This is a genomic window from Anoxybacillus sp. LAT27 (assembly GCF_022030075.1).
Taxonomy (GTDB): Bacteria; Bacillota; Bacilli; order Bacillales; family Anoxybacillaceae; genus Anoxybacillus; species Anoxybacillus kestanbolensis.
Genome location: NZ_JAIWYK010000435.1, coordinates 1 through 55705 on the forward strand (window position 1 = coordinate 1; position 55705 = coordinate 55705).

Here is a 55705-nt window from a genome sequence, read left to right on the forward strand (position 1 = left end):
CCCCGTCTACAGGGCAGGTTGCCCACGTGTTACTCACCCGTCCGCCGCTAACGAATCAAAAGCAAGCTTTCGATTCGTCCGCTCGACTTGCATGTATTAGGCACGCCGCCAGCGTTCGTCCTGAGCCAGGATCAAACTCTCCATAGAAAGTTCATATCTCTAGCTTCTTTACGCTTTTCGCTTCGTTCAGTTTTCAAGGAACATCTTTGTCAAACAACGACTTCAGCATTTTAACACTTTTTTCACTTATCGTCAACCACATTTTTCGTTGCTGACGACGTTTATTAATTTAACATACATTTTATTTTGTTGTCAACATTATTTTTTCAAAAAATGTTCTCGTTATATTCATTGATCATATCATGTTATTTCTTGCATAAGATGGTGATAAAAAGGACAAGGGGGGACAAATGTTGAAGTTTTTTTATATACTCGACGGAAAAGAAATAAAAAAATGGCTTCTCATCATATCAATTGCCTTCGTCACAGCTTCGATTTTTTATATTCAACAGCTTGCAAGTGAGTTTGTATTTTCCACTGACCCTGGGCCGAAAGCCATTTACAAAGTCGAAAATAAAAACAATGAGCTCGCATTGACATTTGATATTAGTTGGGGAGAAACAAATGCGATACCTGTTTTAAACGTACTAAAAAAACATGGAGTGAAAGCTACATTTTTTCTATCTGCTTCTTGGGCTGAACGTCACCCACGCATCGTAAAAAAAATCGTAGATGATGGACACGAGATCGGGAGTATGGGTTATGAGTACAAAAACTATACTGAACTAGAGAGAGGGAAAATTATTCGTGACTTAGCTCAAGCTAAAAAAGTGTTTGATACGTTAGGCATTAAACATACCCCTTTCCTACGCGTGCCGACAGGAAATTTTAATAAAAACGTTTTGAAAGTTGTTCATTCTTTTGGTCATACTGTTGTTCATTGGAGTGTTGATTCAAAAGACTGGCTTAATCCTGGCGTAAATGCCATTGTTGAAAATGTGACAAAAAACGCAAAAGGCGGAGATATTGTGTTACTCCATGCATCAGACTCAGCGAAGCAAACCGCTCATGCATTAGAGCAAATTATCGTTTGGATGAAAAAAGAAGGATATAAAAGTGTGACCATATCCGATCTTGTCAATAACGCTCATATAAAAAGTAAAGAAATAAAATGAGGCAGCAAGCCTCATTTTATTTCCGCAAAAGTCGATGCAATGTAAGCAACTGATACGCATTACAAATCAATAACGGAAACAACATTAAATACAACCAATTTTCTTCGTTGATCCGCAATACCGGAAACCACTCAATCACCGTTACAACAACCATAAAAAATAACGCAGGAACAAACGCTTCTTTATTTGTCTCACGCATTTTTACATAGGCTACAACAAGTCCAAACAAAAAAATCAATAAAGCAACGAGTACATAGCTGACGATCGATTCGCCTTCTTTCGCAAACAGTTGGTAGCGAAAATAAACGAGATCAAATAAAACAAAAGCAATGAGAACAATTTGTACCGCATTCCATAGTCCGACAGATCGGAAAATTCCAAGTCCAAAACGATGAATCGTTAAGTATGCAAAAAAGCCCATTTGACTAATGACGCTAAAAATGAAACCTACACCAATAAGCCAAACGAGAACAGATAAAATTTCTTTTATCTCAAACGATGTGAAAAGATGTGCGTATTCATTCCATTTCACAACAAAGCCAACAATCCCCGTGCTTATTCCGCCGACAAACAACGTAGAAAAAAATAATTGAACCCACTTTCGACTGTTCACTTATGCAACCTCCACTTCTCAATATCCCTTTCAAAATTCTATCAACGAAATAAGAAAAATGCTAGCGAATATTTTTTCAAAGAACATTGAATATTAACAGTAAGGAAATTTGTTGAAAGGGGCCCTTGATGATGAATCGAACACTTTTGCTCCTCGTGTTTAGTTACGTATTAATGATGACAGGGTGTGCCCAGCAAGAAAAAACTCCTGCGCAACCCGATTACGACCAAACGAAAAAAATGGTCGTTGATATTTTAAAAACAGACGAAGGAAAAAAAGCAATTCAAGAAGTGATGAGTGATGAAAAAGTCAAACAACAGCTTGTTATGGATCAACAAATTGTAAAAAAAACTATCGAAGAAACATTAACCTCTGAAAAAGGAAAAGGGTTCTGGAAAAAAGCGTTTGAAGACCCAAAGTTCGCGCAAAGTTTCGCGAAAAGCATGCAAGAAGAGCATGAAAAATTATTAAAAGCGTTAATGAAAGATCCCGAATATCAAGCTATGATTGTGGACATTATGCAAAACCCAGAAATGAAAAAATTAATACAAACAGAAATGAAAAACAAAGATTTTCGAGCTCACTTACAAAAAGTCATTACAGAAACATTCAACAGCCCGTTATTTAAAGCAAAAATTGAAGACATCCTCATCAAAGCAGCAGAAGAAATGCAAGGCGATAAGAAAAAATCGGATCAAGAAGGATCAAGTGAAGATCAAACAGCATGAGGGGCGACTAAGCCCCTCACCGTAATTTTGCAATAATTTTTTTAGCAATATCCATATATACTTTTCCAATTGGATGATCTTCACCATATATAGAAGGAGCGAAATCCTCATCGTTCCAATCCGGCTGTCCAAGCGGCAGTTGCCCAAGTAAATCCGTCTGCAATTCTTCCGCTAATTTTTGGCCGCCCCCTTTTCCGAAAATATATTCTTTTTCACCGGTTGTTTTACTTTCAAAATAAGACATATTTTCGATAACACCAACAACTTCGTGATTCGTCCGAACGGCCATCGCCCCCGCTCTCGCTGCAACAAAAGCAGCCGTTGGGTGAGGAGTTGTTACGATGATTTCTTTCGATGTTGGGAGCATTGTATGCACATCTAACGCTACATCCCCTGTACCTGGTGGTAAATCTAATAATAAGTAGTCTAATTCTCCCCATTCCACTTCGTCAAAAAAGTTTTTTAACATTTTCCCAAGCATCGGTCCACGCCAAATAACCGGCGAGTTATCTTCTACAAAAAACCCCATCGAAATCACTTTTACACCGAAACGTTCAACGGGAATAATTTTTTCTCCACGAACAACCGGACGTTCTGTAATGCCCATCATATCCGGTACACTAAATCCATAAATATCTGCATCAATTAACCCAACTTTTTTCCCAAGCCGAGCAAGCGAAACGGCTAAATTGACGGATACGGTTGATTTTCCTACCCCTCCTTTTCCGCTCGCAATCGCTAAATAAACCGGTTCATTTGTTGTACGTTCCTCTTCAAACGGCAATTGGGCAAAACGAAGCCCGACAGAAGACGCTCCTGCGTCTTTTAAACGTTGCACAACGGTTTGTTGCACTTGAAGTTGTTCTGCCGTTCCTGTTTTCGCTAAAGCAATTTTTACACTTACTAGCCCTTTTTCTTTATTTATTTTAACTTCTTGAATTGCACCTGTTTCTTTAAACGTTTTTTTCAAAAAAGGGTCGTAAATCGTTTCGAGTAGCTCCACAACTTGTTTTTCTGTCAACATTGCACCTCACCAATCCTTATGTATTCGGTTTCACACTTTCAATATAACATAATTTTCTGGATAAAAAAATGAATCCTTCTCACTCAGAAGGATCACGTTCATTTGATACGTAACGTAAAATGCCTTTGTAAATCGAAGCCGCTAACTTTTCCTGATACGATGAAGACGTTAGTAGTTTTCGTTCTTCCTCGTTTGATAAAAAACCAATTTCAACTAAAGCCCCTGGCTTTTTAGCCATTTTTAATAAATATACCGTTTGAATGGGCTTCGCCAATCGATGTGTATTTTCCAAATTGACACGTAGCTCTTGTTGAATAAACTTAGCTAATCTTGCATTTTCCTCTAATGAAGGATAGTAAAAAACTTGTGCGCCTCTCCACTTCGGCGAAGGGATGGCATTTAAGTGAATACTAATGAAAAAATCTGCCTCTGACTCATTAACAAACTGCACTCGCCGTTGTAAGTCTTCTATTTTTCTTCGGCTATATCCTCTTGTCTGTTCGCTAGCTAAATCGTGATCTCCTTCTCTTGTCATTTGAACAAGCGCACCTTGTTGTTGCAAATAATCGCGTAATTTCAACACCACATGTAGCGCAATTTCTTTCTCCAAAACGTCTCCTCCAACCGCTCCTCCATCAGGTCCCCCGTGCCCTGGATCAAGGATGATAATTTTCCCCGATAACGGTAAACTCCATGCTTTCCATGAGCGATCATGGAGTACGTAAAACTGCAAAAAAAGGACAAAAACAATAAAAACAACGACAACACGTATTTTCATCCTATTTCGCGCAGGAGACTCCCACTTCAACGACCAAAGGGAGTAAGTGGGTGAGGAATGCGCGTTCCCCCCTTTCTTTTGTGTATGAGATAATAAAGGCGTGGAGAAAACCGTTAAATAAAGGCACTCCAATAACCGCCACTACTCGATGTATGGAGTTGGTTACAGGAAACGTTGTAACCGTAAAACATCGAGCGTAGGTCCGTCTGTTGTGTGTGGAAGCCAAGTACTGCCAACAGACACACCGAGAGAATCGGTAACGATGTAGGCATGACCTGCATCGTTGGGTAGTTGTCAACCTGCCCCTTGATGCAACCCCAAGTCAAGGAAGGAGGACAAAGTCCGCTCGCACTTCTGGGGAGTTGCAAGCCCCCACTTCAAGCGTTAGCTAAGTGGGGGTAGTTGACCCCTTCTCCTCCCCACTATTTATGTTATATGGGACAAGAGAGGAATTTAGAACAATTACTTTAAACGAAGACGTTGTCGACGTAGTCCTTTTCCGATTCCTTCTTTCCACCATTCATCTATGTAACGGGCACATACATCGTACATGTCGTCTCCGTATTCTTTCATATGCTCATACAATTCATAAATGAGTTGCGTATATTCATCAATACAACGTCCCCTCACCGCTTCCGTTGATTCACCATAATATATAAAACGACTATAATGCACTCCGATCAAATATGCTTCAATCGCCACATCAATACATATTGTTTCAATACATTCAGAAATAACAATGTATCGCTTCCAATACGTGCGCGTACGTTCCCACAGTTCACGATAAGAAAGATCGCGCAATGCATTTCGTTCATCAATCAGTTGCTTTTCTACCTTTTTTACCGTAAACGACGTAAGTATTCCCAACTTTTTATCCCTCCTCACACATATTGTCCACGTAAGAAGGAGAGATATACAAAAAAATCTCGGCAAATAATTGCCGAGATTTTTGAATTAACGTTTTGAGAATTGTGGTGCACGACGAGCGCCTTTAAGACCGTATTTCTTACGCTCTTTCACACGAGAGTCGCGCGTTAATAATCCTGCACGCTTTAATGTTTGACGATATTCAGGGTCAACTTGCAACAACGCACGAGCGATACCGTGACGAATTGCGCCTGCTTGACCTGTAAATCCACCGCCGCTTACGTTTACTAACACATCATAGCTACCGAATGTTTCTGTTAAAACAAGCGGTTGTTTTACAACTTCAACTAACGATTCATATGGAACATAATCACGAATGTCACGACCATTTACTATAATACGTCCTTCACCTGGAACGAGACGCACACGCGCAACTGAACTTTTGCGACGGCCTGTGCCGTAGTATTGTACCTGTGCCAAAATAATGCCCTCCTTTAATCAATTATCCACGAAGTTCGTAAACTTCTGGTTTTTGTGCTTGATGCGGATGTTCACTTCCGCGGTAAACGTGCAATTTTTTGAACATTTGACGACCAAGGCTACCTTTTGGAAGCATGCCACGAATTGCTCTTTCAAGCATTTGCTCTGGATAATTTGTGCGCATTTCAAGCGCTGTTCTTACTTTTAATCCGCCTGGATGTAAGCTGTGACGGTAGTATAATTTGTTTGTTAATTTTTTACCTGTTAATTCAACTTTCTCTGCGTTGATGATGATCACATGATCACCAGTGTCAACATGCGGTGTGTAAGTTGGTTTATGTTTACCGCGCAAAATTGCAGCAACTTCACTAGCAAGACGTCCTAACGTTTTGCCTTCTGCATCAACAACGTACCATTTACGTTCTACTTCATTTGGCTTCGCCATATACGTACGCATTTGTTTTCCCTCCTAAAATAAAAAATGAACAAGCGATATTTATTTCAACACGATTAATTTCCGGGGCTAATCGTGGGTTTAAAATACATACCATATGATATAATATCTCTTTCAACACCCAATGTCAAGAAAATGTTACACCTGGATTAGTTGTCATACGAAACATGCCACAAATAAAGACCGTGACCTGGGGCTGTCTTTCCCGCAACGCTTCGATTTTTCTGTTCCAAAATTGTTTTGATCTCTTCTGCGCATCGTTCTCCACGCCCGACTTCTAGCACTGTTCCAACGATAATGCGAACCATATTGTATAAAAAGCCATTGCCAACGAGACGGAAGATAAGCTCTTCTCCTTCCTGAACAACTTCCGCTTCATAAATTGTACGAACTTTATCATCCACTTCTGTTTTTGCTGAACAAAAACTCGTAAAATCGTGCGTTCCGATTAAATAACGAAGGGCTTCATTCATCGCTGGGACACTAACATCATACGGATGGTGATAGACGTAATGGCGTAAAAATACGTTTTTCTCTCCTATCCAGACACGGTAACGATATTCTTTCTTTTTCACACTAAACCGCGCATGAAAAGAAGAAGGTACCTCGCTTGCTTCTTTCACAATGACATCATCGGGAAGGAGCGCATTTAGCGCTTTCGGCCATTTCTCATCTGGAATAGACAGCGGTGTGTCAAAATGAATCACCTGTCCATATGCATGGACCGTAGCGTCCGTCCGTCCTGACGCATATACGCGAACAAATTGTCCCTTATGAATGATCGAAAGCGCACGCTCAAGCTCTCCTTGTACCGTTCGCTTTTGTTGTTGAATTTGGTACCCCGCAAAATGCGTACCATCGTACGCAATAGTGCATTTGATTCTTCTCATGATGTTCGCTCCTTTTTATGAACGAAGTAACCATAGCAAAATAGCCAATAGGCCAAGCAAAAGCATAAAAGCTGTATCTATTCGTCTCCATGTTAACTCGCGCCATTTTGTTCGATTTCGGCCGCCCCGATATCCGCGTACTTCCATGGCAATAGCCAGCTCTTCTGCTCGTTTAAAGGAGCTAATGAATAGCGGAACGAGCAACGCCGTCATCGCCTTCATCCGTTCTGATAGCGGTCCGCTTGAAAAATCGACACCGCGGGCCGTTTGAGCTTTCATAATTTTTTCGGTTTCTTCCATCAATGTTGGGATAAAGCGAAGGGAAATCGACATCATTAACGCTAGTTCATGCACAGGTATATTCCACTTTTTTAACGGTGAAAGCAACGACTCCATACCATCTGTCACTTCAATCGGCGTCGTCGTTAACGTCACTAGTGTTGTAACAACAATGAGAAGTAAAAAGCGCAACGAAATAAACGTCCCCTGTTGAATCGCTTTATCGTACACTTCGATCCCAAGCCATTGGAAAACGATCTCTCCTTCTTTTGTTAACAATACATGAAGAAGAAATGTGAATACGATAATCCATAAAACTGGCTTTAACCCTTTCACCATAAATGAAAATGGGATGCGTGATAAAAGCAACAACACACATGTGAAAAAGGTCAACAATCCGTATGTCCAGCCGTTATTAGCAAGAAACACAATGAATACATATATAAACATGAACAACAATTTCGTGCGTGGATCAAGACGATGAATAAGAGAATCTCCGGGAACATATTTTCCAATAATCATACTGTTCATCATATGCGCTTCACCTTATTAAATAACGTTTGTAAGTTTGTAACGACATCTTCTATCGTCAAACATGGGGTGTGAAACTGCACACCGAATTTTTGTTCGATTGCCCGCTGAAACAAAACCGTTTCAGGGACATCTAACCCGAGGTTTATTAAATCATCGACGTGTTGGAAAATATGTTCAGGTGTTCCTCTTCGCACAATCGTTCCTTGATGCATCACGATAATGTCATCCGCATAGCGTGCTGCCTCTTCCATGCTATGTGTAACAAGCACAATCGTCATTCCTTTTTGTCGTTGGAGTTGTGCAAACATATCCATCATTTCTTTTCGCCCACGAGGATCTAACCCTGCAGTAGGTTCATCTAACACGAGTACCTCTGGGCCCATTGCTAGCACACCCGCAATAGCCACCCGACGCATTTGCCCACCGCTCAAAGCAAATGGGGATTTATGTCGCACGTCTTCTGGCAATCCGACAAGCGCTAACCACTCACTAACGCGAGCTTTCGCCTCCTCTTCTGTCATTCCAAAGTTCATCGGTCCAAAACAAATATCTTTTTCTACTGTTTCTTCAAATAGTTGATGTTCAGGAAATTGAAACACAATGCCTACTTTTTTCCTTAAAGGCTTTAACTGTTTTTCTTTTTTTCCTGCTGTAATTGTACAATTGCCAAGATGAACCGTCCCTTTTGTCGGTTGAAGTAAACCGTTTAAATGTTGTAAAAAGGTGGATTTTCCTGATCCGGTATGACCGATCACCGCAACATACGAGCCGCTACGAATGTTAACATGAATATCGTACAGCGCTCGCTTCTCAAAAGGGGTATTTATTTGGTAGCGATGTTCGACATGGCGGAATACAATGTCCATAATTCACTCACCAACCCCTCTATTGTCAAATGATCGGTTGTAATCGGAATACGATTGTCCTTCAACCGTTGACTTAGTTGCAGCGAAAACGGTAAGTCTAACCCCATTTCTTCTAACTTCGTCCCATGCGCAAAAATATGTTTAGGTGTTCCCTCTATTGCGATCTTTCCTTTATTCATGACAATCACTCGGTCGGCTTTTGCCACTTCATTTAAGTCATGAGTAATTGAAATAACCGTCATATCGTGTTCACGACGAAGTGATCGGATCACTTGAAGCACTTCTTTTTTGCCATTCGGATCAAGCATCGATGTTGCCTCATCTAAAATAATGATATTTGGTTGAAGAGCAATGGCGCTTGCGATCGCCACACGTTGCTTTTGTCCACCTGACAGACGATGTGGTTCATCATTAACGAAATTTTCCATACCTACTTTTTGTAACGCTTCTTTTATGCGCTTTTCCATTTCATGTTTTGGTACGCCGCGATTTTCAAGACCGAAGGCAACATCATCTTGAACAGTCGTTCCAACAAACTGGTTATCTGGATTTTGAAATACAATACCTAATCGCTCACGTACGTCCCATACCGTTTCGTCATTTAATGGAATCCCACATACGTGAATCGTGCCGCTTGTCGGTGGTAGCAATCCAATTAACAACTTTGCAAGCGTGGACTTCCCTGAGCCATTATGTCCGACAATCGTTACCCATTCGCCTTTGTGCACTTGAAACGACACGTTTTGCAGGGCATGTGTTTGTTCATTTGCATATTGAAAACTCACATGTTCTACACGTACTGCAACTTCCACGTCTCTCTCCTCATCTCTTCTGAATTTTCTTACTCTCTACTCTACTACAAAAAAGAAAACAAAAAAAGGGCATAGATCCAGTTCAAAAACTGTCTCGCCCTTGTAAAAACGTATTAAACTAGTTCAATAATAACCATTGGCGCACCGTCACCACGGCGTGGTCCAAGTTTCATAATGCGCGTATAACCACCTTGACGGTCTTGGTAACGAGGTGCGATGTCGCTAAACAATTTTTGAATCGCATCTTGACCTGTTTCTGTGTTTGCGACTTCTTTGCGTACGAATGCAGCCGCTTGACGACGTGCATGCAAATCGCCGCGCTTTCCTAATGTAATCATTTTTTCTACAACAGAACGCAACTCTTTTGCACGAGCTTCTGTTGTTTCAATTCGCTCATTAATGATTAAGTCTGTCACTAAGTCACGAAGCAATGCTTTACGTTGAGAGCTTGTGCGTCCTAATTTTCTGTAAGACATGTGATGTCCCTCCTTTATTTCACTTTTAACATGAAAATGCCTAGTTAACCAAACGCTTAACTAGTCATCTTTACGTAAGCTTAATCCTAGCTCTTCTAACTTCGCCTTTACTTCTTCAAGCGACTTGCGGCCTAAGTTGCGCACTTTCATCATATCTTCCTCTGTTTTTTGCGCAAGCTCTTGTACTGTATTAATGCCAGCACGCTTTAAGCAGTTGTACGAACGAACAGAAAGATCAAGCTCTTCAATTGTCATCTCGAGCACTTTTTCTTTTTGATCTTCTTCTTTTTCGATCATGATTTCAGCGTGTTGCGCTTCATCTGTTAAGTTCACAAAAATGTTTAAGTGCTCTGTTAAAATTTTTGCCCCTAGTGAGATTGCTTCTTTCGGGCCGATGCTACCATCTGTCCACACGTCGATCGTTAACTTGTCGTAATTTGTCATTTGACCGACGCGCGTATTTTCGACTTGGTACGATACGCGCGATACCGGCGTATAAATGGAATCGATCGGGATAACACCTATCGGTTGATCCTCGCGCTTGTTAGCGTCAGCTGGTGTGTACCCACGTCCGCGTTTTGCTGTCATTCTCATCCGTAAACGACCGTCTTTTGCTAATGTAGCAATCTGAAGGTCTGGATTGAGAATTTCTACATCGCTATCGTGAGTAATGTCGGCAGCTGTAACGACTCCTTCACCCTGTACATCAATCTCAAGCGTCTTTTCTTCGTCCGAATAAATTTTTAGCGCTAGCTTTTTAATGTTTAAAATGATCGTTGTTACATCTTCCACGACGCCATCAATTGTTGAAAACTCGTGCAATACACCATCTATTTGAACAGATGTTACAGCGGCACCAGGGAGTGAGGATAACAGGATACGACGTAAGGAGTTACCCAAAGTTGTACCATATCCACGCTCAAGTGGTTCAACGACGAATTTGCCATATTTGGCATCCTCGCTGATTTCAACCGTTTCGATTTTCGGCTTTTCAATTTCCAGCATTCCTTTAACCCTCCTTCAAAACGTCGAAACCCCGATTAAACCGATGACAGCTCAATCGAAATTCCCCCATGAATAAGTTCCCGAATGTGCACAACAACTGTTTTTCATTTCCCTGTAAGAATGACTATATCCCATTATTGACACATACGCAAATTCTATACAGAGAAATTAAACACGACGACGTTTTGGCGGACGGCATCCGTTATGTGGAACCGGTGTAACATCTTTAATTGCTGTAATTTCTAATCCAGCCGCTTGAAGTGCACGAATCGCTGCTTCACGACCAGCACCTGGACCTTTTACGTTTACTTCAACAGTTTTCATGCCATGCTCCATTGATGCTTTTGCAGCAGCTTCTGCAGCCATTTGTGCAGCGAACGGAGTAGACTTACGAGAACCTTTGAAGCCTAACGCACCCGCACTTGACCAAGAAATTGCATTTCCATGAACGTCTGTAATTGTGACGATTGTGTTGTTAAAAGTCGAACGGATATGAGCGATACCAGATTCAATATTCTTTTTTACACGACGTTTACGCGTATTCGTTTTACGTGCCATTCGTTCATGAACCTCCTTTACTTAATTATTTTTTCTTATTCGCTACTGTACGACGTGGACCTTTACGTGTACGAGCATTGTTTTTCGTATTTTGGCCACGAACTGGCAATCCGCGACGATGACGAAGACCACGGTAGCAACCGATCTCCATTAAACGCTTAATGTTTAAAGATACTTCACGACGAAGATCTCCTTCTACTTTTAAGCGATCTACAATTTCGCGAATTTTTCCTAATTCTTCTTCTGTTAAATCGCGAACGCGAGTGTCTTCAGATACGCCAGCTTCTGCTAAGATTTTTTGTGCAGTTGCTTTACCGATTCCGTAAATGTATGTTAATGAAATGACTACACGTTTGTCACGAGGAATATCTACACCTGCAATACGTGCCATAATTTGTACACCTCCTCAAGTTTTATCCTTGTTTTTGCTTATGCTTTGGATTTTCACAAATCACCATAACTTTTCCGCGTCTGCGAATGACTTTGCATTTTTCGCAAATCGGTTTTACAGATGGTCTAACTTTCATGTGAACTTACCTCCTTGTTCGTGCGGAGTGTTATTTATATCGATACGTAATTCTTCCACGTGTTAAATCGTAAGGTGATAATTCCACCGTCACTTTATCACCTGGTAAAATGCGAATAAAATGCATACGAATTTTACCTGAAACGTGAGCTAAAACAGTATGACCGTTTTCAAGTTCCACTCGGAACATGGCATTAGGCAACGTTTCAACGACTGTACCTTCCACTTCAATTACATCGTCTTTCGCCATTGAACGGCTCTCCCTTCTTTTTTGAAATGAGTAACATGTTCAACTAACACGACCAGTTTAAAGCTTACGATGCGCATCCGCAAAGAAGGTTAAAGCGTTCAAAGTGTTGTTAAAATTTCATATCCCGTCTCAGTAATCGCAATCGTATGCTCGAAGTGAGCACAAAGTTTGCCATCTACTGTGACGACCGTCCAATTATCTTCTAACGTGCGAACATAACGGGTTCCTGCATTCACCATTGGTTCAATGCATAGAACCATTCCTGGCTTTAACCGCGGCCCTTTGTTTGGTGGACCGTAATGTGGAATTTGCGGATCTTCATGTAAGTCTTGACCAATTCCATGCCCAACATACTCACGCACAACCGAAAAGTTATGCGTCTCGACATACGTTTGGATCGCATGAGAAATGTTCGTTAACCGTGCGCCAGGTTTCGCTTCTTCCAATCCGCGATACAACGATTGCTCTGTCACTTCTAAAAGCTTTTTCGCCTCTTCGGAAATGACGCCAACCGGATATGTCCAAGCCGAATCGCCATGATATCCATTATATTTTGCGCCAATATCGATGCTAATAATATCTCCTTCGCGAAGCACACGGTCTCCCGGAACGCCATGAACGAGTTCTTCGTTTACGGACGTACAAATGCTCCCTTGGAATCCATTATATCCTTTAAACGAAGGAATTGCATCATGTTTGCGAATGAACGTTTCAGCAATATGATCGAGCTCTCTTGTCGTTATGCCTGGCTCGATATATTTTTGTAATTCTTGATGAGTTAAGGCAACAATTCGGCCAGCTTCACGCATAATTTCAATTTCGCGTGGGGTTTTGCAAATGATCATTATTGTAAGCCCCCAAGTAATTCACAAATGTCAGCAAACACTTGATCGATGTGTTGTTGTCCGTTAATGTTGCGCAAGTACCCTTTTGCTTCATAAAAATCGAGCAACGGCTGCGCTTGTTTCATATTAACTTCAAGACGATTTGCTACGGTCGCTTCATTATCATCTGCACGTTGATACAACTCTCCACCACATTTATCGCAAACACCTGCTTGAGCTGGCGGATTGAATACGAGATGATATGTTGCGCCACATTCTTTACAAATGCGTCTGCCTGTTAAACGTTCCATCAAAATGCTTTTATCTACTTCAATGTTAATGACGTAATCAATCGAACGATTTAACTGTTGAAGAAGTGTTTCTAACGCTTCTGCTTGAGCAACCGTTCTTGGAAAACCGTCAAGCAAAAATCCGTTTTGGCAATCGTCCTTGCTTAATCGCTCACGAACAATGCCGATTGTCACTTCATCTGGAACAAGATCGCCACGATCCATGTACGACTTCGCCTGTAAACCGAGCTCTGTCCCTTCTTTGATCGCTGCTCGAAACATATCCCCAGTAGAAATGTGAGGAATTTTGTATTTCTCAACGATTTTTTCTGCCTGTGTCCCTTTTCCGGCACCCGGCAGTCCCATCAATACTAAATTCATCAATTTCTCCCCCTCAGCTCTGTATGAGGTAGAGGGAATAAAATTCCCAACACCTCTTTTTATTTAATAAAGCCTTTATAATGGCGCTTCACTAATTGGCTTTCTAGCTGCTTCATCGTCTCCAAAGCAACGCCGACGACGATTAGCAAGCTCGTTCCTCCAATTTGAGCAGAAGGCGGCAGTTTAGCGAACTCGATAAAGAAGACAGGAAGAACAGCGATTGCTGCTAAAAATAGAGCTCCGACGAAAGTTAATCGATACAAAACGCGTGTAATGAATTCTTGCGTGTTCTTTCCTGGACGAATGCCTGGAATATAACCACCTTGCTTTTTCAAATTGTCCGCCATTTGTTCTGGATTAACTTGAACAAACGCATAAAAATACGTAAAGGCAACAATTAAAGCGACGTATATGATCATCCCAACTGGTTGCGTGTAGTCAAAAACTTTTTTAATCCATAATGTTACATCATTCGAGCCGAAAAACGATGCAATCGTCGGTGGAGTAATAATAAACGACACCGCAAAAATAACCGGAATAACACCTGCCGGATTCACTTTTAACGGAATGTGCGTCGAATGACCACCTACTGGACTACGTCCTTCTAATCGCTTCGCATATTGAATCGGAATTTTCCGAAACGCTTGTTGCATATAAATGACACCAACGATAACTGCAACGACTGCTAAAGCGACTAACAAAACTGTCACGATACGTAAAAACAGCTGATCACCAGCATTTTCAAACTGCTGAACGTAAATTTGGTTAAGCGTTGTTGGGATACCAGACACAATCCCTGCGAAAATTAAAACAGAAATACCGTTCCCAACACCTTTCGCGGTAATTTGCTCACCGAGCCACATTAAAAAGGCAGTCCCTGCTGTTAAAACGAGCGCAATAAGCAAATATGTCGGAATGCCTGGGTTTTTAATGAGCACACCACCAGACATATTATGAAACCCATAAGACATAGCGAACGCTTGGATAAACCCAAGCACAATTGTAAAGTAGCGAGTAAACTGAGCAAGCTTACGGCGGCCTACTTCCCCTTGTTTCGACCATTCCGTAAATTTAGGAACAACATCCATCTGTAATAGTTGTACGATGATGGATGCAGTGATGTATGGCATGACGCCCATCGCAAAAATCGAGAAATTTTTCAAGGCGCCGCCACCGAATGTGTTCAATACGCCAAAGGCATTGAACTGGTCTTGCATTTTTAGTACGTCTGCATTCACGCCCGGCACAGGAATAAACGTACCGATACGAAATACAATGAGCATAAGAAGGGTGAACAAAATTTTTCTTCTTATATCACCCACGCGCATAAAATTGGAGATTGTTCGAAACATTAAATCACCTCAGTTGTACCGCCAGCAGCTTCGATCGCTTCTTTTGCAGAAGCAGAGAATTTATGAGCTTTTACTGTTAATTTTTTCGTAAGCTCACCATCGCCAAGAACTTTGATGCCTGCTTTTAGCTTGCTTACTACGCCTGTTTCAAGCAGCAATTCTGGTGTTACTTCTGTACCGTCTTCAAAGCGATTTAATGCTTCAAGGTTAACGATCGCATATTCTTTACGATGAATGTTTGTAAAGCCGCGTTTTGGTAAACGACGGAATAAAGGCGTTTGACCACCTTCAAAGCCAATGCGTACGCCGCCACCAGAGCGCGCGTTTTGCCCTTTATGTCCTTTACCAGAAGTTTTTCCGTTACCAGAGCCGATACCACGACCAACACGGTTGCGTTCTTTACGGGAACCCGGTGCTGGTTGTAATTCATGTAGCTTCATGCCGAGGCACCTCCTTATTCTTCTAATTCTTTTACTGTTACAAGGTGAGAAACTTTATTGATCATTCCACGAATGGCTGGATTGTCGTTATGAACAACTGTTTGATGCAATTTTTTCAAACCTAATGTTTTAACCGTCACGCGTTGGTCTTGCGGACGACCGATTACACTGCGAGTGAGGGTAATTGCTAATTTTTTCGCCATCATTTTTCCCTCCCTTATCCTAACAGTTCCTCAACTGTTTTACCGCGCAATTTTGCTACCTCTTCAGCCCGTTTCAACTGTTTCAAACCGTCGATTGTTGCGCGCACCATGTTAATTGGTGTGTTGGAACCGATTGACTTCGATAAAATATCGCTAATACCTGCTAACTCTAATACCGCACGCGCAGGACCACCAGCGATAACCCCAGTACCTTCAGATGCTGGTTTTAAAATGATTTCACCTGCACCGAAATGTCCGATCACTTCATGTGGAATAGTTGTACCAACGATCGGCACAGTAATTAAGTTTTTCTTCGCGTCTTCAATCGCTTTGCGAATAGCATCTGGAACTTCTTGTGCTTTTCCAGTTCCGAAACCGACATGACCGTTTTTGTCACCAACAACGACTAACGCAGCGAAACGGAAACGACGTCCACCTTTTACTACTTTAGCTACGCGGTTAACGGCAACAACGCGTTCTTCTAGTTCAAGTTTATTTGGATCAATGCGACGCATCTCTGTCCCTCCTTCTTAATTAGAATTGTAATCCAGCTTCACGAGCAGCGTCTGCAAGTGCTTTAACACGTCCATGATATAAATATCCGCCACGGTCGAATACAACCGATGTGATTCCTTTTTCAAGTGCACGTTTAGCAATTAATTCGCCCACTTTTTGAGCTGCTTCAACATTGCCTGTTGATTCTAAGTCGAATTCTTTATCTAACGTTGACGCGCTAACAAGCGTCACGGCCTTCATATCGTCAATAATTTGTGCGTAAATGTGTTTGTTTGAACGGAACACATTTAAGCGTGGACGTTCCGCAGTTCCTACTACTTTACGACGAACACGAGCGTGTCTTTTTTTGCGAACTGCATTTTTATCAAGCTTAGTGATCATTCGTGTCACTCCTTTCATTTACCTAAGCAGCATTATTTCTTACCTGTTTTACCTTCTTTACGACGTACAACTTCGCCTTCGTAGCGAATACCTTTTCCTTTATAAGGTTCTGGTGAACGAACGGCACGAATGTTTGCTGCTAATTCACCAACACGTTGTTTGTCCGCACCTTTAACGATAATTTTTGTTTGTGAAGGAACTTCGATTTCAAGCCCTTCTTCCGGTTCGATTTCAACAGGGTGAGAGTATCCTACGCTTAATACAAGCTTTTTACCTTGTTTTGTCGCACGGTAACCGACACCGACAAGCTCAAGCGCACGCTCATAACCTTTTGAAACACCTTCAACCATGTTTGCAAGCAAGCTACGAGTCGTTCCGTGAAGCGCACGATGATGTTTCTCATCGCTTGGACGCTCAACTGTTAAAACGTTACCTTCTAATTTAATGACCATATCTGGATGGAACGTACGAGTAAGTTCACCTTTCGGACCTTTTACAGTAACTGTGTTACCGTTTAATGTAACTGTAACACCAGCTGGAATTTCCAATGGTTTTTTACCAACACGTGACATGTACTACACCTCCATTCGTTGCAAAATAATTACCAAATGTATGCTAACACTTCGCCGCCAGTACGTTTTTGACGTGCTTCTTTGTCAGTTAAAATACCTTGAGACGTTGAAAGAATCGCAATTCCTAAACCGTTCAATACGCGTGGTACTTCATCAGCTTTCGCATATACGCGCAAACCAGGTTTGCTGATGCGTTTAAGACCTGTAATTACGCGTTCGTTATTTGGACCGTACTTTAAGAAAATTCGAAGAATACCTTGTTTGTTATCTTCAATGTATTCGACATCACGAATGAAACCTTCACGCTTTAAAATTTCAGCGATTTCTCTTTTGATTTTTGAAGCAGGAACTTCAAGTTTCTCGTGACGCACCATGTTCGCATTACGAATGCGAGTAAGCATATCTGCAATTGGATCTGTCATCACCATTATGTTTTACCTCCTTCCCAACTCATGGGTTTATTACCAGCTTGCTTTTTTCACACCAGGAATTTGACCTTTATACGCTAATTCACGGAAACAAATACGGCAAAGTTTAAATTTGCGATATACAGAGTGTGGACGTCCACAACGCTCACAACGAGTGTACGCTTGTACTTTAAACTTTGGTGTGCGTTTTTGTTTCGCGATCATTGATTTTTTAGCCACGTTTTCGCCTCCCTCTTTTTACGAATGGGAATGATTATTTTTGGAATGGCATACCGAGCAATGTAAGTAATTCACGAGCTTCTTCATCTGTTTTCGCAGTTGTAACGATAACGATGTCCATACCGCGAACTTTGTTTACTTTATCGTAGTCAATTTCAGGGAAAATTAATTGCTCTTTTACACCTAATGTGTAGTTACCGCGTCCATCGAACGATTTTTTAGAAACGCCACGGAAGTCGCGAACACGCGGTAAAGAAACAGACACGAGCTTATCGAAAAACTCGTACATGCGCTCACCGCGAAGCGTTACTTTTGCCCCGATTGGCATTCCTTCACGAAGACGGAAACCAGCGATTGATTTTTTCGCGCGTGTAACAACTGGCTTCTGACCAGAAATTAATGCGAGTTCTTCTACTGCATTATCTAACGCTTTTGCGTTTTGTACCGCGTCACCAACACCCATGTTGATAACAATTTTTTCGATTTTTGGAACTTGCATTACAGATTTATAGTTAAACTTGCTCATAAGAGCAGGAACAACTTCGTTTAAATACTTTTCTTTAAGGCGGTTCATTTGAGTACCTCCCTTCCTCAGTCACTTCATTATTTGTCTAAAATTTCACCAGAACGTTTCGCATAGCGAACTTTTTTACCGTCAACCACTTTGTAACCAACACGAGTTGGTAATCCTGTTTTTGGATCAAGAGGCATTACGTTTGATACGTGGATTGGCGCCTCTTGGTTGATGATGCCGCCTTGTGGATTTGCTTGAGAAGGTTTTACGTGTTTTTTCACGATGTTTACACCTTCAACAAGCACTCGGTTTTTCTTTGGAAACGCAGCAAGAATAACGCCTTGTTTGCCTTTATCTTTACCAGAGATCACTTGTACTTTATCACCTTTTTTTACATGCATCTGAATCGCACCTCCTTAAAAGGCTTTCCCTTTTCATTAAATCACTTCTGGAGCTAAAGAAACGATTTTCATAAAGTCTTTTTCACGTAGTTCGCGAGCAACTGGCCCGAAAATACGTGTACCACGTGGGCTCTTGTCATCACGAATGATTACGCAAGCATTTTCATCAAAACGGATGTAAGAACCGTCTGTACGGCGCACACCGCGTTTCGTACGAACGACAACCGCTTTAACGACTTGACCTTTTTTAACAACGCCACCTGGTGTTGCATCTTTAACTGTCGCCACAACGATGTCGCCAACGTTCGCATAACGACGACCAGAACCACCTAGCACTTTAATGACAAGCACTTCACGTGCACCAGAGTTATCAGCAACTTTCATACGAGTTTCTTGTTGAATCATTGACGAAACCTCCTTTCGGATTTGTATCCATCATCCCGAACATATTCATTAAACAATAACAGCTTTTTCGACTACTTCAACAAGACGGAAACGTTTTGTCGCAGAAAGAGGACGTGTTTCCATAATTTTTACGATGTCGCCCACTTTTGCTACGTTGTTTTCGTCATGTGCTTTATATTTTTTCGAATACTTTACGCGCTTGCCGTAAAGAGGATGCTTTTTATAAGTTTCTACAAGAACCGTAATTGTTTTATCCATTTTATCGGAAACAACACGGCCGACGAGAACTTTACGATTGTTGCGTTCACTCATTGTGCGAACCTCCCCTCGATTTCAATTATTTATTAGCAGCGATCTCTCTTTCGCGAATAACAGTTTTCATACGCGCAATCGCTTTGCGTACTTCACGAATACGAGCAGTATTCTCTAATTGACCTGTTGCCAATTGGAAGCGAAGGTTGAATAACTCTTCTTTCAACGCTTTAATTTTTTGTTCAATCTCGGCAGTGGTAAGTTCACGAATTTCTTTAGCTTTCATTTGATTCACCACCAATTTCTTCACGTTTTACGAATTTACATTTGATTGGAAGTTTGTGAGAAGCAAGACGTAATGCTTCACGAGCCACTTCTTCAGAAACTCCCGCGATTTCAAACATTACTTTACCAGGTTTAACAACAGCTACCCAACCTTCTGGAGCACCTTTACCGGAACCCATGCGCACTTCAAGTGGTTTTGCTGTGTATGGTTTTGAAGGGAAAATTTTAATCCATACTTTACCGCCACGTCTCATGTAACGAGTCATCGCACGACGAGCAGCCTCGATTTGACGGTTTGTAATCCACGCTGGCTCTAATGCTTGTAAGCCGTACTCACCAAAATGTACTTCCGTACCGCCTTTTGCACGACCTTTCATGCGACCGCGATGTTCACGACGATATTTTACGCGTTTTGGCATTAACATGATTAATTTCCTCCTTCCTCAGTTTTCTTTTTCGTAGGAAGGACTTCTCCACGATAAATCCATACTTTCACGCCGATTTTTCCGTATGTTGTATCCGCTTCTGCTGTTGCGTAGTCAATGTCAGCGCGAAGAGTATGAAGTGGAACTGTTCCTTCGCTATAATGTTCTGAGCGAGCGATATCTGCTCCACCTAAACGACCAGATACCATCGTTTTAATTCCTTTAGCACCTGCACGCATTGTGCGTTGGATCGCTTGTTTTTGCGCACGACGGAATGATACGCGGTTTTCGATTTGACGCGCGATATTTTCCGCAACAAGTTTTGCTTCTAAGTCTGGCTTTTTAATTTCAACGATGTTGATATGAACACGTTTGCCAGTTAATTCGTTTAACGCTTTACGAAGCGCTTCAACTTCAGATCCACCTTTACCGATTACCATTCCTGGTTTCGCCGTATGGATTGTAATATTTACACGATTTGCTGCACGCTCGATCTCAATGCGAGAAACAGCTGCATCGCTTAAGCGCTTTGTGAGGTATTCGCGAATTTTAAGATCTTCGTGTAAAAGGTCCGCGTAATCTTTCTCAGCGTACCATCTTGATTCCCAATCACGAATAATACCAATGCGAAGACCGATTGGATTTACCTTTTGACCCACTGATTATCCCTCCTTCTTTTCTGAAACAACGATCGTGATATGGCTTGTGCGTTTGTTAATTGCGCTCGCACGACCTTGTGCACGAGGACGGAAACGTTTCAATGTTGGTCCTTCGTTCACATAAGCTTCTGTAACAACAAGTTTGTTCACGTCCATATCATAGTTGTGTTCTGCGTTTGCCACTGCAGATTTTAATACTTTCTCGATAATCGGAGAAGCAGCTTTTGGCGTATGGCGAAGAATCGCAACTGCTTCACTCACTTGCTTTCCTCGAATTAAATCAATCACTAAACGAGCTTTACGAGGAGCAATTCGAACCGTTCTAGCAACAGCTTTAGCTTGCATAAATGAAGCCTCCTCTCATATTAACGTTTTGTTTTCTTGTCATCAGCAGCGTGACCTTTGTACGTGCGCGTTGGCGCGAACTCACCGAGCTTATGACCGACCATGTCCTCTGTGATGTAAACTGGAACGTGTTTACGACCATCGTAAACAGCGATTGTGTGACCGATGAATTGTGGGAAAATTGTTGAACGACGAGACCACGTTTTGATCACTTGTTTTTGTCCAGTTTCATTCAATTTCTCAATTTTTTTCATTAAATGATCATCACAAAAAGGACCTTTTTTCAAGCTGCGACCCATAAGTGAACCTCCTTTCGTGATTGCTCTACGGTTCTTTTGAACCGTAGCTCAACCCCGTTATTTTTTACGACGACGTACGATAAATTTATCAGATTTATTTTTCTTCTTACGCGTTTTGAATCCAAGTGTTGGTTTGCCCCATGGAGTCATTGGAGACTTACGTCCGATTGGTGCTTTACCTTCACCACCACCGTGTGGGTGATCGACTGGGTTCATAACAGAACCGCGAACTGTTGGACGAATGCCTAACCAACGAGCGCGTCCGGCTTTACCGATGTTCACAAGCTCATGTTGTTCGTTACCAACTTGACCGACTGTTGCGCGGCAAGTTGCTAAAATCATGCGAACTTCACCTGAAGATAAACGAACAAGTACGTACTTACCTTCTTTACCAAGCACTTGTGCAGATGTACCTGCAGCGCGCACTAATTGTCCGCCTTTACCAGGTTTCAATTCGATGTTGTGAATAACTGTACCAACTGGAATGTTTGCTAAAGGTAATGCGTTACCTACTTTAATGTCCGCATCTGGACCTGACATGATTTCCATGCCAACTTCTAAGTTTTTCGGTGCGATGATGTAACGTTTTTCACCATCGGCATAATGAATTAATGCGATATTCGCAGAACGGTTTGGATCGTATTCGATTGTAGCAACGCGTCCTGGAATGCCATCTTTATCGCGTTTAAAGTCAATAATACGATATTGACGTTTATGACCGCCACCTTGGTGACGAACTGTTAATTTACCTTGGTTGTTACGACCGCCTTTTTTCTTTAAAGGGGCAAGCAACGATTTTTCCGGCTTATCTGTTGTAAGCTCAGAGAAGTCTAAAACCGTCATACCACGACGACCGTTAGACGTTGGCTTATATTTTTTAATCGCCATGTCCATTTCCCTCCTTCACTTTTAAACTTATACTTCAAATAGTTCGATCTCTTTGCTGTCTGGCGTTAATGTAACAATCGCTTTGCGACGGCGGTTTGTTAATCCGCTGTAGCGACCAACACGTTTGAACTTTCCTTTGTAGTTCATAATGTTGACCTTCGCTACTTTCACGCCGAAAATCGCTTCGATCGCATCTTTTACTTCTGTTTTGTTCGCTTTCACATCAACTTCGAACGTATATTTTTTTTCAGTCATTAACTCTGTTGAACGTTCAGTAATGACGGGGCGCTTAATAATATCGCGAGGATCTTTCATTATGCAAGCACCTCCTCTACTTTTTCCACAGCAGCTTTCGTAATGACAAGCTTGTCGTGGTTGAGTACATCAAGAACGTTAATTCCGCTTGCTGTCACAACTGTAACTCCTGGAATGTTGCGAGCTGAAAGAATGACGTTCTCGTTTGCATCTGCTGTTACAATTAACGCTTTGCGATCAACAGAAAGGTTGTTTAAAATCTTAACCATTTCTTTTGTTTTTGGTGCTTCAAGCGTTAAATTGTCTAATACAACAATGCTGTTTTCAAGCACTTTTGAAGATAATGCCGATTTAATCGCTAAGCGACGAACTTTTTTTGGAAGTTTGTAGCTGTAGCTGCGTGGAACCGGACCGAATACAACACCACCGCCGCGCCATTGTGGAGAACGAATCGATCCTTGGCGAGCGCGTCCAGTACCTTTTTGGCGCCATGGCTTACGACCACCGCCACTTACTTCTGCACGATTTTTTGTTTTATGAGTTCCTTGACGTAAGGAAGCACGTTGCATAATTACCGCTTCAAATAACACATGTTTGTTCGGTTCAATACCAAATACGGCATCGTTTAATTCGATTTCACCGATGTTTTCTCCGTTTTGGTTGTACAATGCTACTTTTGGCATTGGGTATTTCCTCCTTTCTTAAAGAAATTATTTCGCTTTAACCGCGCTTTTAATGATAACAAGTCCTTTGTTCGGACCTGGCACGTTTCCTTTAATTAAGATTAAGTTGCGTTCTGGATCTACTTTAACAACTTTTAAGTTTTGTACTGTCACACGCTCGCCACCCATGCGGCCTGGAAGCTCTTTTGATTTAAATACACGGTTTGGAGCGATCGGACCCATTGAACCAGGACGACGATGGTAACGAGAACCGTGAGCCATTGGTCCGCGAGATTGTCCATGGCGTTTAATTACACCTTGGAAACCTTTACCCTTTGACGTACCTGTTACGTCAACGATTTCACCTTCGTTGAAAATGTCCACTTTTACTTCTTGACCTACTTCATACTCTGCAAGATTCACACCACGAATTTCACGAATGAAGCGCTTAGGTGTGGTGTTTGCCTTCGCAGCATGACCTTTTTGAGGCTTGTTCGCCAACTTCTCACGTAAATCTTCAAAACCTAATTGAATCGCTTCATAACCGTCGTTTTCAATCGTTTTCTTTTGAAGAACTACGTTTGGAGTCGCTTGAATAACTGTTACAGGAATAAGATCTCCGTTTTCAGCGAACACTTGAGTCATGCCGATTTTTCTTCCTAAGATTCCTTTCATCTTTCACACCTCCTATATCGCAATTACAACTTGATTTCAATATCGACACCAGACGGTAAGTCTAAACGCATTAAAGAATCTACTGTTTGTGGAGTCGGATTGACGATATCAATTAAGCGTTTATGTGTGCGCATTTCGAACTGCTCACGAGAGTCTTTGTATTTATGAACCGCACGTAAGATCGTGTACACCGTTTTTTCAGTTGGTAACGGAATCGGTCCAGATACAGTCGCGCCTGAACGCTTTGCAGTTTCCACAATTTTCTCAGCAGATTGATCAAGAATTCGATGATCATACGCTTTTAAACGAATACGAATTTTTTCTTTTGCCATTATTTTCCCTCCTTCTTCGCCTATTTTTAAAATAGACATTCTCCATGGAAATTTCCTTCACACTCGCCATGGCAAAGCGGCCGGGTGTGTCAGCAACCTTCCACTTCATCGCAGTCAAAGACCAACGTTTATTATTATATATAATTTTCATGCCTAATGCAAGTTTTTTATTTCTTTTCTAAACAAACTGCCTTTCCTATTATACATATTTCATTACGCAATTTCAATGGAACAAAAATAAGTGGTCTAGCAGCAAGCTAGACCACTTTATCGATTACTCGATGATTTCAGATACAGAACCTGCACCTACTGTACGTCCACCTTCGCGGATCGAGAATTTTGTACCTTCTTCGATCGCGATTGGTGCGATTAATTCTACTGTCATTTCGATGTTGTCACCAGGCATTACCATCTCAACACCTTCTGGAAGTTGGATGATACCTGTTACGTCCGTTGTACGGAAGTAGAATTGTGGACGGTAGTTAGAGAAGAATGGAGTATGACGTCCACCTTCTTCTTTTGTTAATACGTAAACTTGTGCTTTAAATTTTGTGTGTGGAGTGATTGTTCCTGGTTTCGCTAATACTTGACCGCGTTGTACTTCGTCACGAGAAACACCGCGAAGAAGCGCACCGATGTTGTCACCAGCTTCAGCTTGGTCAAGAAGCTTACGGAACATTTCAACACCTGTAACAGTTGTTGCTTTTGGCTCTTCAGAAAGACCGATGATCTCTACTTGGTCACCAACTTTTAAGATACCGCGCTCAACACGACCAGTAGCAACTGTACCACGACCAGTGATTGAGAATACGTCCTCAACTGGCATCATGAACGGTTTATCGATTTCGCGTTGTGGAGTTGGGATGTACTCATCAACAGCGTTCATAAGCTCAATGATTTTTTCTTCCCAAGCTGGATCTCCTTCAAGCGCTTTTAACGCAGAACCTTTAATTACAGGAACTTCGTCTCCAGGGAAGTCGTATTCAGATAATAGATCGCGAACTTCCATTTCAACAAGCTCTAAAAGTTCTTCGTCGTCTACCATGTCGCATTTGTTTAAGAATACAACGATGTAAGGTACACCTACTTGGCGAGAAAGAAGAATGTGCTCACGAGTTTGTGGCATTGGACCGTCAGCAGCAGATACAACAAGGATCGCGCCGTCCATTTGCGCAGCACCTGTGATCATGTTTTTCACGTAGTCAGCGTGACCTGGGCAGTCAACGTGTGCATAGTGACGGTTGTCAGTTTCGTACTCAACGTGTGCAGTTGAGATTGTAATTCCGCGCTCACGCTCTTCTGGAGCAGCGTCGATTTGATCATACGCGCGTGCTTGTGCTTTACCTTGTTTCGCAAGAACTGTTGTGATTGCAGCTGTTAAAGTTGTTTTACCATGGTCAACGTGGCCGATTGTACCAATGTTGACGTGTGGTTTCGTACGTTCGAATTTCTCTTTAGCCATTATAATATCCTCCTTAGTGTTTTTATTTGAAGTATAGAATGCTCGGAAGTGAAAGTGCACAGGCACGTCCACTTCCAAGTCTTACATAAGTATTTATACTTGAACAATGCTAGAAAATCAATTATTCACCTTTATTTTTTTTGATGATTTCCTCAGCAATGCTCTTCGGAACTTCTTCATAATGGTCAAATACCATTGTGAACGTTCCGCGACCTTGTGTATTTGAACGCAATGAAGTTGCGTATCCAAACATTTCAGAAAGTGGAACCATCGCGCGAACAACTTGTGCGTTACCGCGAGCTTCCATACCTTCGACGCGACCGCGACGAGAAGTGATGTCACCCATGATGTCACCTAAATATTCTTCAGGGACGATGACTTCTACTTTCATGATTGGCTCAAGCAATACAGGGTCACATTTTGCCGCTGCGTTTTTCAATGCCATAGAAGCAGCGATTTTGAACGCCATTTCGCTTGAGTCAACATCGTGGTAAGAACCGTCAAATAATTTCGCTTTAATGTCAACAACTGGGTATCCAGCAAGAACACCGTTTTGCATTGCATCTTCAAGACCTGCTTGAATTGCAGGGATGTATTCTCTCGGAACAACCCCACCGACAATCGCGTTTTCGAATTCAAAGCCTTTTCCTTCTTCGTTTGGCGAGAACTCGATCCAAACGTGACCGTATTGACCGCGACCACCAGACTGACGCACAAATTTACCTTCAACTTGTGCAGATTTACGGAATGTTTCGCGGTACGCAACTTGAGGAGCACCAACGTTTGCTTCTACCTTAAACTCGCGACGCATACGGTCAACGATGATGTCAAGATGAAGCTCACCCATACCCGCGATGATCGTTTGACCTGTTTCTTGGTCTGTCCATGCACGGAATGTTGGGTCCTCTTCTTGAAGTTTTTGCAATGCTGTGCTCATCTTATCTTGGTCAGCTTTTGACTTCGGTTCGATCGCGATTTGAATAACTGGCTCTGGGAATTGCATAGACTCCAAGATGACTGGGTCTTTTTCATCACACAACGTATCACCAGTTGTTGTATCTTTTAAACCTACAGCTGCCGCAATGTCACCTGCGTAAACTTGTGCAATTTCTTCGCGGTGGTTTGCGTGCATTTGTAGAATACGACCGATACGTTCACGCTTACGTTTTGTTGAGTTCAACACGTAAGAACCAGAGTTTAATGTACCTGAGTATACGCGGAAGAACGTCAACTTACCAACGTAAGGGTCTGTCATAATTTTGAACGCTAACGCTGCAAACGGAGCATCGTCACGCGCTTCACGAACTGTTTCTTCTTCTGTATCAGGAACAGTTCCTTTAATCGCAGGAATGTCGACTGGTGATGGTAAGTAGTCAACAACTCCGTCAAGCATTAATTGAACACCTTTGTTTTTGAATGCAGAACCACAAAATACTGGGAAGAATTGCACAGAAACTGTCGCTTTACGAATTGCAGCTTTTAACTCTTCTTTCGTAATTTCTTCCCCTTCTAAATATTTCATCATTAATTCTTCATCAAGCTCTGCAACCGCTTCAATTAATTTCCCGCGGTATTCTTCTGCCATATCACGATAGTCTTCAGGAATCTCGATGCGCTCGATATTTTTTCCTAATTCATCGTGATAGTGATATGCGCACATTTCAACAAGGTCGATGATACCTGTAAATTGATCTTCTGCACCAATTGGTAATTGAACAGGGTGCGCATTCGCTTGTAAACGCTCATGAAGTGTGTTTACAGAGTACAAGAAGTCAGCGCCGATCTTGTCCATTTTGTTAACGAAAACGATACGTGGAACACCGTATGTAGTCGCTTGGCGCCATACTGTTTCTGTTTGCGGTTCTACACCTGATTGTGCGTCTAATACCGCTACCGCACCGTCTAATACACGCAATGAACGCTCAACTTCTACTGTGAAGTCGACGTGTCCAGGTGTATCGATGATGTTAATGCGATGGCCTTTCCATTGAGCTGTTGTCGCTGCGGACGTAATTGTAATTCCGCGCTCTTGTTCTTGCTCCATCCAGTCCATCGTTGCTGCGCCCTCATGAACTTCACCGATTTTATGAACGCGTCCTGTGTAGAAAAGGATACGCTCTGTTGTTGTTGTTTTACCGGCGTCGATATGGGCCATGATTCCGATATTGCGAGTGTTTTCCAAGGAGAACTGTCTTGCCATATGGATTTTTTCTCCTTCCTTAAATGAAGTATCGTAATTTTATTTGCATATAGGAATATAGGCGAATGAGCGATGGGCATGCTTTTTTAGTTTCAACCGCATCGCTCTCACCTATTCTTAATTTAACGAAAAAATTACCAACGATAGTGCGCAAACGCTTTGTTTGCTTCTGCCATTTTATGTGTATCTTCGCGCTTCTTCACAGCTGCACCTGTATTGTTTGCAGCATCCATGATTTCGTTCGCTAAACGCTCTTCCATCGTTTTTTCTCCACGAAGACGAGCGTAGTTCACGAGCCAACGAAGACCTAATGTTGTACGGCGCTCTGGACGCACCTCAACAGGAACTTGATAGTTTGCACCACCAACACGGCGTGCGCGAACTTCAAGAACTGGCATAACGTTTTTCAACGCTTGCTCAAACACTTCCATTGGATCTTTACCTGTGCGCTCACGAATGATATCGAACGCTGTGTAAAGAATTTTTTGTGCTTTACCTTTTTTACCGTCAATCATAATTTTATTGATTAAACGTGTAACTAGCTTTGAATTGTAAATTGGATCTGGTAACACATCTCGTTTAGGAACCGGACCTTTACGTGGCATATTTTTTCCTCCTTTCAGTAAAAATCAACAAAAGATGTCGAATATTATTTCTTAGCCGCTTTTGGTTTTTTCGCACCGTATTTAGAACGACCTTGCATACGGTTCGCTACACCTGCTGTATCTAAAGCACCGCGGACGATGTGGTAACGTACCCCTGGTAAGTCTTTTACACGTCCACCGCGAATTAATACAACGCTGTGTTCTTGTAAGTTGTGACCGATACCTGGGATGTATGCAGTTACCTCGATACCGTTAGATAAACGTACACGGGCATATTTACGAAGCGCAGAGTTTGGCTTCTTTGGTGTCATTGTACCTACACGTGTACATACTCCACGTTTTTGCGGAGAGTAAACAGTTGTTTGAACTTTTTTGAAGCTGTTATACCCTTTATTTAACGCAGGTGATTTAGATTTCACTACCTTTTTTGTACGACCTTTACGTACAAGCTGGTTAATTGTAGGCATGGTAAATTTCCTCCCTTCACAATCAAATTCAAGCCCACACATCCAGGTGGCTCATTTTTATGCAAAAACAAAGTTTTTGTAGTAACCCACAAAAACAGTTTTTAACGAATAATCGCAACAGCCGCAGCTCCTACGTCGATTTTACACGCTTTCCCGAGCATTTTCATCGAGTCCACTTTACAAACAGGCACATTTGCTTCCCTCGCTGCTTCAAGCACTTTATCGATAATTGCTGCATCCGCATCTTCAGCAATCACGATCTCATGTACCTTTCCATCTTTCAGAGCTCGTACTGTTTGTTTCGTTCCTACAATAATCTGTTTCGCCTGTGCGACTTTTTCATAAGACATGTAACATATCCTCCAAAGTGACAGGTTTTCGGAACACCTTTATTATGCTATCACTTTCTGAGTGCTGTGTCAACTATTTTTTGACCTATTGCTAGCAAACGATGCTAGCAATAGGTTCATCATTATTTCGTTGTAACAGCGTCTTCATCTTTTGCTGTTTTAATTATCGGCTTTACTTTGCGGTAACGAGCCATACCTGTTCCCGCTGGAACAAGTTTACCGATAATGACGTTTTCTTTTAATCCAAGTAATTCGTCGCGTTTCCCTTTAATTGCTGCATCCGTTAAGACACGTGTCGTCTCTTGGAATGAAGCTGCAGACAAGAACGAATCTGTTTCAAGCGATGCTTTCGTAATTCCGAGTAATACTGGGCGAGCTGTCGCCGGACGTTTACCTTCCATCAACACTTTTGCATTCGCATCTGTAAATTGATGAATATCAAGCAATGTACCAGGCAACAAGTCTGTATCGCCTGCATCAATGACGCGCACTTTACGAAGCATTTGGCGAACCATAACTTCGATATGTTTATCGCTAATTTCTACCCCTTGCATGCGGTATACTTTTTGTACTTCACGCAACAAGTATTCTTGTACAGCATTCATATCTTTGACTCTCAACAACTCTTTCGGGTCGATTGAGCCTTCTGTTAGTTCTTGACCGCGCTCAACTTTCTGTCCTTCTTGCACTTTCAAGCGCGCGCTGTAAGGAGCTGTATACGTACGTGTCTCGACTTCGCCTTGAATAACAATTTCACGTTGACGGTCACGCGTTTCGTTAATCGCCACAACAACACCATCAATTTCTGAAATGACGGCTTGACCTTTTGGATTACGCGCTTCAAACAACTCTTGTACACGCGGTAAACCTTGGGTAATATCGTCTCCTGCTACCCCGCCTGTGTGGAACGTACGCATTGTAAGCTGTGTACCCGGCTCACCGATCGATTGGGCTGCGATAATACCGACCGCTTCACCAACTTCAACTTCCGCACCTGTTGCCAAGTTGCGTCCGTAACATTTTTTACATACACCATGACGCGTGTTACATGTAAATGCCGAACGAATCCATACTTCTTCAATACCCGCTTTGACAATCGCGTTCGCAATGTCTTCCGTGATCATTTCGTTTTCACGCACAAGCACTTCACCTGTTTCCGGATGTTTCACCGTCTTACGTGCATAACGTCCAATGAGACGATCTTCGAGTTTCACAATCACTTCTGTACCGTCTTTTAACGCACGAATTAACGTACCACGATCTGTGCCGCAGTCATCTTCACGAATGATAACGTCTTGTGCCACATCAACGAGACGACGTGTTAAATAACCAGAGTCCGCTGTTTTTAACGCGGTATCCGCAAGACCTTTACGTGCACCATGTGTTGAAATGAAGTACTCAAGTACCGTTAAACCTTCGCGGAATGAAGATTTAATCGGAAGCTCGATAATACGTCCAGCTGGGTTCGCCATTAATCCACGCATACCAGCAAGTTGCGTAAAGTTCGATGCGTTACCACGGGCTCCAGAGTCACTCATCATGAAAATTGGATTTCGTTTATCAAGCGATTCCATTAAGCGACCTTGAATTTTGTCTTTCGCCGCACTCCAAATCGAAATAACACGCTCATAACGTTCTTCATCAGTAATTAAACCGCGTCTAAATTGTTTTAATACCGTATCAACTTTTGCTTGTGCTTCTTCTAAAATTTCTTGTTTTTCAGGCAAGACAACAATGTCGGCGACACCAATTGTAATACCGGCTTTTGTTGAGTACTTAAAGCCAAGATCTTTCATGCGGTCAAGCATTTTAGATGTTTCTGTAATTTTGAAACGTTTAAATACTTCCGCGATGATGTTACCGAGAATTTTTTTCTTAAATGGTGGAACGAGTGCACGCTTACGAATTTCTTCTTTCACGTTCACACCTTTATCTAAGAAATACTTATCCGGCGTTCGTTCTTCAATGTTCTCTTGCGTCGGCTCATTAATATATGGGAATGACTTCGGCAAAATCTCATTGAAGATTAACTTTCCAACTGTCGTGATCAGCAACTTATTATTTTGCTCTTCTGTAAACGTTTCGTTTTTCAACGAACCAGCATGAACGGCGATGCGTGTATGCAAATGAACATAGCCATTATGGTAAGCTAACAGCGCTTCGTCCGTATCTTTAAAGACCATTCCTTCTCCAACTGCACCTTCTCGTTCCATCGTTAAGTAGTAGTTTCCTAAAACCATGTCTTGTGAAGGCGTAACGACCGGCTTTCCGTCTTTCGGGTTCAAAATGTTTTGTGCCGCAAGCATAAGTAGACGTGCTTCCGCCTGTGCTTCTGCTGAAAGTGGTACGTGCACAGCCATTTGGTCACCGTCGAAGTCGGCGTTGTATGCCGTACATACAAGTGGATGTAATCGGATCGCACGCCCTTCTACAAGCGTCGGTTCGAAAGCTTGAATACCGAGACGGTGAAGGGTCGGTGCGCGGTTTAATAACACCGGATGCTCTTTGATGACAGATTCTAAAACATCCCAAACTTCTGGGTGGACGCGCTCAATTTTTCGCTTCGCACTTTTAATGTTATGTGCTAAGCCACGTTCTACTAATTCTTTCATAACGAACGGTTTGAACAACTCAAGCGCCATTTCTTTCGGTAATCCGCATTGATACATTTTCAAGTTCGGACCGACAACGATAACGGAACGACCAGAGTAGTCAACGCGCTTACCGAGCAAGTTTTGACGAAAACGACCTTGCTTTCCTTTTAACATATGGGAAAGCGACTTCAACGGACGGTTTCCTGGGCCTGTAACCGGACGACCACGACGACCGTTATCAATTAACGCATCAACCGCCTCTTGAAGCATCCGTTTTTCATTCTGCACAATAATGTTCGGCGCACCAAGGTCTAATAGACGTTTTAAACGGTTGTTTCGATTAATAACTCGACGATATAAATCGTTTAAGTCTGATGTCGCAAAACGACCGCCGTCTAACTGTACCATCGGGCGCAATTCAGGCGGAATAACCGGTAATACATCTAAAATCATCCAGGAAGGATCGTTACCAGAGTTACGGAACGCTTCAAGCACTTCAAGACGTTTGATCGTACGAGCACGACGTTGTCCTTGTGCTGTCTTCAATTCCTCTTTTAACGTTTCTACCTCTTTTTCAAGATCGATGTCTTGTAACAATTTTTTAATCGCTTCCGCACCCATTGAAGCTTGAAACGAATTTCCGTACTTCTCGCGATACGCGCGATATTCTTTTTCAGAAAGCAATTGCTTCTTTTCTAACGGCGTATCGCCTGGATCCGTCACAACGTAAGATGCAAAGTAAATGACTTCCTCTAGCGCGCGAGGGGACATGTCTAAGACAAGTCCCATGCGGCTAGGAATTCCTTTAAAGTACCAAATATGTGAAACAGGGGCTGCTAGTTCAATATGACCCATGCGCTCACGGCGAACTTTTGCACGTGTGACTTCGACACCGCATCGGTCACAAACGACACCTTTATAACGAACGCGCTTATATTTTCCACAATGACATTCCCAGTCTTTCGTCGGACCGAAAATACGTTCGCAAAACAGTCCATCTTTTTCTGGTTTTAATGTTCGATAGTTAATCGTTTCTGGTTTTTTAACTTCACCATACGACCAAGAACGAATTTTCTCGGGTGAAGCGAGTCCGATCTTCATATATTCAAACTTATTCACATCTAACAAGGGGCCTACCTCCCTTTTAATATCCAGGTTTTACCCTTATGTCAACACGCTATTCTTTTACAACAACGCCTTCATCTTCTTTGGCTGACTCATCTGTAGGTGGGATGATGTCAACTGATTGAACGTCATCATCTTCCCCGAAGTTTTCCATACTAATTTCTTTTTCATCACTTGATAAAACTGTGACGTCCATACCTAAGCTTTGTAGCTCTTTAATTAACACTTTGAACGATTCAGGAACGCCTGGTTCCGGAACGTTTTCACCTTTCACAATCGCCTCGTATGTTTTCACGCGACCAACGACATCATCTGATTTGACAGTTAAAATTTCCTGCAACGTATAAGCTGCACCGTATGCTTCAAGCGCCCATACTTCCATCTCACCGAAACGCTGACCACCAAACTGCGCCTTTCCACCAAGTGGTTGTTGCGTAACAAGTGAGTACGGACCTGTCGAACGAGCATGCAATTTATCGTCAACCATGTGCGCAAGCTTAATCATGTACATAATACCGACAGAAACACGGTTGTCAAACGGTTCTCCAGTCCGTCCGTCGTATAGAACGGTTTTCGCATCGCGTGCCATTCCTGCTTCTTCTAACGTCGCCCATACATCTTCTTCACGAGCGCCGTCAAATACAGGCGAAGCGACATGAAGACCTAACTTTCTCGCTGCCATACCGAGATGCAACTCAAGCACTTGCCCGATGTTCATACGCGAAGGTACGCCTAATGGGTTTAACATGATGTCAACTGGTGTGCCATCTGGTAAAAACGGCATATCTTCTTCAGGTAAAATACGAGAAATAACCCCTTTATTTCCATGGCGTCCTGCCATTTTGTCACCTTCGGAAATTTTCCGTTTTTGTACAATGTACACACGGACAAGTTGGTTTACACCTGGCGGCAACTCATCGCCGTCTTCGCGAGTAAACACTTTGACATCAAGAACGATTCCGCCCCCACCATGTGGTACGCGTAAAGATGTATCTCGAACTTCACGTGCTTTCTCGCCAAAGATAGCATGCAATAGGCGCTCTTCTGCAGTTAACTCCGTAACACCTTTTGGAGTAACTTTACCGACAAGCAAGTCTCCATCTTTTACTTCTGCACCGATGCGGACAATACCGCGTTCATCTAAGTTACGAAGCGCATCTTCACCGACGTTTGGAATATCGCGCGTAATTTCTTCCGGACCGAGCTTTGTATCGCGCGCTTCAGATTCGTATTCCTCGATATGAATTGATGTATACACATCGTCTTTCACGAGACGCTCGCTCATAATAATCGCGTCCTCGTAGTTGTATCCATCCCATGTCATGAACGCAACAAGCACGTTGCGACCAAGTGCTAACTCGCCTTTTTCCATCGATGGACCATCAGCTAAAATTTCACCTTTCTCTACAATGTCACCCGCTTTAACAATCGGGCGTTGATTGTAGCACGTTCCTTGGTTTGAACGAACAAACTTCAACAGACGATATTTATCTAAGTCACCTTTGACTTCTTTTCCATCGACTTCGATTAAACGGCGTACCCAAATTTCTTTCGCTTCGACTCGCTCAACAATTCCGCGATGCTTACAAATGACTGCAGCACCAGAGTCTTTCGCTGCCACATACTCCATTCCTGTACCAACGATTGGAGCTTCCGGTTGCATAAGTGGAACAGCTTGACGTTGCATGTTCGCACCCATAAGCGCACGGTTTGAGTCATCGTTTTCTAAGAATGGGATACACGCTGTAGCTACGGATACGACTTGCTTTGGCGAAACGTCTACATAATCGACACGATCACGCTTAACGACAATGTTTTCACCACGGAAACGAGCAACAACGTTTTCTTCTAAAAATGTTCCATCTTCCGCAATCGGAACGTTTGCTTGAGCCACAACGTAATTGTCTTCTTCATCCGCTGTTAAATAGTCAATTTGATTCGTTACTTTTCCTGTCTCAGGATCAACACGTCGATAAGGTGTTTCAATAAAGCCAAATTTATTCACTTTTGCATATGTCGAAAGCGAGTTAATTAATCCGATGTTCGGACCTTCTGGCGTTTCGATTGGACACATGCGGCCATAATGTGAATAGTGAACGTCACGCACTTCAAAACCGGCACGCTCACGCGTTAAACCGCCCGGACCAAGCGCAGAAAGACGACGTTTATGTGTCAATTCGGCCAATGGGTTCGTTTGATCCATGAATTGCGACAATTGTGAGCTTCCAAAAAACTCTTTAATGGCCGCAATGACTGGGCGAATATTAATGAGTTGCTGTGGTGTAATTGTGTTTGTATCTTGAATGGACATCCGTTCACGAACGACGCGCTCCATACGCGAAAGTCCGATTCGGAATTGATTTTGCAGCAACTCGCCAACAGAGCGAAGTCGGCGATTTCCTAAATGGTCGATATCGTCTGTATCACCGACGCCATGCAATAAGTTAAAGAAGTAGCTAATAGATGCAATAATATCTGCAGGTGTAATATGTTTTACTGTTTCTGGAATATATCCATTACTAATGACTGTGATGACTTTTTCGCCATCTGGATCGTTTGGAGCATAAATTTTGATTGCTTGCAAAGCGAACTCATCTTCGACAACGCCCCCAAGCGGTTGGTATTTACGCATACCGATCCCTTTTTCAAGCTCAGGTAAAATGCGGTCGAGCGTTCTCCGATCGAGAACCGTTCCTTTTTCAGCAATCACTTCACCCGTTTCCGGATGAACGAGCGTTTCTGCTAAACGTTGACCGAATAAACGGTTTTTAATATGGAGCTTTTTGTTAATTTTATAGCGACCAACGCTTGCTAAATCGTATCGTTTTGGATCAAAGAAACGAGAGATAAGCAAGCTTTTCGCATTTTCAACGGTAGGCGGCTCCCCTGGACGTAACCGTTCATAAATTTCAAGCAACGCTTTTTCTGTACTTTCTGTGTTGTCTTTTTCTAACGTATTACGAATGTACTCGTTATCACCAAGTAAATCGACAATCTCTTGGTCTGAACCAAAACCTAACGCTCGCAATAACACGGTCACAGGCAACTTACGTGTACGATCAATGCGAACGTACACAACGTCTTTTGCGTCTGTTTCATATTCAAGCCATGCACCACGGTTTGGAATAACGGTAGCTGTAAAGCCTCGCTTTCCGTTTTTATCTACTTTTCCGCTGTAATATACGCTCGGTGAACGAACAAGCTGGGAAACGATAACACGTTCAGCACCATTAATAATGAACGTGCCTGTTTCTGTCATTAACGGGAAATCTCCCATAAATACATCTTGTTCTTTTACTTCACCTGTTTCTTTATTGATTAGGCGTACTTTCACCCGAAGCGGTGCTGCGTATGTAACGTCGCGTTCTTTCGACTCTTCAACAGAGTACTTCGGTTCTCCTAAGCTGTAATCAATAAACTCTAGTGACAAATTCCCTGTAAAATCTTCGATCGGTGAAATATCTTGAAACATTTCACGCAATCCTTCGTCGAGAAACCACTGGTAAGAAGAAGTTTGAATTTCGATTAAGTTTGGTAGTTCTAACACTTCACTAATGCGCGCATAACTTCTTCGTTGGCGGTGTCGTCCGTATTGAACTAGTTGACCTGTCAACTGATTCACCCCTCAAATCAAACATTAATAACTTGTCATCAGACAAAAAAGAAATGGTTTCTTATAAGAAAACCACATGTTTGACCTATTATATATTTTATAAGTTTTTCCTTTAAAACTAAAATTATACATACATACACAGCATACGTAAACTAAAAAAAATACACATTTAGCATTTTATAATGGTACCATACTGAAAATGTAGCGTCAAGCTTTTTGTGCTCGAATAATAAAGTAACCTTTTTTCTTTTCCACAACATCAACTTCATCAAAAATCATCTTTAACTTTTCTAAAGCAGACGGAGCACCTTGTTTCTTTTGAATAACAACCCATAGTTGACCACCCGGAAGCAAGTAGTTCGCACTTTGCTCAAAAATGGAATGAACGACTGCTTTTCCTGCTCGAATCGGCGGGTTTGTCACAATTGCAGCAAACTTCCCTTCTACTCGATCAAATAAGTTGCTTATGTAAATCTGAGCATTTTCAATATCATTTTGCTGTTTGTTTTTCTTAGCCAACTCAATCGCTCGCTCATTTACATCAATCATATGTACCATTCGATGTGGAAAATCTTTCGCCAGCGCCAAACCGATTGGCCCGTATCCACAACCAACATCAAGAATATTTCCACTCACATTTGGTTCCGCGAATGTTTCAATTAGTAGCCGGGAACCGAAATCGACTTCTTTTTTTGAAAACACACCTTGATCAACGGTAAATAAAAACTGATGACCTCGTAACATATACGTCCATTGAAACGGCTTACTTTCTACAGTTGGCCGTTCAGTATAGTAGTGATCACCCATCACTTTCACCTCTCTTTCCTTTATTGTAAACGAATGCACATAAAAACACAAAGAAGCTCGCCGTTTTGAGCGAGCTTCTTTACTTTATTACTTAATTTCAACTTTCGCGCCAGCTTCTTCAAGTTTCGCTTTAATTTCTTCAGCCTCTTCTTTAGAAACGCCTTCTTTAACTGGCTTTGGAGTGTTGTCTACTAAGTCTTTTGCTTCTTTTAAGCCAAGACCAGTAAGTTCGCGTACAACTTTGATAACTTTGATTTTTTGCGCGCCGCCATCTGCAAGGATAACGTCGAATTCAGTTTTTTCTTCAGCAGCAGCACCAGCAGCACCACCACCAGCAACTACTACAGGAGCAGCAGCAGTTACACCAAATTCTTCTTCGATTGCTTTTACTAAGTCGTTTAATTCTAAAACAGTCATATTTTTAACCGCTTCAATGATTTGTTCTTTAGTCATGATCGATCTTCCTCCTTAATATTTTAGTTTTAGGCAATTTGAAAATTAAGCGCCTTGTTCTTCTTTCTTCTCAGCAACTGCTTTTGTAACAAGCGCAAAGTTGCGGATTGGTGCTTGAAGAACGCTAAGCAACATAGAGAGCAAGCCTTCGCGAGATGGGAGCTCTGCAAGCGCCTTAACTTCTTCAAGTGTTGCTACGTTACCTTCGATGATACCTGCTTTAATTTTTAACGCTTCGTTCTTTTTCGCGAATTCGTTTAAAATTTTTGCAGGAGCAACGACATCATCATTGCTGAATGCAATCGCATTCGGACCTGTTAATGTTTCATCCAAACCTTCTAATCCTAACTCAGCAACAGCACGACGAGTTAATGTGTTTTTGTACACTTTGAACTCGATGCCCGCTTCGCGAAGTTGCTTACGAAGCTCTGTAACTTGAGCGACATTTAAACCACGATAATCAACGATGATCGTTGATTTGCTCGCGCGAAGCTTTTCAGCAATCTCCGCTACTAGCTGCTGCTTTTGTTCAAGTACGCTGCTCATGTCAACACCTCCTGTAGAAGTTGAGTTTCGACACCACTTATACCGTTCAATAAAAAACCTCCATGTCAACGCAGACATGGAGGCCCCCGAAAAGTGCAAGATGCACTTATTTATGAGTCTCAACACCTCGGTAGGAAATTAAGCCTATATGAGGCACCTACTGTCTACGGTACAAATGATATTCGCTTTTCAAACAATAGATAGTATACTAAAGCGTTTCTAAAAAGTCAATATCTATAATTAGTTAGCAACAGCAACTGTAGAAGGATCTACTTTTACGCCAGGTCCCATTGTTGAAGCGACTGTTACGTTTTTCACGTATGTGCCCTTCGCCGCTGCTGGCTTCACTTTTAAGATTGTCTCATAGATTGTTGCGAAGTTTTCTACTAATTTTTCAGTATCAAATGATACTTTACCGATCGGCACGTGGATGTTTCCTGCTTTGTCAACGCGGTATTCTACTTTACCAGCTTTAATTTCATTAACCGCTTTCGCCACGTCAAATGTAACTGTTCCTGTTTTAGGGTTTGGCATTAAACCTTTTGGTCCTAAAATACGACCGATTTTACCTACCTCACCCATCATATCAGGAGTTGCAACGATCACATCGAACTCAAACCAACCTTGTTGAATTTTGTTGATGTAATCTGTATCACCTACATAATCTGCACCTGCCGCTTCTGCTTCTTTCGCTTTTTCACCTTTTGCAAGCACTAATACGCGGCGTACTTTACCTGTACCGTGCGGCAATACAACTGCACCGCGAATTTGTTGATCCGCTTTCTTCGGATCAACTCCTAAACGGAAAGCAACCTCTACTGTTGCATCAAATTTTGCAACGTTTGTCTTTTTCACTAATTCGATCGCCTCTTGCACAGCGTATGCTTTTGAGCGATCAATCAACTTCGCTGCCTCTAAGTAACGTTTTCCTCTTTTCGGCATGTTTATTTCCTCCTTTTGTGGTTTTAACGGAAAGACCTCCCACGAATAAAGGTTGCGAAAACTATATAGTTCGCTTCCGCAACCTTCTCCAGCCAGATCTTCATTAGTCTTCGATGACGATACCCATGCTGCGCGCTGTTCCTTCGATCATGCGCATAGCTGCTTCAATGCTCGCCGCGTTTAAGTCTGGCATTTTTGTTTCAGCAATCTCGCGCACTTTGTCGCGCTTTACTGTTGCCACTTTATTACGGTTTGGCTCACCAGAACCAGACTCGATACCAGCCGCTTTTTTAAGTAATACAGCAGCAGGTGGAGTTTTCGTAATAAATGTAAATGAACGGTCTTCATACACCGTAATTTCAACAGGAATAATTAAACCTGCTTGATCAGCTGTACGAGCGTTGAATTCTTTACAGAATCCCATGATGTTAACACCAGCTTGACCTAATGCTGGACCGACTGGTGGTGCTGGATTCGCTTTCCCTGCAGGAATTTGCAATTTGACAACTTTAATTACTTTTTTAGCCACGAGACACACCTCCTTAAGTCCGTGATGTGGTATTAGGGATATTCCCTCCCACTCCATATATGAAAACAATCATCGCATTCGTCTCAATGATTGAGACATACTGACCTTAAAATATTATCACTTTTCTTGCTCATTTGCAAGTTGTTTACTATTATATTTTTTCAATTTGCGAAAAGTCAAGCTCTACTGGTGTTTCACGCCCGAACATGTCAACGAGCACAGTTACTTTTTGCTTATCCATTTCGATTTCTTGGATCGTTCCAACAAAATTCGCAAACGGGCCTTCTTTAATGCGAACTGCTTCATTTAATTCGAAATCAAAGTCTAACTCGATTAAATCAAAGCCCATCCGTTTTAAAATCGCAGAAACTTCTTCTTCAAGAAGCGGCGTCGGTTTAGATCCAGCACCAGCTGAACCAACGAACCCTGTTACCCCCGGAGTATTACGAACGACATACCAAGAATCGTCTGTCATAATCATTTCAACAAGGACGTAACCTGGAAAAACTTTCTTTTTGACAACTTTCTTTTTGCCACCTTTTATGTCTGTTTCTTCCTCCTCAGGCACAACGACGCGAAAAATTTTATCTTGCATGCCCATCGACTCAACACGTTTTTCTAAGTTTGTTTTTACCTTATTTTCATAACCCGAATACGTATGAATAACATACCAATTCTTTTCCATTTGATGGGACGATATCGTCCTTCCCTCCCTAAACAAATCTTTTTTAGGCAAAATAAAAACCCGTTACCGGGCTTTATTTCTTGTTTGTTATCTTTCATTATACCATGGATATACGATCACTATTCAAGTATAAAACGAACTAACTCTGAAATTCCTAAATCAACAACAGCAAAAAATACAGTAAAAAACGCCACCGTCGCCAGAACGGTAATTGTATAGTTCACTAGTTCTTTTCGTTTTGGCCAGCTGACTTTTTTCATCTCGCGAACAACTTCGCGGAAAAACTTCGTTACTCGTTGCATAGAAAACCCTCCAACATCTCGGGATCATCAACTTACTTCGTTTCACGGTGAATCGTATGCGTATGGCATGTTTTACAAAACTTTTTCATCTCTAGCCGCTCATCGTGATGAGCTATATTTTTCATCGTTGTATAGTTTCGGCTTAAACATTGACTACACGCTAAAATCACTTTTTTGCGCATACGTTTTCCTCCGATACACTGCGTCTTAAAAACTGTATCATACAATATTTTTTTATGTCAATATTATAAACGAATTCCTTGAATTTCTACATACTTTTCTAGTTTGCGTTTCACGCGCTGTAGTGCGTTATCAATGGATTTCACGTGACGATTGAGTTCTTCCGAAATTTCTTGATATGATCGGCCTTCTAAATAAAGGAGAAGCACTTTTCTTTCTAAATCGCTAAGTAGTTCGGTCATCTTTTCTTCAATGTGATTGAACTCTTCTCTATTAATAATTAGTTCTTCGGGATTTGTTATTTTCGTTCCCGAAAGAACGTCCATCAATGTACGGGCAGAATCATCTTCGTAAATTGGCTTGTCCAATGAAACGTAACAATTGAGAGGAATGTGTTTTTGGCGCGTAGCCATCTTAATAGCTGTAATCATTTGGCGAGTAATGCATAACTCTGCAAACGCCTTAAATGAAGATTGCTTATCTTCCTTAAAATCTCGGATTGCTTTATATAGACCTATCATTCCTTCTTGCACAATATCTTCGCGATCTGCACCGACTAAAAAATATGAACGTGCTTTCGCTCGAACAAAATTTTTATACTTATGAATTAAGTAATCAAGCGCCTCACTATCACCTTGATGTACGAGTTCTACAATCATTTCATCTTCTAATTGTTCGTAACGGCTTTGTTGTTTTTCGTTTGCATTTGCGCTCACGCCGACTCCCCCCGCCCTGCACATGGATAAAAGTATTATACAGTACATTTTTTTACAGGGTCAATCGTTCATTTTTCCCCTCTTCGCCATTTTTCGAAAATTTTTGCGACTTCGTCTGTGAGAGGAATTTTTGATATCGGCTTTTTTTGTTGAATGTGCTTGACGTTTGTTGAAATATTTCGCTGCACCGCATCTACTTCAATGAGTAGCTCCCGAGCTGATTTGCGCAACGCCCCTTGACCAAAAATCGCCCATTGTTCCGTATAGTCTGACGTAGCGACGTATACTTTTGTCCGAACTTGCTGGAGCGATTTCGCTAATTTCTCGATATGCTCATCAGCCGTTTCGTTTTCCTTTGTAAAAATGACCTCTACTTGATGATCGACATATTTTTTTGTTGTTCCCTGTACGAGGTGTGCGTCGAAAACAATAATGACTTTACAACCGGTAAATGCTTGATATTCCGCCATTTTCTCGACAAGTCGGTCGCGCGCTAACGATAAATCTGTATCGCGCAACTCGCGCAGTTCTGGCCAGGCACCGATGATGTTGTAGCCATCAACGATTAAAATATCCATTTTACTCACCTAATGGATGACGCTTTCGGTACACCTCATACATTAACAAGCTCGCCGCAACCGAGGCATTTAACGATGTGACATGTCCTATCATCGGCAAACGAACGAGCACATCGCATTTGTCTCGTAATAAACGGCTTATTCCTTTCCCTTCACTACCGATAATTAAGGCTAACGGAATGACTCCATCAAGTTGACGATAATCTTGAGTTCCTTTTGCGTCCGTTCCAAAAATCCAAACGCCCCGCTCTTTTAATTCATCTACCGTTCTCGCTAAGTTTGTCACCCGCGCAACAGGTACATATTCAATCGCACCCGTTGATGCTTTCGCTACCGTTGCAGTTAAACTAACTGAGCGGCGCTTCGGGATAATGATACCGTGGGCACCTACCGCATCAGCTGTTCGCATGATTGATCCTAAATTGTGTGGATCTTCAAGCTCATCTAAAATAATAAAAAATGGTACTTCCCCTTGCTCTTCTGCCTTTTTAAATAAATCATCTATGTCATAGTATCGGTATGCAGCAACTTGCGCAATGACCCCTTGATGATTGCCGTCACTTAATTGATCCATCTTTTTTTTAGGAACATATTGTACCGTAATACCCATCTCTTTTGCGAGCTGAATGATCGATTGCATTTGACCACGTTGTGAGCCTTCAGCAATCCATATTTTATTCATTTCTCGTCCAGATTTTAATGCTTCTAACACCGGGTTTTTACCAATAATGAGATCCATCATTACTTCCTCCTTTCCTCATCGTTTTGATGTACATGTAACGCCAACTGCATTAATTGATGAAGTCGTTCTTCATTTCCACTCAAAAAATGGTAACCGATTAATGCTTCGAGCCCTGTACTTTGACGGTACGTTTGTACATCTGTATTTTTCGGGGTACTCCCTGATTTTGCATTACGACCTCTTCGAACAATAGCCATTTCCTGCTCAGAAAGTTGGTTATGATTGAGCAACCATTGTAATACTTTCGCCTGCGCCTTAGCACAAACGTACGTTTTTGCTAAGTTGTGTAAATCGTTTGGTTTTACTTTTCCTAAGGTCAGAAGGTGATGCCGTACGAATAATTCGTATACGGCATCACCAATGTAGGCTAACGTTAAACCGTTTAACTGCTGAAAATCTTTCATTTTGTTAAACAAATGCAACATCGTTTTATCCTCTTCTCCATCTCGTCCCTTGTGGTGTATCTTCTAAAATGATGTTTTTTGCCTTTAATTCATCGCGAATGCGGTCGGCTAATGCAAAGTCGCGATTTTTCCGTGCTTCAATGCGTTTTTGGATAAGCGCTTCAATTTCCTCATCAAGCAACTCATCTTGTTGTAAAGAAAGGCCTAGCACATCAAAAAGCTGTTCAAACTGTTGTAAAAAAGCTTGAATAACTTGTTGCGATGTATGATTTTCCATTAGGTAGACATTTGCTTGTTTCGCTAGCTCAAACAAAACCGCGATCCCGTTTGCGGTATTAAAATCATCATCCATTTCGCGAACAAACTCGTTTCTTAATTCCTCAATTTTTGCTAGCCATTGTTCATCATTTGTCGTTAAATTCGTGCTACTTTCTAAACGGTGTTTTAAGTTCGCATATGCAGTCTTTAAGCGCTCCAACCCGCTTCTTGCACTTTCAAGCAACGGTTGGCTATAGTTGATCGGATGGCGATAATGAACCGAAAGCATAAAGAAACGTAGCACTTGCGGATCAACTTGCTTAATAATATCGTGCACTAAAATAAAGTTTCCAAGCGATTTTGACATTTTTTCATTATCGATATTAATGTAGCCGTTATGCAACCAATATTTCGCAAAAGGCTTTCCTGTTAATGCCTCAGATTGGGCAATTTCATTTTCGTGGTGCGGGAACGTTAAATCTTGTCCCCCAGCATGAATATCAATCGTATCCCCTAAATATTTACGTGCCATCGCGGAGCATTCGATATGCCAGCCCGGACGACCTTTCCCCCATGGACTATCCCAATAAATTTCTCCTTCTTTTGCCGCTTTCCATAAAGCAAAATCAAGAGGGTCTTCTTTTTTCTCTCCTACTTCAATACGAGCACCTGATTTTAATTCATCGACCGATTGATGAGATAATTTTCCGTAGTCAGAGAAACGACGCGTTCGATAATATACGTCACCGTCCACTTCATACGCATACCCTTTTTCGATCAGTTGTTCAATAAATTGAATAATTGTATCAATGTTTTCGGTGACACGCGGATGGACGTCCGCTTTTTTGCAACCGAGTGCTGTAATATCTTCAAAGTACGCCTCAATAAACCGTTCTGCAATGGTCGGTACATCTTCACCTAATTCCCTTGCTGCTCGAATAAGTTTATCGTCTACATCCGTGAAATTCGAGACGTATTGCACTTCATAGCCACGAAATTGTAAGTAGCGGCGAATCGTATCGAATACGATAGCTGGACGAGCGTTCCCAATATGAATGTAGTTGTATACTGTTGGACCGCATACGTACATTTTCACTTTATTTGGCTCTAACGGGATAAACGGTTCTTTTTTTCTCGTCAACGTATTATACACTTGAATGCTCATGGTTCACCGTTCCTTTCTTTAGTTCTTCTAATTGTGTTTTTAGTTGCTCGATTTCTGCTTCTAACTCTTTAAAACGATCTGCAATTGGATCCGGTAAATCACAATGATTTAAATCTTTATTCACACGCACGCCATTTTGCACAACGACGCGACCTGGAATTCCAACGACTGTTGAGTTCGGTGGTACATCTTTCAACACGACCGATCCGGCTCCAATTTTACTGTTTTCTCCAATAGTAATGGAACCAAGCACTTTGGCGCCAGTCGCAATCAAACAATTATCTTTAATGGTCGGATGACGCTTTCCTTTTTCTTTCCCTGTTCCTCCAAGTGTGACGCCTTGATACACTGTCACGTTATCACCAATTTCGCACGTTTCTCCAATGACAACTCCCATACCATGATCGATGAAAAAGCGCCGACCGATCTTCGCGCCGGGATGAATTTCAATACCCGTAACAAAGCGACTAATTTGCGAAATGAGGCGCGCTAAAAAATAAAATTTTCGCTTATAAAGCGCGTGGGCAATACGATGTGCCCAAATGGCATGTAAACCTGAGTACGTCAAAATAACCTCTAAATAACTTCTTGCTGCCGGATCTTGTTCAAAAATAACTTCAATATCTTCTTTTAATGTTTTAAACATATTGCTCCCCCCTTTGTTATTTTTCAAATAAAAAACGTCTCTGTGTACAATGACACAGAGACGCTTGGTTGCGCGGTTCCACTCTGTTTAGCCGAAGGCTCACTCTTGCCCTTATAACGGAAGGGAATCCGCTCCATTCTACTACAGAACGTCTCTGGTTCGAAAGGAGGCTCCGAGGTGCATTTCAAAAGAATCAAGCATAAACCACTTCCAGCCAAGGTGGTTCTCTCTGACATGCTGATTCTTTTTACTTCTCCTCATCAACGCTTTCACCAATATAGGTTACACCTATTTTATTATATAAACGAGGAAATGTTAACGGATGAATTTTACTAATCGAGACAATACCGCTTCTTTTCCGAGCAAACGAATCGCCTCTGGAAGTTCTGGACCGTGCGTTTGCCCTGTTACCGCCACACGAATCGGCATGAATAAGTTTTTCCCTTTTTGCCCCGTTTCTTTTTGTACCGCTTTAATGGCTGCTTTAATGTGGTCACTATCAAACGTTGCAAGCTGTTCCATTTGCTCATAAAATGCTTTTAATACATTCGGCACTTGTTCGCCAGCTAAAACAGCCTTTGCCTCTTCATCATACTCGATTTCTTGTTTAAAGAACAACTCTGATAGCTCAACAATTTCAGCGCCGTAGCTCATTTGCTCTTGATATAGTGCGATTAAATCACGAGCCCACTGTTTTTGTTCATCGGTCATTTGTTTCGGCAAGCGCCCTGCTCGAATTAAGTGAGGGAGCGATAGTTCCACTAACCGATCTAAATCAAGTTTTTTGATATATTGATTGTTCATCCATGTCAGCTTTTGTTTATCAAACATCGATGGCGATTTTGATAAACGGGACACATCAAACATGCGAATAAGCTCTTCTTTCGTGAAAATTTCTTCTTCTCCCTCTGGCGACCAACCTAATAGCGCAAAAAAGTTAAACATCGCTTCTGGTAAATATCCGAGTTCTTTATATTGAGAAACGAATTGAATAATTGACTCATCGCGCTTTGATAATTTTTTACGATTTTCATTTACAATTAATGTTAAATGTGCGTATTTTGGCGGCTTCCAACCGAAATATTCATACACCATTAACTGTTTCGGTGTGTTTGATAAATGTTCTTCACCGCGGAATACATGTGTAATTTTCATTAAATGATCGTCAATGACGACAGCGAAGTTGTACGTCGGGATGCCATTGGCCTTTACGATCACCCAATCGCCAATATCTTTCGATTCAAATGATACACGACCGCGCACCATATCTTCAAATTCATATACTTTTCCTTCCGGTACTTTTAAACGAATCGTATACGGTTTTCCTTCAGATTCAAGCTGTTGAACTTGCTCTGGCGTTAAATGACGGCATTTGCCACTATATTGCGGTGCCGCAATGCCCGCCGCTTTTTGTGCCTCACGCTCTTGCTCTAGCTCCTCAGGCGTACAAAAACATTTATACGCATAGCCTTTTTCTAACAATTCGTTTGTATATTGGCGATAAATATGCAGACGCTCTGTTTGACGATAAGGACCATATCCTCCGTCTTTGTCTACCGATTCATCATATTCAATACCGAGCCATTTCAAGTTTTCAAGCTGTGATTGTTCGCCACCTTCTACATTCCGTTCAATATCTGTATCTTCAATGCGAACGATGAATTTCCCATGATGGTGACGAGCAAACAAATAGTTAAACAACGCTGTGCGCGCACCACCAATATGTAAATGACCCGTCGGACTTGGCGCGTAGCGCACCCTTACTTCCTGTGTCATGTCATGACCTCCATCTACCTAATTTCTGTACCTCATTGTACCGTAAACCGCATACAAAATCCATCATTCATTATTTTTTTGTAACAAAACAACAGCTTGTGCGGCAATTCCTTCCTCTCTCCCTGTGAAGCCAAGTTTTTCTGTTGTCGTCGCCTTGACGTTAACTTGTGAAATATCCCCTTCTAACAATTCAGCAATCCGTTTTTGCATATTTGGAATATGTGGTGCCATTTTTGGTTTTTGCGCAATAATCGTACAGTCAACGTTAACAAGCGTATACCCGTGTTGACGAACAAGTTTCCATACGTGTTGTAAAAGTAGCGCAGAGTCAACGTCTTTGTATGCTTCATCTGTATCAGGGAAATGTTTTCCGATATCCCCTTCACCAATGGCTCCTAAACAAGCATCAGCAATCGCATGCAACAACACGTCCGCATCAGAATGTCCGAGCAATCCTTTCTCATACGGAATGTTGATTCCACCAATGATAAGCGGACGCCCTTCAGCAAACTGATGAACATCAAATCCTTGTCCAATTCGATACATCATCGATCCCCTCTCGCACGTAAAATCGCTTTCGCAAATAATAAATCTTCCGGTGTCGTTAGTTTAATGTTTGTATACTCACCTTCGACAATGACGACACGATGACCCATCCGCTCAACAAGACTGGCATCATCTGTTCCGATAAATCGCTCTTTTTTTGCCCGCTCATGGGCATTAAGAATTAATGACATGGAAAAAGCTTGTGGCGTTTGCACAGCCCACAAGCTCGATCGATCGACCGTTTTCTCAATATGGCCATCGACCACCTGTTTCATTGTATCTTTGACAGGAACAGCGAGCACAGCTGCTCCCGTCTCCTTTGTTGCATGCACAAGTTCGTGAATTTTCTTGATTGTTACAAACGGGCGAGCACCGTCGTGAATGAGCACAATGTGACCATCGTTGACCGCTTTTAGTCCGTTATAGACGCTCTGCTGTCTTTCTTCCCCTCCTGAAACAAGGGCATTCACTTTTTTTATTTCAAAACAACGAAGCATACGAACAAATTGGTCACGTTCTTGATCGTTAATAACTAACACAACACCTTGACAAAAATCATCTCTTTCAAATACACGTAACGTATGAATAATAACCGGTATCCCTTCAAGCTCAATAAACTGTTTGTTTATTCCTGCATTCATTCGTTTTCCTTGACCAGCTGCCGGTATAACGACATGGTAATTCATTCTCCTATCTCCTAACAGCTTATAATGCTTTTTCAAGTAGTTTTAATTTAGCAAAAATCATTCTTCCAGCCGAAGTTTGTAACACGCTCGTTACAAGCACATCGACTCGTTTTCCGATATAGTCCTTCCCATCTTCTACAACGATCATCGTTCCGTCATCTAAATAAGCAACGCCTTGATTTTGTTCTTTTCCGTCTTTAATGACGTGAACATTCAATTCTTCCCCCGGAAGAACGATTGGTTTTACCGCGTTCGCCAAGTCGTTAATATTTAATACGGGAACATTTTGTAGTTCGCATACTTTATTTAAATTAAAGTCATTTGTCACAACAACACCTGATGTCAATTGAGCCAATTTGACGAGCTTGCTGTCGACTTCCTGGATTCCTTCAAAGTCGCCTTCGTATATTTCAACGTTAATGGCTAACTCTTTTTGGATACGGTTTAAAATATCAAGCCCTCTCCGTCCACGATTTCTTTTTAGTGCATCCGAAGAATCAGCAATATGTTGCAATTCTTCTAGCACAAAACGCGGTATAACGATCGTCCCTTCCAAAAAGCCCGTCTGGCAAATATCCGCAATACGCCCGTCAATAATGACACTCGTATCTAAAATTTTTAGCGATTTTCCTTTTTTCTCCTCTTCTTCGCCACCTTTTTTCTTGCCACTTCGGTTTGACAACGAAAATAAGCCCATTAACTCATCGCGCTTTTTAAATCCGACTTGAAATCCTAAATACCCTAACAATAGCGTAAGAAAAATAGGCAATATCGTATTAACAAGCGGAATTTGAATAGAGTTTAATGGAATAACGACTAAAAAGGCTACAATCAAGCCGAAAATCAAACCGAGACTTCCAAATAATAAATCAGTTACAGGTGCTTTGACTAACGTTTCTTCCATCCAATGAATAAGTCCAACCACATGATCGACTAACCAGAACGTGAGAAGGAATACGATGATCGCACCAACTGGGGCCGCTACATATGGGCTATTGACATAAGGAAGATCATTTAAATGCAACATTTTCAACAAAGTAGGAAAGAAAATAATTCCTAACATTCCCCCAGTAATTAAAAAAGATGCTTGCACAATTCGTTTTAACACGTTTTTCACCTCCTCTATTACATTATAAACAGTTTCCAATGTTTGAAACCAATCTGAACATCATTTTTAATCATTTTTTAATGGTTTTGTTAAAATATTGGACCATTTTTCCCTTCTCCTAATGCGTAGTATAGCGCCTCTTCGACATTAGCTATTCCGATGATTTCAACACCTTTTGGAATGTTCCACCCACCGATGTTGCTTTTCGGAATAATGATGCGCTGAAAGCCAAGTTTAGCAGCTTCTTGTACACGCTGTTCAATGCGGGAGACACGACGCACTTCCCCTGTTAATCCAACTTCCCCGATTACAACGTCCGTATGATTTGTTGGTTGATCTCGAAAGCTAGATGCAATGCTTACCGCAATCGCTAAGTCAATTGCAGGTTCATCTAACTTTATGCCACCAGCCACCTTTAAATATGCATCTTGGTTTTGAAGAAGCAGACCAACTCTTTTTTCAAGCACAGCCATTAGTAAAGATACGCGATTATGGTCTATTCCTGTCGCCATTCGACGTGGCGTTCCAAAGCTAGTCGGCGATACTAACGCTTGAATTTCAACTAACACCGGTCTCGTTCCCTCCATGGAAGCGACGACCGTTGACCCAGCTGCACCTTTCGAACGCTCTTCTAAAAAAATTTCTGATGGGTTTTTGACTTCGGTAAGCCCCATTTCTTTCATTTCGAAAATACCGATTTCGTTTGTGGAACCGAATCGATTTTTCACTGCCCGTAAAATGCGATACGTATGATGACGCTCTCCCTCAAAATATAATACAGTATCAACCATATGTTCTAAAATGCGCGGTCCTGCAAGCGCTCCTTCTTTTGTAACATGCCCAACTATAAAAATCGCAATACCTTTTGTTTTAGCTAGTCTCATTAACTCTGCCGTACATTCACGAACTTGTGAAACGCTCCCTGGGGCCGATGTAATTTCTGATCGATATATCGTTTGGATGGAATCAATAACGACAAACGCTGGCTTCATCTCGTCAACCGTTTGGATAATATGTTCTAAGTTTGTTTCAGATAAAACGTATAAACGTTTAGCTGTCACATGCAACCGTTCAGCACGCAACTTCGTTTGTTTTACCGATTCTTCCCCGGAAATATATAAAACGGAGTAGTCATCGCTTGCGAGTTGAGCGCAAATCTGTAGCAACAACGTCGATTTCCCAATACCCGGATCCCCCCCAATCAAAACGAGAGAACCACGAACAATGCCGCCTCCTAACACACGGTTAAATTCTGTAAACTTCGTATCAATTCTCGGCTCCTGCGTTGTTTCCACCGTTGTAATCGATACAGGTTTAGTTGTTCCACCTTCTGTATGCACAAATAATGCTCGGGTGTGTGGTTTTACTATTTCCGTTTCTTCAACCATCGCATTCCACGAATGGCACCCCGGACATTTCCCCATCCATTTCGCCGTTTCATATCCACAATGTTGGCAAACGAACTTTGTTTTCCGCTTAACCATAACTCCATTCCTTTCATGATGAAAAACAAGGTATGCGTGTAAGCATACCTTGTTTTCGTTATTTTACTGTCTCTTTTGTCAACACAACAAACTGTCCGTCCTTTACATCCATGACAACTTTTTGTCCGCTGCCGATTGTTCCTTTTAACAGCTCTTCAGATAAACGGTCTTCAACATGTTTTTGAATCGCGCGACGCAATGGACGTGCACCATATTCTAAATCGTAACCTTCTTCTGCTAATTTTTCAATTGCGGCATCGGTTAACTCTAAATCGATTTGTTGTTCTTGTAGGCGTTTTTTCAATTGCTCAACCATTAATGAAACAATTTCTTTCAAATGTTTCTTCTCAAGCGAATGGAACACAATAATTTCATCAATTCGGTTTAAAAATTCCGGACGAAACGCCTTTTTCAATTCGTCCATCACTTTCCCTTTCATATCTTTGTACTGTTGACTCTCGTCTTGCACATTGAAGCCAACGTATTTATTTCTCTTCAGCGCATCCGCACCAACGTTTGATGTCATAATAATGATCGTATTTCGGAAATCAACTGTCCGTCCTTTCGAATCCGTTAAACGCCCATCTTCTAATACTTGTAGTAAAATGTTAAATACGTCTGGATGAGCCTTTTCAATCTCATCTAATAAGATGACAGAATACGGCTTGCGACGAACTTTTTCCGTTAATTGTCCACCTTCTTCGTAGCCAACATATCCCGGAGGTGAACCGACAAGACGTGATGTCGAATGTTTCTCCATATATTCAGACATGTCAATTCGAATCATTGCATCTTCATCACCAAACATCGCTTCTGCAAGCGCACGGGCTAATTCTGTTTTTCCGACACCCGTCGGACCGAGGAAAATAAACGAACCGATTGGGCGTTTTGGATCTTTTAAGCCTGCACGGGCGCGACGAACTGCTTTTGCAACTGCTTTGACAGCTTCTTCTTGTCCGATCACACGGGAATGTAAAATTTCTTCTAGTTTTAACAACCGTTCTGTTTCTGTTTGAGCTAATTTGGAAACCGGGATTCCCGTCCAGCTAGATACGACAGCTGCGATGTCCTCTACAGTTACTTCGGAGTTTTCTTGACCTTGTTTCTCTTTCCATGCTCGTTTCGTTTCTTCAAGTTGTTCGCGCAATTTTTGTTCTGCATCTCGTAATGATGCTGCTTTTTCAAACTCCTGGCTTTGTACCGCTGCATCTTTTTCTTTACGAATTTCCTCAAGTTTTTGTTCAAGCTCTTTTAAATTTGGTGGGGTCGTAAACGAACGTAAACGTACTTTCGAGCAAGCCTCGTCAATTAAGTCAATTGCTTTATCTGGTAAAAATCGATCTGAAATGTAGCGATCTGAAAGCTTCACAGCTTGCTCAATTGCCTCATCTGAAATCGAAACGCGATGGTGAGCCTCATAACGATCTCGCAACCCTTTTAAAATTTGGATCGATTCTTCAACTGTCGGCTCACCAACATGAATTGGTTGAAAACGTCTTTCTAACGCCGCATCTTTTTCAATATATTTGCGATATTCATCCAATGTTGTTGCGCCAATACATTGCAACTCTCCACGTGCAAGAGACGGTTTTAAAATATTTGATGCATCAATAGCTCCCTCTGCGCCACCAGCTCCGATGAGCGTATGCAATTCGTCAATAAACAAAATGATATTTCCTGCTTGACGAATTTCATCCATCACTTTTTTCAAACGATCTTCAAATTCTCCACGATATTTTGTACCTGCCACGACCGTTCCCATGTCAAGCGTCATGACACGCTTATCACGAAGCGTCTCTGGCACTTCGTTATTGACGATTTGTTGAGCTAGTCCTTCAGCAATAGCCGTTTTTCCTACACCTGGCTCCCCGATTAAAACAGGGTTATTTTTCGTTCTACGGCTTAACACTTCAATGACGCGTTGAATTTCTTTACTTCTTCCAATGACAGGGTCTAAACCGCCTTCACGAGCGATCGCTGTTAAATCGCGGGCTAAACTATCTAATGTTGGGGTATTGGCATGCGTTGTTCCCCCATGATGTCCTGAAGCAGACTCGTTGCTTCCTAATAATTGAAGTACTTGTTGGCGAGCTTTATTTAAGCTTACCCCTAAATTATTTAAAACGCGAGCCGCTACACCTTCTCCTTCTCGAATAAGACCAAGCAAAATATGCTCTGTACCAACGTAAGAATGCCCAAGTTTTCTAGCTTCATCCATTGACAATTCAATTACTTTTTTGGCACGAGGCGTGTAATGAATCGTTTGTCCTACTTCGTTTCCACGTCCGATGAGCGATTCAACTTCTTTTTGAATTTTATCTGGCCCTAATCCGAGCGCCATAAGCGCTTTTGCTGCAATTCCTTCCCCTTCTCGAATAAGACCGAGCAAAATGTGCTCTGTTCCGATATTGTTATGTCCTAACCGAACCGCTTCCTCTTGCGCTAATGCTAACACTTTTTGTGCTCGTTCTGTAAAACGTCCGAACATCATTTTCATCAACCTCCTTTAATTCACTTCCATTGGTGTAATCGTTCACGAATGAGCGATGCACGACGAACATCACGTTCTTGCGGGCGTAATGCACCACCAGCATACTTTTGTAAAAAGCCGGGCTGCGTCAAAATCATTAGCTCTGTTAAAATTGTTTTTGGTACGTTCGTAATATATCCGAGATCGATGCCTAATCGTACATCAGATAAACATTGGGCAGCCTCTTTTGAACCAATGATCCGGCTGTTCGTTAGCACACCGTAGGAACGATATACCTTATCTTCTAATTGTATGTTAGAAGTTTTGACTAATGCCTCACGCGCCATTCGTTCTTGTTCAATTAGTTGACGAACAACTCCTGTTAAATCTTCAACAATATCCTCTTCACTTTTTCCAAGTGTAATTTGATTAGAAATTTGAAAAATGTTTCCTAACGCTTCACTACCTTCTCCATACGTGCCGCGAACAACTAGACCGAGCTGGTTGATCGCAGGAATCAATTGATTCATTTGCTGTGTTAACACAAGACCCGGCAAATGCATCATTACAGATGCTCGCAAACCTGTGCCGACATTCGTTGGACAGCTCGTCAAATAACCGTACTTTTCGTCGAAAGCGTAGTCAATATGTTGTTCAATCCAGTCATCCAAAGCATTTGCCATTTTCAATGCTTCTTTCAGCTGAAAACCAGCAAATAAACATTGAATACGAATATGATCTTCCTCGTTGATCATAATACTTGCTTCTTCTTGTTCGGATAATAAACATGCACCAAACGTACAATCTTCAGCTAAATGAGGGCTAATTAAATGTTTTTCAACTAATACACGTTTTTCAATAGATTGTAATTCATTCATTTTTAATAAGAAAAAAGGGCCAACGTGACCAAGACTTTTTTGTAAAAATAATCGTTCAAACAACTGAACAATTTGCATTGCTTCTTCATTTGTAAATACCGTTGGGAACGGATATTTTTTCATATTTCTCGCTAAACGAATACGGCTACTAAGTACAATATCAGAATCTGGCCCCTCTTCATTCATCCATGGACTGAGAGCGCGTTGGAAAAACAAATATTCGTTCATATAATTAGGCGCCCCCTTCCGCATGTAATTTTGCTTCAAGTTCTCGAATTTGATCACGCACTTCAGCAGCTTTCTCAAATTGTTCTTTAGCAATAAGCTCCTGTAACATTTGTTTCAACTGCCCGATTTGCTTACGGACGTACAACGTACCTCCTACTCGCTTCGGAATTTTTCCCTCATGCGCTACATGTCCTCCATGTAACTTTCGAAAAATAGGTGGTAAATGGCTACGAAACGTTTCATAACAACTTGCACAACCAAAACGACCGACTTTAACGAATTGGGCGTATGTCATTTTACAAAGCTCACATTGTAATATATGTTCATTGTGAAAAGAGGGAGCTTTTGGCTCTTTTAGCGATGCATCCATATTTAATAGTCCAGCAATTAAATTATTGATTGAAAAAGCTCCTTGATGCGGGAACATAAACATTTCGCCTTTTTCGTGAGCGCATTGCTCACAAAGATGAAATTCTGTCTTCTCCCCATTAACAATTTTAGTGAAATGAAGCGTTGCTGGTCGTTGATTACACTCTTGACATATCAAAGTATTCACCCTCTCTACATATACTTTAACGATGTCAGCATCGCTTTTAATATGCGCGCACGCAACTCGTCACGATGAGGAAGGTCAAGAGATAAAACCGTGCGATCAATAATGCTTAACATCATATTCGCTTCTCGTTTTGAAATTACCTTTTCATCTAATAAGCGTTGAATAATATGTTCTCCATTTGTTTGACTAATTCTTTCTTGAACAAGTGACAATAAATGATCAATAAGCTGGGAAGTATTTTGAGTCTTCACTTTCATTATGCGGATATAGCCACCGCCACCTCGTT

The 55705-nt window shown here is 41.7% G+C and carries 72 protein-coding genes, 1 rRNA gene and 2 other annotated features (1 of these 75 cut by a window edge); of the genes, 2 read left to right on the forward strand and 71 right to left on the reverse strand.

All coding sequences use genetic code 11. The features are described from left to right. A 16S ribosomal RNA gene (locus tag LD028_RS13510) occupies positions 1-147 on the reverse strand; the annotation flags it as partial. 266 nt (positions 148-413) lie between these two features. Between LD028_RS13510 and pdaB the strand changes: the two genes are divergently transcribed. Next, the gene (gene pdaB, locus LD028_RS13515) at positions 414-1175 is read left to right on the forward strand and encodes a polysaccharide deacetylase family sporulation protein PdaB (RefSeq protein ID WP_237812075.1); all 762 of its coding nucleotides are present in this window, start codon (positions 414-416) and stop codon (positions 1173-1175) included. Between the two features lie 16 nt (positions 1176-1191). Here the strand turns inward: pdaB and LD028_RS13520 are convergent, their stop codons facing one another. Beyond that, positions 1192-1788 (reverse strand): KinB-signaling pathway activation protein, encoded by a 597-nt coding sequence (locus tag LD028_RS13520; protein ID WP_004888716.1) that lies wholly within the window; start codon positions 1786-1788, stop codon positions 1192-1194. Positions 1789-1916: 128 nt separating this feature from the next. On the opposite strand from LD028_RS13520, the gene gerD reads away from it, so the two are divergent. Continuing rightward, the gene (gene gerD / locus LD028_RS13525) at positions 1917-2516 is read left to right on the forward strand and encodes a spore germination lipoprotein GerD (protein WP_006322620.1); all 600 of its coding nucleotides are present in this window, start codon (positions 1917-1919) and stop codon (positions 2514-2516) included. A gap of 16 nt (positions 2517-2532) precedes the next feature. On the opposite strand, the gene LD028_RS13530 is transcribed toward gerD, so the two are convergent. The 69 genes from LD028_RS13530 to LD028_RS13870 form a co-directional block, all read right to left on the reverse strand. Next, a complete protein-coding gene (locus LD028_RS13530; protein ID WP_237812076.1) occupies positions 2533-3540 on the reverse strand; it encodes an Mrp/NBP35 family ATP-binding protein in 1008 nt (335 codons plus the stop codon). A gap of 79 nt (positions 3541-3619) precedes the next feature. Next, positions 3620-4318 (reverse strand): N-acetylmuramoyl-L-alanine amidase CwlD, encoded by a 699-nt coding sequence (cwlD, locus tag LD028_RS13535; protein WP_237812077.1) that lies wholly within the window; start codon positions 4316-4318, stop codon positions 3620-3622. Positions 4319-4780: 462 nt separating this feature from the next. After that, positions 4781-5185, reverse strand: a complete 405-nt coding sequence (locus LD028_RS13540; RefSeq protein ID WP_237812078.1) for a DUF2521 family protein — start codon at positions 5183-5185, stop codon at positions 4781-4783. Between the two features lie 87 nt (positions 5186-5272). Then, on the reverse strand, positions 5273-5665 hold the full coding sequence (gene rpsI / locus LD028_RS13545) for a 30S ribosomal protein S9 (protein WP_003397701.1): 393 nt from the start codon (positions 5663-5665) through the stop codon (positions 5273-5275). Between the two features lie 22 nt (positions 5666-5687). Further along, entirely contained in the window at positions 5688-6122 is a 435-nt protein-coding gene (gene rplM, locus LD028_RS13550; RefSeq protein ID WP_012573869.1) for a 50S ribosomal protein L13, read from the reverse strand. A gap of 146 nt (positions 6123-6268) precedes the next feature. Beyond that, positions 6269-7009 carry a tRNA pseudouridine(38-40) synthase TruA gene (gene truA / locus LD028_RS13555; RefSeq protein ID WP_237812079.1) on the reverse strand — a complete coding sequence of 247 codons (741 nt, stop codon included), beginning with the start codon at positions 7007-7009 and terminating at the stop codon, positions 6269-6271. A 15-nt stretch (positions 7010-7024) separates the two neighbouring features. After that, a complete protein-coding gene (locus LD028_RS13560; RefSeq protein ID WP_077429971.1) occupies positions 7025-7822 on the reverse strand; it encodes an energy-coupling factor transporter transmembrane component T family protein in 798 nt (265 codons plus the stop codon). Next, positions 7819-8688 carry an energy-coupling factor ABC transporter ATP-binding protein gene (locus LD028_RS13565; protein ID WP_237812080.1) on the reverse strand — a complete coding sequence of 290 codons (870 nt, stop codon included), beginning with the start codon at positions 8686-8688 and terminating at the stop codon, positions 7819-7821. Before LD028_RS13565 ends, LD028_RS13560 begins: the two co-directional genes overlap by 4 nt. After that, positions 8646-9500, reverse strand: a complete 855-nt coding sequence (locus LD028_RS13570; RefSeq protein ID WP_237812081.1) for an energy-coupling factor ABC transporter ATP-binding protein — start codon at positions 9498-9500, stop codon at positions 8646-8648. Before LD028_RS13570 ends, LD028_RS13565 begins: the two co-directional genes overlap by 43 nt. Positions 9501-9613: 113 nt before the next feature. Beyond that, entirely contained in the window at positions 9614-9976 is a 363-nt protein-coding gene (rplQ, locus tag LD028_RS13575) for a 50S ribosomal protein L17 (RefSeq protein ID WP_003397694.1), read from the reverse strand. Between the two features lie 60 nt (positions 9977-10036). Beyond that, positions 10037-10981 (reverse strand): DNA-directed RNA polymerase subunit alpha, encoded by a 945-nt coding sequence (locus LD028_RS13580; protein ID WP_012573864.1) that lies wholly within the window; start codon positions 10979-10981, stop codon positions 10037-10039. A 168-nt stretch (positions 10982-11149) separates the two neighbouring features. Continuing rightward, positions 11150-11539 carry a 30S ribosomal protein S11 gene (rpsK, locus tag LD028_RS13585; protein WP_003397692.1) on the reverse strand — a complete coding sequence of 130 codons (390 nt, stop codon included), beginning with the start codon at positions 11537-11539 and terminating at the stop codon, positions 11150-11152. A 25-nt stretch (positions 11540-11564) separates the two neighbouring features. Then, on the reverse strand, positions 11565-11930 hold the full coding sequence (gene rpsM, locus LD028_RS13590; RefSeq protein WP_003397691.1) for a 30S ribosomal protein S13: 366 nt from the start codon (positions 11928-11930) through the stop codon (positions 11565-11567). Between the two features lie 22 nt (positions 11931-11952). Then, positions 11953-12066, reverse strand: a complete 114-nt coding sequence (rpmJ, locus tag LD028_RS13595) for a 50S ribosomal protein L36 (protein WP_000868344.1) — start codon at positions 12064-12066, stop codon at positions 11953-11955. A 30-nt stretch (positions 12067-12096) separates the two neighbouring features. Continuing rightward, positions 12097-12315 carry a translation initiation factor IF-1 gene (gene infA / locus LD028_RS13600; protein WP_003247618.1) on the reverse strand — a complete coding sequence of 73 codons (219 nt, stop codon included), beginning with the start codon at positions 12313-12315 and terminating at the stop codon, positions 12097-12099. Positions 12316-12413: 98 nt separating this feature from the next. After that, on the reverse strand, positions 12414-13160 hold the full coding sequence (map, locus tag LD028_RS13605; protein ID WP_237812082.1) for a type I methionyl aminopeptidase: 747 nt from the start codon (positions 13158-13160) through the stop codon (positions 12414-12416). Next, the gene (locus LD028_RS13610) at positions 13160-13810 is read right to left on the reverse strand and encodes an adenylate kinase (RefSeq protein ID WP_077429975.1); all 651 of its coding nucleotides are present in this window, start codon (positions 13808-13810) and stop codon (positions 13160-13162) included. Before LD028_RS13610 ends, map begins: the two co-directional genes overlap by 1 nt. 59 nt (positions 13811-13869) lie before the next feature. After that, positions 13870-15162, reverse strand: coding sequence for a preprotein translocase subunit SecY (gene secY / locus LD028_RS13615; protein ID WP_012573862.1), 1293 nt, complete (start codon positions 15160-15162; stop codon positions 13870-13872). Continuing rightward, complete coding sequence (gene rplO / locus LD028_RS13620) at positions 15162-15602, reverse strand: 50S ribosomal protein L15 (RefSeq protein WP_006322638.1); 441 nt, start codon at positions 15600-15602, stop codon at positions 15162-15164. Before rplO ends, secY begins: the two co-directional genes overlap by 1 nt. A gap of 14 nt (positions 15603-15616) precedes the next feature. Continuing rightward, positions 15617-15805, reverse strand: coding sequence for a 50S ribosomal protein L30 (gene rpmD / locus LD028_RS13625; RefSeq protein ID WP_035020776.1), 189 nt, complete (start codon positions 15803-15805; stop codon positions 15617-15619). A 14-nt stretch (positions 15806-15819) separates the two neighbouring features. Then, positions 15820-16320, reverse strand: a complete 501-nt coding sequence (rpsE, locus tag LD028_RS13630) for a 30S ribosomal protein S5 (RefSeq protein ID WP_004888691.1) — start codon at positions 16318-16320, stop codon at positions 15820-15822. Positions 16321-16339: 19 nt separating this feature from the next. Continuing rightward, entirely contained in the window at positions 16340-16702 is a 363-nt protein-coding gene (gene rplR / locus LD028_RS13635) for a 50S ribosomal protein L18 (protein ID WP_009361496.1), read from the reverse strand. A 32-nt stretch (positions 16703-16734) separates the two neighbouring features. Then, positions 16735-17274, reverse strand: a complete 540-nt coding sequence (gene rplF, locus LD028_RS13640) for a 50S ribosomal protein L6 (protein ID WP_006322642.1) — start codon at positions 17272-17274, stop codon at positions 16735-16737. Positions 17275-17303: 29 nt separating this feature from the next. Continuing rightward, positions 17304-17702, reverse strand: a complete 399-nt coding sequence (gene rpsH, locus LD028_RS13645) for a 30S ribosomal protein S8 (RefSeq protein ID WP_003397680.1) — start codon at positions 17700-17702, stop codon at positions 17304-17306. A gap of 33 nt (positions 17703-17735) precedes the next feature. Further along, positions 17736-17921 carry a 30S ribosomal protein S14 gene (gene rpsN / locus LD028_RS13650; protein ID WP_003397678.1) on the reverse strand — a complete coding sequence of 62 codons (186 nt, stop codon included), beginning with the start codon at positions 17919-17921 and terminating at the stop codon, positions 17736-17738. 34 nt (positions 17922-17955) lie between these two features. After that, positions 17956-18495 (reverse strand): 50S ribosomal protein L5, encoded by a 540-nt coding sequence (gene rplE / locus LD028_RS13655; RefSeq protein ID WP_077429977.1) that lies wholly within the window; start codon positions 18493-18495, stop codon positions 17956-17958. Positions 18496-18524: 29 nt separating this feature from the next. Beyond that, entirely contained in the window at positions 18525-18836 is a 312-nt protein-coding gene (gene rplX, locus LD028_RS13660) for a 50S ribosomal protein L24 (protein ID WP_012573859.1), read from the reverse strand. Positions 18837-18872: 36 nt separating this feature from the next. Continuing rightward, entirely contained in the window at positions 18873-19241 is a 369-nt protein-coding gene (gene rplN, locus LD028_RS13665; RefSeq protein ID WP_003397675.1) for a 50S ribosomal protein L14, read from the reverse strand. A 48-nt stretch (positions 19242-19289) separates the two neighbouring features. Then, positions 19290-19553, reverse strand: a complete 264-nt coding sequence (gene rpsQ, locus LD028_RS13670) for a 30S ribosomal protein S17 (RefSeq protein WP_003397674.1) — start codon at positions 19551-19553, stop codon at positions 19290-19292. 25 nt (positions 19554-19578) lie between these two features. Next, on the reverse strand, positions 19579-19779 hold the full coding sequence (rpmC, locus tag LD028_RS13675) for a 50S ribosomal protein L29 (RefSeq protein WP_003397671.1): 201 nt from the start codon (positions 19777-19779) through the stop codon (positions 19579-19581). After that, positions 19769-20203: a 50S ribosomal protein L16 gene (rplP, locus tag LD028_RS13680; RefSeq protein WP_003397670.1), complete on the reverse strand. Its 435-nt coding sequence runs from the start codon at positions 20201-20203 to the stop codon at positions 19769-19771. The genes rpmC and rplP overlap by 11 nt, the downstream gene beginning before the upstream one ends. Positions 20204-20205: 2 nt before the next feature. Then, complete coding sequence (gene rpsC, locus LD028_RS13685) at positions 20206-20862, reverse strand: 30S ribosomal protein S3 (RefSeq protein ID WP_003397666.1); 657 nt, start codon at positions 20860-20862, stop codon at positions 20206-20208. Positions 20863-20865: 3 nt separating this feature from the next. Next, on the reverse strand, positions 20866-21207 hold the full coding sequence (gene rplV / locus LD028_RS13690; RefSeq protein WP_006322652.1) for a 50S ribosomal protein L22: 342 nt from the start codon (positions 21205-21207) through the stop codon (positions 20866-20868). Between the two features lie 20 nt (positions 21208-21227). Then, the gene (gene rpsS / locus LD028_RS13695) at positions 21228-21506 is read right to left on the reverse strand and encodes a 30S ribosomal protein S19 (RefSeq protein WP_004888674.1); all 279 of its coding nucleotides are present in this window, start codon (positions 21504-21506) and stop codon (positions 21228-21230) included. 57 nt (positions 21507-21563) lie between these two features. Then, on the reverse strand, positions 21564-22394 hold the full coding sequence (gene rplB, locus LD028_RS13700) for a 50S ribosomal protein L2 (RefSeq protein WP_003397662.1): 831 nt from the start codon (positions 22392-22394) through the stop codon (positions 21564-21566). A 27-nt stretch (positions 22395-22421) separates the two neighbouring features. Beyond that, a complete protein-coding gene (rplW, locus tag LD028_RS13705; protein WP_003397660.1) occupies positions 22422-22709 on the reverse strand; it encodes a 50S ribosomal protein L23 in 288 nt (95 codons plus the stop codon). Then, a complete protein-coding gene (gene rplD, locus LD028_RS13710) occupies positions 22709-23332 on the reverse strand; it encodes a 50S ribosomal protein L4 (RefSeq protein ID WP_006322654.1) in 624 nt (207 codons plus the stop codon). The genes rplW and rplD overlap by 1 nt, the downstream gene beginning before the upstream one ends. 27 nt (positions 23333-23359) lie before the next feature. Continuing rightward, complete coding sequence (gene rplC, locus LD028_RS13715; RefSeq protein ID WP_004888665.1) at positions 23360-23986, reverse strand: 50S ribosomal protein L3; 627 nt, start codon at positions 23984-23986, stop codon at positions 23360-23362. 23 nt (positions 23987-24009) lie between these two features. Then, complete coding sequence (rpsJ, locus tag LD028_RS13720) at positions 24010-24318, reverse strand: 30S ribosomal protein S10 (protein ID WP_021095335.1); 309 nt, start codon at positions 24316-24318, stop codon at positions 24010-24012. Between the two features lie 274 nt (positions 24319-24592). Then, positions 24593-25780 (reverse strand): elongation factor Tu, encoded by a 1188-nt coding sequence (gene tuf / locus LD028_RS13725; protein ID WP_004888661.1) that lies wholly within the window; start codon positions 25778-25780, stop codon positions 24593-24595. A 121-nt stretch (positions 25781-25901) separates the two neighbouring features. Continuing rightward, a complete protein-coding gene (gene fusA / locus LD028_RS13730) occupies positions 25902-27980 on the reverse strand; it encodes an elongation factor G (RefSeq protein ID WP_128999498.1) in 2079 nt (692 codons plus the stop codon). A gap of 134 nt (positions 27981-28114) precedes the next feature. Continuing rightward, positions 28115-28585: a 30S ribosomal protein S7 gene (rpsG, locus tag LD028_RS13735; RefSeq protein ID WP_004888658.1), complete on the reverse strand. Its 471-nt coding sequence runs from the start codon at positions 28583-28585 to the stop codon at positions 28115-28117. A gap of 44 nt (positions 28586-28629) precedes the next feature. Beyond that, positions 28630-29052, reverse strand: coding sequence for a 30S ribosomal protein S12 (gene rpsL, locus LD028_RS13740; RefSeq protein WP_003397652.1), 423 nt, complete (start codon positions 29050-29052; stop codon positions 28630-28632). A 101-nt stretch (positions 29053-29153) separates the two neighbouring features. Further along, positions 29154-29402 carry a 50S ribosomal protein L7ae-like protein gene (locus tag LD028_RS13745; protein WP_237812083.1) on the reverse strand — a complete coding sequence of 83 codons (249 nt, stop codon included), beginning with the start codon at positions 29400-29402 and terminating at the stop codon, positions 29154-29156. A 122-nt stretch (positions 29403-29524) separates the two neighbouring features. Beyond that, on the reverse strand, positions 29525-33124 hold the full coding sequence (gene rpoC, locus LD028_RS13750; protein WP_237812084.1) for a DNA-directed RNA polymerase subunit beta': 3600 nt from the start codon (positions 33122-33124) through the stop codon (positions 29525-29527). Between the two features lie 49 nt (positions 33125-33173). Further along, positions 33174-36734, reverse strand: a complete 3561-nt coding sequence (gene rpoB / locus LD028_RS13755) for a DNA-directed RNA polymerase subunit beta (RefSeq protein ID WP_237812085.1) — start codon at positions 36732-36734, stop codon at positions 33174-33176. Positions 36735-36941: 207 nt separating this feature from the next. Next, entirely contained in the window at positions 36942-37541 is a 600-nt protein-coding gene (locus LD028_RS13760; RefSeq protein ID WP_237812086.1) for a class I SAM-dependent methyltransferase, read from the reverse strand. An 87-nt stretch (positions 37542-37628) separates the two neighbouring features. Beyond that, positions 37629-37994: a 50S ribosomal protein L7/L12 gene (gene rplL, locus LD028_RS13765; protein WP_237812087.1), complete on the reverse strand. Its 366-nt coding sequence runs from the start codon at positions 37992-37994 to the stop codon at positions 37629-37631. A gap of 45 nt (positions 37995-38039) precedes the next feature. Beyond that, positions 38040-38540 carry a 50S ribosomal protein L10 gene (rplJ, locus tag LD028_RS13770; RefSeq protein ID WP_004888648.1) on the reverse strand — a complete coding sequence of 167 codons (501 nt, stop codon included), beginning with the start codon at positions 38538-38540 and terminating at the stop codon, positions 38040-38042. A 42-nt stretch (positions 38541-38582) separates the two neighbouring features. Beyond that, positions 38583-38728, reverse strand: a sequence feature (ribosomal protein L10 leader region). Positions 38729-38780: 52 nt separating this feature from the next. Next, positions 38781-39482 (reverse strand): 50S ribosomal protein L1, encoded by a 702-nt coding sequence (gene rplA, locus LD028_RS13775; protein WP_006322669.1) that lies wholly within the window; start codon positions 39480-39482, stop codon positions 38781-38783. Positions 39483-39585: 103 nt separating this feature from the next. Next, a complete protein-coding gene (rplK, locus tag LD028_RS13780) occupies positions 39586-40011 on the reverse strand; it encodes a 50S ribosomal protein L11 (protein ID WP_003397643.1) in 426 nt (141 codons plus the stop codon). Positions 40012-40162: 151 nt separating this feature from the next. Beyond that, positions 40163-40696: a transcription termination/antitermination protein NusG gene (nusG, locus tag LD028_RS13785; protein WP_237812088.1), complete on the reverse strand. Its 534-nt coding sequence runs from the start codon at positions 40694-40696 to the stop codon at positions 40163-40165. A 119-nt stretch (positions 40697-40815) separates the two neighbouring features. Next, positions 40816-40998 carry a preprotein translocase subunit SecE gene (secE, locus tag LD028_RS13790; protein WP_006322671.1) on the reverse strand — a complete coding sequence of 61 codons (183 nt, stop codon included), beginning with the start codon at positions 40996-40998 and terminating at the stop codon, positions 40816-40818. Positions 40999-41030: 32 nt separating this feature from the next. Continuing rightward, on the reverse strand, positions 41031-41180 hold the full coding sequence (gene rpmG, locus LD028_RS13795; protein WP_077429984.1) for a 50S ribosomal protein L33: 150 nt from the start codon (positions 41178-41180) through the stop codon (positions 41031-41033). Between the two features lie 63 nt (positions 41181-41243). Next, on the reverse strand, positions 41244-41918 hold the full coding sequence (gene sigH, locus LD028_RS13800) for an RNA polymerase sporulation sigma factor SigH (RefSeq protein ID WP_370642805.1): 675 nt from the start codon (positions 41916-41918) through the stop codon (positions 41244-41246). Positions 41919-41962: 44 nt separating this feature from the next. Then, complete coding sequence (locus tag LD028_RS13805) at positions 41963-42472, reverse strand: NYN domain-containing protein (protein WP_032101435.1); 510 nt, start codon at positions 42470-42472, stop codon at positions 41963-41965. 1 nt (position 42473) lies between these two features. After that, positions 42474-43211 carry a 23S rRNA (guanosine(2251)-2'-O)-methyltransferase RlmB gene (rlmB, locus tag LD028_RS13810; RefSeq protein WP_237812090.1) on the reverse strand — a complete coding sequence of 246 codons (738 nt, stop codon included), beginning with the start codon at positions 43209-43211 and terminating at the stop codon, positions 42474-42476. A gap of 2 nt (positions 43212-43213) precedes the next feature. Then, the gene (locus LD028_RS13815) at positions 43214-43639 is read right to left on the reverse strand and encodes a Mini-ribonuclease 3 (RefSeq protein WP_004888631.1); all 426 of its coding nucleotides are present in this window, start codon (positions 43637-43639) and stop codon (positions 43214-43216) included. Between the two features lie 4 nt (positions 43640-43643). After that, complete coding sequence (gene cysS / locus LD028_RS13820; protein WP_237812091.1) at positions 43644-45041, reverse strand: cysteine--tRNA ligase; 1398 nt, start codon at positions 45039-45041, stop codon at positions 43644-43646. Beyond that, a complete protein-coding gene (gene cysE, locus LD028_RS13825) occupies positions 45022-45687 on the reverse strand; it encodes a serine O-acetyltransferase (protein ID WP_237812092.1) in 666 nt (221 codons plus the stop codon). The genes cysS and cysE overlap by 20 nt, the downstream gene beginning before the upstream one ends. A gap of 53 nt (positions 45688-45740) precedes the next feature. After that, positions 45741-45960, reverse strand: a binding site (T-box leader). 42 nt (positions 45961-46002) lie between these two features. Next, a complete protein-coding gene (gene gltX, locus LD028_RS13830) occupies positions 46003-47463 on the reverse strand; it encodes a glutamate--tRNA ligase (RefSeq protein WP_237812093.1) in 1461 nt (486 codons plus the stop codon). Between the two features lie 63 nt (positions 47464-47526). Further along, on the reverse strand, positions 47527-48009 hold the full coding sequence (gene ispF, locus LD028_RS13835; RefSeq protein ID WP_004888624.1) for a 2-C-methyl-D-erythritol 2,4-cyclodiphosphate synthase: 483 nt from the start codon (positions 48007-48009) through the stop codon (positions 47527-47529). Next, a complete protein-coding gene (ispD, locus tag LD028_RS13840) occupies positions 48009-48695 on the reverse strand; it encodes a 2-C-methyl-D-erythritol 4-phosphate cytidylyltransferase (protein WP_006322683.1) in 687 nt (228 codons plus the stop codon). The genes ispF and ispD overlap by 1 nt, the downstream gene beginning before the upstream one ends. Before the next feature lie 19 nt (positions 48696-48714). Then, positions 48715-49803 carry a PIN/TRAM domain-containing protein gene (locus LD028_RS13845; protein ID WP_237812094.1) on the reverse strand — a complete coding sequence of 363 codons (1089 nt, stop codon included), beginning with the start codon at positions 49801-49803 and terminating at the stop codon, positions 48715-48717. Between the two features lie 89 nt (positions 49804-49892). Next, positions 49893-51287: a DNA repair protein RadA gene (radA, locus tag LD028_RS13850; protein ID WP_237812095.1), complete on the reverse strand. Its 1395-nt coding sequence runs from the start codon at positions 51285-51287 to the stop codon at positions 49893-49895. Between the two features lie 58 nt (positions 51288-51345). Next, positions 51346-53778 carry an ATP-dependent protease ATP-binding subunit ClpC gene (clpC, locus tag LD028_RS13855; RefSeq protein WP_041637576.1) on the reverse strand — a complete coding sequence of 811 codons (2433 nt, stop codon included), beginning with the start codon at positions 53776-53778 and terminating at the stop codon, positions 51346-51348. A gap of 20 nt (positions 53779-53798) precedes the next feature. Beyond that, positions 53799-54863: a protein-arginine kinase McsB gene (gene mcsB / locus LD028_RS13860; protein WP_237812096.1), complete on the reverse strand. Its 1065-nt coding sequence runs from the start codon at positions 54861-54863 to the stop codon at positions 53799-53801. A 4-nt stretch (positions 54864-54867) separates the two neighbouring features. Beyond that, positions 54868-55410, reverse strand: coding sequence for a protein-arginine kinase activator protein McsA (gene mcsA / locus LD028_RS13865; RefSeq protein WP_237812097.1), 543 nt, complete (start codon positions 55408-55410; stop codon positions 54868-54870). A 14-nt stretch (positions 55411-55424) separates the two neighbouring features. Further along, positions 55425-55705, reverse strand: partial view of a CtsR family transcriptional regulator gene (locus tag LD028_RS13870; RefSeq protein ID WP_006322691.1) — the 3' portion only. 181 nt of this gene lie beyond the right edge of the window; only the last 281 of its 462 coding nucleotides appear in the window; its start codon lies off the right edge, out of view — the gene reads right to left on this strand; the stop codon is at positions 55425-55427.

What these genes read in the sequence shown, in the direction of transcription:
- rplL (WP_237812087.1), bottom strand. Translation starts at nt 37,994, where the DNA reads ATGACTAAAGAACAAATCATTGAAGCGGTTAAAAATATGACTGTTTTA.
- rpsK (WP_003397692.1), bottom strand. Translation starts at nt 11,539, where the DNA reads ATGGCACGTAAAACGAATACGCGTAAACGTCGTGTAAAAAAGAATATT.
- rplP (WP_003397670.1), bottom strand. Translation starts at nt 20,203, where the DNA reads ATGTTAATGCCAAAACGCGTAAAATATCGTCGTGAACATCGCGGTCGC.
- rpmG (WP_077429984.1), bottom strand. Translation starts at nt 41,180, where the DNA reads ATGCGCAAAAAAGTGATTTTAGCGTGTAGTCAATGTTTAAGCCGAAAC.
- rpsS (WP_004888674.1), bottom strand. Translation starts at nt 21,506, where the DNA reads ATGGGTCGCAGCTTGAAAAAAGGTCCTTTTTGTGATGATCATTTAATG.
- rplB (WP_003397662.1), bottom strand. Translation starts at nt 22,394, where the DNA reads ATGGCGATTAAAAAATATAAGCCAACGTCTAACGGTCGTCGTGGTATG.
- rlmB (WP_237812090.1), bottom strand. Translation starts at nt 43,211, where the DNA reads ATGGATCTCATTATTGGTAAAAACCCGGTGTTAGAAGCATTAAAATCT.
- LD028_RS13760 (WP_237812086.1), bottom strand. Translation starts at nt 37,541, where the DNA reads ATGGGTGATCACTACTATACTGAACGGCCAACTGTAGAAAGTAAGCCG.
- rplD (WP_006322654.1), bottom strand. Translation starts at nt 23,332, where the DNA reads ATGCCAAAAGTAGCATTGTACAACCAAAACGGAGAAAACATCGGTGAA.
- infA (WP_003247618.1), bottom strand. Translation starts at nt 12,315, where the DNA reads ATGGCGAAAGACGATGTAATTGAAGTGGAAGGTACAGTCGTTGAAACG.
- gerD (WP_006322620.1), top strand. Translation starts at nt 1,917, where the DNA reads ATGATGAATCGAACACTTTTGCTCCTCGTGTTTAGTTACGTATTAATG.
- cysS (WP_237812091.1), bottom strand. Translation starts at nt 45,041, where the DNA reads ATGAGCATTCAAGTGTATAATACGTTGACGAGAAAAAAAGAACCGTTT.
- rplE (WP_077429977.1), bottom strand. Translation starts at nt 18,495, where the DNA reads ATGAACCGCCTTAAAGAAAAGTATTTAAACGAAGTTGTTCCTGCTCTT.
- LD028_RS13745 (WP_237812083.1), bottom strand. Translation starts at nt 29,402, where the DNA reads ATGTCTTATGAAAAAGTCGCACAGGCGAAACAGATTATTGTAGGAACG.
- fusA (WP_128999498.1), bottom strand. Translation starts at nt 27,980, where the DNA reads ATGGCAAGACAGTTCTCCTTGGAAAACACTCGCAATATCGGAATCATG.
- rpsJ (WP_021095335.1), bottom strand. Translation starts at nt 24,318, where the DNA reads ATGGCAAAAGAAAAAATTCGTATTCGTTTAAAAGCGTATGATCATCGA.
- rplA (WP_006322669.1), bottom strand. Translation starts at nt 39,482, where the DNA reads ATGCCGAAAAGAGGAAAACGTTACTTAGAGGCAGCGAAGTTGATTGAT.
- LD028_RS13580 (WP_012573864.1), bottom strand. Translation starts at nt 10,981, where the DNA reads ATGCTGGAAATTGAAAAGCCGAAAATCGAAACGGTTGAAATCAGCGAG.
- LD028_RS13530 (WP_237812076.1), bottom strand. Translation starts at nt 3,540, where the DNA reads ATGTTGACAGAAAAACAAGTTGTGGAGCTACTCGAAACGATTTACGAC.
- rpmC (WP_003397671.1), bottom strand. Translation starts at nt 19,779, where the DNA reads ATGAAAGCTAAAGAAATTCGTGAACTTACCACTGCCGAGATTGAACAA.
- rplW (WP_003397660.1), bottom strand. Translation starts at nt 22,709, where the DNA reads ATGAAAGATCCTCGCGATATTATTAAGCGCCCCGTCATTACTGAACGT.
- LD028_RS13805 (WP_032101435.1), bottom strand. Translation starts at nt 42,472, where the DNA reads ATGGATATTTTAATCGTTGATGGCTACAACATCATCGGTGCCTGGCCA.
- LD028_RS13565 (WP_237812080.1), bottom strand. Translation starts at nt 8,688, where the DNA reads ATGGACATTGTATTCCGCCATGTCGAACATCGCTACCAAATAAATACC.
- rpsQ (WP_003397674.1), bottom strand. Translation starts at nt 19,553, where the DNA reads ATGAGTGAACGCAACAATCGTAAAGTTCTCGTCGGCCGTGTTGTTTCC.
- LD028_RS13815 (WP_004888631.1), bottom strand. Translation starts at nt 43,639, where the DNA reads ATGTTGCATTTGTTTAACAAAATGAAAGATTTTCAGCAGTTAAACGGT.
- rpsH (WP_003397680.1), bottom strand. Translation starts at nt 17,702, where the DNA reads ATGGTGATGACAGATCCAATTGCAGATATGCTTACTCGCATTCGTAAT.
- rplR (WP_009361496.1), bottom strand. Translation starts at nt 16,702, where the DNA reads ATGATCACTAAGCTTGATAAAAATGCAGTTCGCAAAAAAAGACACGCT.
- tuf (WP_004888661.1), bottom strand. Translation starts at nt 25,780, where the DNA reads ATGGCTAAAGAGAAATTCGAACGTACGAAACCACACGTCAACATTGGT.
- rplM (WP_012573869.1), bottom strand. Translation starts at nt 6,122, where the DNA reads ATGCGTACGTATATGGCGAAGCCAAATGAAGTAGAACGTAAATGGTAC.
- mcsB (WP_237812096.1), bottom strand. Translation starts at nt 54,863, where the DNA reads ATGAACGAATATTTGTTTTTCCAACGCGCTCTCAGTCCATGGATGAAT.
- radA (WP_237812095.1), bottom strand. Translation starts at nt 51,287, where the DNA reads ATGGTTAAGCGGAAAACAAAGTTCGTTTGCCAACATTGTGGATATGAA.
- gltX (WP_237812093.1), bottom strand. Translation starts at nt 47,463, where the DNA reads ATGACACAGGAAGTAAGGGTGCGCTACGCGCCAAGTCCGACGGGTCAT.
- rplV (WP_006322652.1), bottom strand. Translation starts at nt 21,207, where the DNA reads ATGCAAGCTAAAGCTGTTGCTAGAACGGTTCGAATTGCTCCTCGTAAA.
- rplF (WP_006322642.1), bottom strand. Translation starts at nt 17,274, where the DNA reads ATGTCACGTGTTGGTAAAAAACCATTGGAAATTCCAGCTGGTGTTACA.
- rpsL (WP_003397652.1), bottom strand. Translation starts at nt 29,052, where the DNA reads ATGCCTACAATTAACCAGCTTGTACGTAAAGGTCGTACAAAAAAGGTA.
- map (WP_237812082.1), bottom strand. Translation starts at nt 13,160, where the DNA reads ATGATCATTTGCAAAACCCCACGCGAAATTGAAATTATGCGTGAAGCT.
- truA (WP_237812079.1), bottom strand. Translation starts at nt 7,009, where the DNA reads ATGAGAAGAATCAAATGCACTATTGCGTACGATGGTACGCATTTTGCG.
- LD028_RS13560 (WP_077429971.1), bottom strand. Translation starts at nt 7,822, where the DNA reads ATGATGAACAGTATGATTATTGGAAAATATGTTCCCGGAGATTCTCTT.
- rplJ (WP_004888648.1), bottom strand. Translation starts at nt 38,540, where the DNA reads ATGAGCAGCGTACTTGAACAAAAGCAGCAGCTAGTAGCGGAGATTGCT.
- cysE (WP_237812092.1), bottom strand. Translation starts at nt 45,687, where the DNA reads ATGTTTAAAACATTAAAAGAAGATATTGAAGTTATTTTTGAACAAGAT.
- rpsE (WP_004888691.1), bottom strand. Translation starts at nt 16,320, where the DNA reads ATGCGTCGCATTGATCCAAATAAACTTGAACTAGAAGAACGCGTTGTT.
- cwlD (WP_237812077.1), bottom strand. Translation starts at nt 4,318, where the DNA reads ATGAAAATACGTGTTGTCGTTGTTTTTATTGTTTTTGTCCTTTTTTTG.
- sigH (WP_370642805.1), bottom strand. Translation starts at nt 41,918, where the DNA reads ATGTGCAGGGCGGGGGGAGTCGGCGTGAGCGCAAATGCAAACGAAAAA.
- ispF (WP_004888624.1), bottom strand. Translation starts at nt 48,009, where the DNA reads ATGTATCGAATTGGACAAGGATTTGATGTTCATCAGTTTGCTGAAGGG.
- rpsG (WP_004888658.1), bottom strand. Translation starts at nt 28,585, where the DNA reads ATGCCACGTAAAGGTCCGGTTCCTAAACGAGATGTGTTACCAGATCCA.
- secY (WP_012573862.1), bottom strand. Translation starts at nt 15,162, where the DNA reads ATGTTTCGAACAATCTCCAATTTTATGCGCGTGGGTGATATAAGAAGA.
- nusG (WP_237812088.1), bottom strand. Translation starts at nt 40,696, where the DNA reads ATGGAAAAGAATTGGTATGTTATTCATACGTATTCGGGTTATGAAAAT.
- LD028_RS13610 (WP_077429975.1), bottom strand. Translation starts at nt 13,810, where the DNA reads ATGAATTTAGTATTGATGGGACTGCCGGGTGCCGGAAAAGGGACACAG.
- rpmJ (WP_000868344.1), bottom strand. Translation starts at nt 12,066, where the DNA reads ATGAAAGTTAGACCATCTGTAAAACCGATTTGCGAAAAATGCAAAGTC.
- clpC (WP_041637576.1), bottom strand. Translation starts at nt 53,778, where the DNA reads ATGATGTTCGGACGTTTTACAGAACGAGCACAAAAAGTGTTAGCATTA.
- rplN (WP_003397675.1), bottom strand. Translation starts at nt 19,241, where the DNA reads ATGATTCAACAAGAAACTCGTATGAAAGTTGCTGATAACTCTGGTGCA.
- rplX (WP_012573859.1), bottom strand. Translation starts at nt 18,836, where the DNA reads ATGCATGTAAAAAAAGGTGATAAAGTACAAGTGATCTCTGGTAAAGAT.
- rplO (WP_006322638.1), bottom strand. Translation starts at nt 15,602, where the DNA reads ATGAAGCTACATGAATTACAACCAGCACCGGGTTCCCGTAAAGAACGC.
- ispD (WP_006322683.1), bottom strand. Translation starts at nt 48,695, where the DNA reads ATGAATTACCATGTCGTTATACCGGCAGCTGGTCAAGGAAAACGAATG.
- rpsM (WP_003397691.1), bottom strand. Translation starts at nt 11,930, where the DNA reads ATGGCACGTATTGCAGGTGTAGATATTCCTCGTGACAAACGTGTAGTC.
- rplC (WP_004888665.1), bottom strand. Translation starts at nt 23,986, where the DNA reads ATGAAAGGAATCTTAGGAAGAAAAATCGGCATGACTCAAGTGTTCGCT.
- secE (WP_006322671.1), bottom strand. Translation starts at nt 40,998, where the DNA reads ATGCAACGAGTAACGAAGTTTTTCCGCGAAGTTGTTCGCGAGATGAAA.
- rpmD (WP_035020776.1), bottom strand. Translation starts at nt 15,805, where the DNA reads ATGGCGAAAAAATTAGCAATTACCCTCACTCGCAGTGTAATCGGTCGT.
- rplQ (WP_003397694.1), bottom strand. Translation starts at nt 9,976, where the DNA reads ATGTCTTACAGAAAATTAGGACGCACAAGCTCTCAACGTAAAGCATTG.